Source organism: Mobilicoccus pelagius NBRC 104925 (assembly GCF_000247995.1).
In the GTDB taxonomy this organism is placed as follows: Bacteria; Actinomycetota; Actinomycetes; order Actinomycetales; family Dermatophilaceae; genus Mobilicoccus; species Mobilicoccus pelagius.
The window spans coordinates 1-57,671 of sequence record NZ_BAFE01000020.1 but is presented as its reverse complement, the minus strand read 5'-3'; the positions used below and the strand labels follow the sequence as shown (position 1 = coordinate 57,671).

Here is a 57,671-nt window from a genome sequence, read left to right as displayed (position 1 = left end):
GCGCCGACAAGGCGCAGGTCACCGCGATGATCACCCGCATCCTCCGCCTCACCGAGGCGCCGAGGCCCGCGGACGCCGCCGACGCCCTCGCCCTCGCCGTCTGTCACCACTGGCGGGGGAGCGCCCAGTCGCGCATCGCCGACGCCGCCGCCGCGGCCGGTGCCGCCCGCCCGCCCACCCGTCTGCAGGAGGCCCAGCGTCAGGCACGACGCGCCCCCGCCCGCCGCGTCCCCGGAGGAAGTCGATGATCAGCACCCTCACCGGCACCGTGCGTCACGTCGGCCTCGACCGACTCGTCGTCGAGGTCGGCGGCGTCGGCCTCACCGTCCACACGACCCCGTCGACGGCGGCCGCCGCCCACCGCGGACACGAGACGCAGCTCTCGACGTCCCTCGTCGTGCGCGAGGACTCCCTCACGCTCTTCGGCTTCGCCGGCGCCGACGAACGCGACCTCTTCGAAATCGTCCAGACCGTCTCCGGCGTCGGCCCGCGCCTCGCGCTCGCGATGCTCGCCGTGCTCGACCCGGCGACGCTGCGACTCGCCGTCGCCTCCGGGGACGTGCGCACGCTCACGAAGGTGCCGGGCATCGGCAAGAAGGGCGCCGAGCGGCTCGTCCTCGAACTGCGCGACAAGATCGCCGAACCCGAAGCCGTCGGCGCCTCCGGCGCCGCCGCGCCCGCCCCGGAGCCGGAGTCCGTGCGCCGCGAGCCGGTGCGCGAGGCGCTCGTCGGGCTCGGCTGGAGCGCCAAGCAGGCCGAGTCCGCCATCGAGGCCGTCGTCGCCCGCGAGGGCGAGGACCAGAGCGTGCCCGCGCTCCTCAAGGCCGCGCTGCGGGAGCTCGGCCGATGACCGATGCGTACCCCGGCAACGCGTACCCCGGCGACCCCTACGGCGACGCGGCGATCGATCGGGAGTCCGACGGGTCGTTCGACGCGAATGCCCGCATCGTCGACCCGGCGGCCGTCGAGGGTGACGAGGGCCGCGTCGAGGCCGCGCTGCGCCCCCGTCGGCTCGAGGACTTCCCCGGCCAGCCCCGCGTCCGGGAGCAGCTCGCCCTCGTCCTCGAGGCGGCGCGTCGCCGCGGCGCCCCGCCGGACCACATCCTCCTCTCCGGCCCGCCCGGGCTCGGCAAGACGACCCTCGCGATGATCACCGCCGCCGAGCTCGAGGCGCCGATCCGCGTGACGAGCGGCCCCGCGATCCAGCACGCCGGCGACCTCGCCTCGATCCTGTCCTCCCTCACCGAGGGGGAGGTGCTGTTCCTCGACGAGATCCACCGCATGAGCCGGGCCGCCGAGGAGATGCTCTACCTCGCGATGGAGGATTTCCGCGTCGACATCGTCGTCGGCAAGGGGCCGGGGGCCACGGCGATCCCGCTCGAGCTCCCACCGTTCACCGTCGTCGGCGCGACGACCCGCGCAGGTCTGCTGCCCGCGCCGCTGCGTGACCGGTTCGGGTTCACCGGCCACCTCGACTTCTACGACACCGGCGACCTCGAGGCGATCATCCGCCGCTCGGCGACCCTCCTCGAGATCGAAGCCGACGACCACGGCGTCCACGAGATCGCCCGACGCTCCCGCGGCACGCCGCGCATCGCGAACCGGTTGCTGCGTCGGGTGCGCGACTGGGCACAGGTCCACGGCTCCCACGTCGTCGACCTCGCCGCCGCAGAGGCCGCACTCGCGCTCTTCGACGTCGACGCCTCGGGCCTGGACCGCCTCGACCGGGGAGTCCTCGAGGCGCTGTGTCGCCGGTTCGCGGGCGGGCCGGTCGGACTCTCGACGCTCGCGGTCGCCGTGGGGGAGGAGCCCGACACCGTCGAGACCGTCGCCGAGCCGTACCTCGTCCGCGAGGGCTACATGATCCGCACCCCGCGTGGTCGGGTCGCGACCACCCGCACGTGGGAGCACCTCGGGCTGGAGCCACCTGCCGGCACGGGCGAGGCGCCGGGTGGCCCCATGGCGCCCACGCTGCCACTCGACGACCCGTCCTGACCCGCCGCGCGTGACACGGACGGGCGTCGGACGTCGCTCACGCGCCTCGGGCCGGTGCCGCGCCATAGGTGTGGCCTGCGACGCCCCCCGCACCCACCGGCGGCCGCCCTCCAGGGAGGCCCCCGGGGCGGCCCTCGGCCGGGCGATCGAGGCGACGGAGAGGATGGTCGGCGGCGGTGTGCCGGGGGTCCCGTCACGGACGTCCGACCAGGGCAGATCTGCGGAATCGCTCGCGCGGCACGTTGGCGTACCACGCTGAGCGTCACCTAGACTCGTCGAGGTGCCGCCACGACGGGGGCGCCGTGGGGGACGCCGGGGGGAGGTGTCACCCGTCACTCGCCGGCGCTCCGGCCGCACCACCCGGCACCCCGGGCGCGGCCCCACCGGCGGCCCTGCACGACCGACGACGAGGACCTCGATGGATCACCTGACCGGCGCTCCACCCGGCGACCTCGTCCACCGCGACCGCGGCACCCCCTCCCTCGACCCCGACGAGCAGGACTGAGCATGGCGAACGCGAAATCCCGAACCTCCTGGCGCACGTTGGGAGTGATGGGCGCGGTGCTCCTCGCGCTCCTCCTCGGCGTCTTCTCCACCGTGCAGTGGGGCGGCGGGCAGTGGACCCCCAAGCTCGGCCTCGACCTCGAGGGCGGCACACAGATGGTTCTCGCGCCTCAGGTGGGCGAGGGCGTCCAGATCAACGAGCAGCAGCTCTCGCAGGCCGTCGACATCATGCGTGCGCGCGTCGACTCCCAGGGTGTCTCCGAGGCGGAGGTCGCCACGCTCGGCAACAACGTCGTCGTCGCCGTGCCGGGGGAGATGAGCAAGCAGCAGGAGGAATCGCTGCGGCAGTCCTCACAGATGCGGTTCCGCCCCGTGCTCGCGATGCTCCCGGCCGAGCCGGAGCCCGCGCCGACCGCGACGGGCACCCCGCCGGGCAAGGCCTCCCCGACCGGCAAGGCCACGCCCAACGGCAAGGCCACCGCCAAGGCGAGTACGGCCCCCAAGGCGTCGGCCACGCCGTCGCCGACGAGGACGGCCAACGCGGTCGCCGCGGACGCGCTGCAGGCCCACCCGGCCGCGCCGTCGCCGGCGCCGACCCCCAAGCCCGACCTCCTGCGTCAGCCCAAGCTCGAGGAGGTCGCCCCCGGCCTCACGCGCATCACCCCCGGCGAGCGCAACGACCCGCAGAAGCTCATCGCCTACGCGACGAACGAGGCGTGGCTCCAGGCTCCGTCCTCCCTCGAGGCGATCCAGGCGCTCGACTGCGCCAAGCAGGCCAAGCCGGACCCCACCAAGGAGGATCCGGACATGCCCGTCGCCGCGTGCGACCTCGAGGGCAAGGTCAAGTACCTCCTCGGCCCGTCGGTCATCACCGGTGACCAGCTCGCCGACGCGTCCTCCGGCAACATGACCAACCAGCAGGGGCAGCCGATGCCCGGCTACCAGGTCAACCTCAAGATGAAGCCGGAGGCGCGCGACCTCTACCGCGTCGTCAGTCAGCACATGCTCGGGCTGCAGGAGCCGCGCAACCAGCTCGCCACCGTCCTCGACGGTCAGGTCGTCTCCGCGCCGTACTTCTCCGGCGTCATCCCCGACGGGCAGGCGGCGATCAGCGGTAACTTCACGGCGGAGTCCGCGCAGATGCTCGCCGACCAGCTCAAGTTCGGTGCGCTGCCGATGTCGTTCAGCGTGCAGAGCAGTGAGCAGATCAGCCCGACCGTCGGTGGCGACCAGCTGCGTCTCGGTCTCCTCGCCGGCCTCATCGGTCTCGGGCTCGTCGTCGTGTACTTCCTCATCCAGTACCGGGTGCTCGGTCTCGTGACGACGGCGTCGCTCGCGATCGTCGCGCTCGTCACCTACCTCGCGCTCGTGCTCCTCGGGTGGCACTACAACCTGCGCCTCACCCTCGCCGGTGTCACGGGCGCGATCGTCGCGATCGGCACGACGGCCGACTCGTTCATCGTCTACTTCGAGCGCGTGCGCGACGAGGTGCGTGAGGGGCGTGCGGTGCCGTCGGCGGTCGAGACCGGGTGGGCGCGTGCCCGTCGGACGATCGTCATCTCCGGCGCGGTGAACTTCCTCGCCGCCCTCGTGCTCTACCTCCTCGCCGCGAGCAACGTGCGCGGGTTCGCGTTCATGCTCATGCTCACGACGATCATCGACCTCCTCGTGACGTTCTGCTTCACGCACCCGATGCTCCACGTCCTCACGGACACGAAGTTCTTCGGCGAGGGGCACCGCTGGTCGGGGTTGTCGGCCGAGAGCCTCGGCGTCGACCGCACCCGCTACCTCGGTCGCGGCCGCGTCGGTCGTCCCGGCCAGGCCCGCGGGTCCGGCGGCGCCACCGCCGCCGGCACCGTCCAGGACGCCCCGCACATCCACACCGCCACGCCGAAGGGGGAGCAGGCATGAGCCGGTTCAGCCGTTGGGGCAACGACCTCTACACCGGGCACCGCTCGATCGACTTCATCGGTCGACGCAAGTTCTTCTACCTCGCCTCCGCCGTCCTCCTGCTCCTCACCCTCCTCGGGTTGTGGGCGCGGGGTGGCATCAACCTCGGCATCGAGTTCACCGGCGGCTCGGACTTCCGCGTCCCCGGCGTGACGAGCTTCGAGAACTTCGAGCAGCGGGCGACGAAGGTCGTCTCCGACGTCGGCCACGTCGAGTCGTCGAAGGTGACGAAGGTCGGCTCCGACACCGTGCGCGTCGAGACGCAGCGCTTCGACGACCGTCGCGCCATCGACGTGCGCGACGCACTCGGCAAGGAGTTCGGCGTCTCCGGTGACGCGGTGACGAGTTCGGTCATCGGTCCGTCGTGGGGTGAATCGGTGACGAAGGACGCCCTGCGCGCGCTCGCCCTGTTCCTCCTCCTCGTCTCGGTCGTCCTCGCCGTCTACTTCCGCACGTGGAAGATGGCCGTGGCGGCGCTCGCGGCCCTCCTGCACGACATCCTCTTCACCGTCGGCATCTACGCCCTCGCCGGGTTCGAGGTCACCCCCGCCTCGGCGATCGGGTTCCTCACGATCCTCGGCTACTCGATATACGACACGGTCGTCGTGTTCGACAAGGTGCGCGAGAACACGAACGAGGCGTTCCGTCGCGGCACGATGACGTTCTCGGAGGCCGTCGGGCTCGCCGTCAACCAGACCCTCGTCCGATCGATCAACACCTCGATGGTCGCGTTGTTGCCCGTCGGCATCATCCTCGCGATGTCGTGGGCGGCGATCGGGCCGGGCACCCTGCGCGACCTGTCACTCGCCCTGTTCATCGGTATCGCCGTCGGCACGTACAGCTCGATCTTCCTCGCGCCACCGATCCTCGTCGACCTGCGGTCCCGCGAGAAGAACGTCGTCACCCTGCGGGACCGTGTACTCAAGGCACGCGCCCGCACGGGGGAGTCCTACGAGGAGGCCGTCGCGGAGACCCAGCCGACGGCCGGCTCGGACCACGACGCGGTGCACACCCACGGGGCCCCTGGCACGAGTGGGGCCGTCGCGGTGGCCACGACGCGCGTCGGCGTCACGACCGACGACCTCGACGGGGGCGTCACGACCACCGGTCGTCCTCTCCACCCGTACGCGCAGCGCGCCGCCCGGGAGGAGAGCCGTCGCGACGCGCGACGTCGACGGAAGACGCAGGGCGAGAAGTAGGACACGCAGGACCCGGTGAGGCGGGCGGGTCGGGCACGGCGGACGGTATGGTGACCGCTTGTGACCGACTCGCTCGCCTCGCTCGTCTCCTCCCGTCTGCGTGACATCCCGGACTTTCCCGCCCCGGGTGTCCTCTTCAAGGACTTCACGCCGCTGCTCGCCGACCCCCGCGCGTTCGCGGCCGTCGTCGACGACACCGCCGCGCGGTACCGCGGCCGTGTCGACGCCGTCGTCGGCATCGAGGCCCGCGGCTTCATGATCGGCGCCGCCACGGCGTACGCGCTCGGCGTCGGGTTCGTGCCCGTCCGAAAGCAGGGCAAGCTGCCCGCCGAGACCGAGTCGGCCGAGTACTCCCTCGAGTACGGCACGGCGACGATCGAGATCCACCGCGACGCGTTCGCGCCCGGCGCACGTGTCCTCGTCATGGACGACGTCATCGCGACGGGCGGCACCCTCGTGGCGACGTGCGACCTCGTCGAGCGGCTCGGCGGGAAGATCGCCGGGGTCGAGGTCGTCGTCGAGATCGCCTCTCTCGGAGGACGTGCCACGCTCGGCGGTCGACCGCTGACGTCGATGCTGCTGGTCTGACCCCCTACACTTCCGACATGAGTACGACGGGACAGCCGAATGCCTCCACCCCCTGGCAATCCGGCACGTCCACGTCGTCGGGCACGTCGGTGGGGGCGAGCATGCGGGCGCGCCTCGCGCGACTAGGGTCGCGCCACCTCGCCCACCCGGAGCTCGAACCTCTCCTGCGGGCCGTGCGGGCGACACACCCCAAGGCCGACGTGTCGATCATCGAGCGGGCCTACGAGACCGCCGAGAAGTGGCACGCGGGACAGGTGCGCAAGAACGGTGACCCCTACATCACCCACCCCCTCGCGGTGACCACGATCCTCGCCGAGATCGGCATGCCGCCCACGACGCTCGCGGCGGCGATGCTGCACGACACCGTCGAGGACACGGGGTACAGCCTCGAGGCGTTGCGTGCCGACTACGGCGACGAGATCGCGATGCTCGTCGACGGCGTCACCAAGCTCGACAAGGTCACGTACGGCGAGGCCGCGCAGGCCGAGACGGTCCGCAAGATGGTCATCGCGATGTCGCGCGACATCCGGGTGCTCGTCATCAAACTCGCCGACCGCCTCCACAACGCCCGCACGTGGCGGTACGTCTCGCCGGCGTCGGCCGCGAAGAAGGCGCGGGAGACCCTCGAGATCTACGCGCCGCTCGCGCACCGCCTCGGCATGAACACGATCAAGTGGGAGCTCGAGGACCTTTCGTTCGCGACGCTGTACCCCAAGGTCTACGACGAGATCGTGCGCATGGTCGCCGAGCGCGCGCCCGCCCGCGAGGAGTACCTCGGGCAGGTCAAGCGGCAGGTCGAGGAGGACCTGAAGGGTGCCCGCATCACCGCGACGGTGACGGGCCGACCCAAGCACTACTACTCCGTGTACCAGAAGATGATCGTGCGCGGCCGCGACTTCGAAGAGATCTACGACCTCGTCGCGGTGCGGGTCCTCGTCGACACGGTGCGCGACTGCTACGCGGCGCTCGGCACGATGCACGCGCGGTGGAAGCCCATGCCGGGGCGGTTCAAGGACTACATCGCGATGCCCAAGTTCAACATGTACCAGTCGTTGCACACGACGGTCGTGGGCCCGGGCGGCAAGCCGGTCGAGATCCAGATCCGCACCCACGCGATGCACCGTCGCGCCGAGTACGGCGTCGCGGCCCACTGGAAGTACAAGGAGGACACGGCCACCGTCACGCCCGGCGGGGAGGTCACCGACGGCGACCCGAACGACATGGCGTGGCTGCGCCAGCTCGTCGACTGGCAGCGGGAGACGGCCGACCCGGGGGAGTTCCTCGACTCGCTGCGCTTCGAGATCAACGCCCAGGAGGTCTTCGCGTTCACGCCCAAGGGCGCCGTCATCGCGCTCCCGCTGGGTTCGACCCCGGTCGACTTCGCGTACGCCGTGCACACCGAGGTCGGGCACCATTGCATCGGAGGCCGCGTCAACGGCCGTCTCGTGCCGCTGGAGTCCCAGCTCGAGAACGGCGACATCGTCGAGATCCTCACGAGCAAGGTCGACGGCGACGGGCCGTCACGCGACTGGCTGACGTTCGTCAAGAGCCCCCGCGCGCGCAACAAGATCCGGCAATGGTTCACCAAGGAACGCCGCGAGGAGGCCATCGAGAACGGCCGTGAGGAGATCGCACGCACGATCCGCAAGCAGAACCTCCCGCTGCAACGGCTCATGACCGCCGAGACGCTGAGCGCCATCGCGAACGAGCTGCGGTACGCCGACATCGAGGCGCTCTACGCGGCCGTCGGAGAGAAGAACGTGTCGGCGCAGTCGGTCGTCGAGCGGATCATCGCCGCCTCCGGCGGTGAGGCGGGCGCCGAGGAGGACCTCGCCGAGGTGACGATGCCCGGCCGGCCCCGACGCCGGCGGCCTGCCGTCACGGGTGTCGTCGTCGCGGGTGAGAGCGGGGTGGAGACCAAGCTCGCCAAGTGCTGCACGCCGGTGCCGGGTGACGAGATCATGGGCTTCACCACACGCGGCGGGTACGTCTCGGTGCACCGCACGAACTGCACGAACGCCGACGGCCTGCGGGCCCACCCGGAGCGTCTCGTGGAGGTGTCATGGGATCCGTCGGCCTCGAGCATGTTCCTCGTGCAGTTCCAGGTCGAGGCCCTCGACCGCAGCCGCCTGCTGTCCGACATCACGCGCGTGCTGTCCGACCACCACGTCAACATCCTGTCGGCGGCGGTCAAGACCTCTCGCGACCGCCTCGCCGTCTCCAACTTCACCTTCGAGATGGGCGACCCCAGCCACCTCGAGCACGTCATCAAGGCCGTCCGCCGCATCGACGGCGTCTTCGACGTCTACCGCGTCTCCGGCGTCAAGCACCCGAACACGCAGTAGGCGGGCCGCCCGCGCGAGCCCGACGCCCGCACGGCCTCCTCCCACCCGACGCGCACCCGCCCGGGCGACGTGAGCGGGAGGGCGTGACGACGGCCGAGGACGGGTCGTCCGGCCGCGTACGCCCTCGCCGTCGAGTTCCCGGTCGAGGGATCTGAGACACCGGGACGCGGCGACGGGGCGGCCACCCGTGGGTGACCGCCCCGTGAGAGCGAGAGGTGCTCAGTTGCCGAACTCGCCGAGACCCCTCTGCGCGAGCTCGAGCCACGCCTGCCGGGCCTCGAGGGCCTCACGAGCCTTGGCGATCTTCGCCTCATCGCCGGAGGCCTCTGCCTTCTCGAGGTCCTTGCGGTGCTTGGCAAGGGACTTCTCGGCCTGCTCGGCGAGGCTCGCGGCGCGGGCGGCGACCTCGGGGTCGGTGCGCTTCCACTTCTGCTGGTCGGCGTCGCGGATGGCCTGCTCGACCTTGCGCATGCCGTCCTCGATGCGCTTCATCGCCGAGCGCGGCACCTTGCCCGCCGCGTCCCACTTCTCCTGGATCGGGCGCAGCCTGGCCTTCGCGACCTCGACGTCCTTGACCGGGAGAATCTTCTGCGCCTCTTCGAGGAGGGCCTCCTTGACCTTGAGGTTGGCCTCGAACTCGACGTTCTCCGCCGCGGCGACCTGGTCCTTGGCGTCGAAGAAGTGGTCCTGCGCGGCCTTGAAGCGCTTCCACAGGGCGTCGTCGTCGGCGCGGGACGCACGACCGGCCTGACGCCAGGAGTCCATGAGTCGCTTGAACGCACCGGCGGTCTGACCCCACTCGGTGCTGTCCTTGAGCTTCTCCGCCTCGGCGACGAGCTCCTCCTTGCGGGCCTTCGCCTCGGCCTGCACCGAACCGAGCTGCGCGAAGTGGACGCGGCGCATCTTGTCGAAGGAGTTGCGGGCCCCGGAGAGGCGGTGCCAGAGGGCCTGCTCGGTCTCACGATCGAGCTTGGGGCCGTTCTTCTGGGCCGACTTCCACTCGTCGAGCAGCGCGCGCATGCGGGAGCTGCTCTGCTTCCACTGGACCTTCGCCTCCTCCTGGCCGGCGATGGTCTCGGCCTCGGAGACGATCGCCTCACGGACCTTGAGCGCCTCCTCGCGGGCGGCGGCACGCTCCTGGTTCTCCGTCGTGCGACGCACCTCGACGGCCGTCGCGATGTCCTCGATGCGCGCGTACAGGGCGGGGAAGTCGCCCACGGCGCGAAGACCGGAGACGGCGTCACGCAGCCGCTTGAGGCCGTCGGCGCCCTCCTTGGCGGGGAGATCGGTCTGCGTGACCCGCTGGTGGAGGATCTCCGCGAGGGCGGCGACCTCGTCGAACTTGCGCGCGAAGTAGGCGAGCGCCTCCTCGGCCGACGCGCCCGGGTAAGAGCCGACCTCGCGCTCCTCCTCGCCGATACGGACGAACACGGTGCCGTCCTCGGCGACCCGGCCGTGGGCCGAGGGGTCGGTGGTGACCGGGGCGTGGACCGGCGCGGCCGGGGTCGTGCTCTCGGCCCGCGGGGTGGCGACCGCGGCGCCGAGGACGGCCGTGGGGCTTTGTGCGGGTGTCGGCGTGGGAGCGGGAGCCGCGGGAGCGGACGCAGTCGTCGCCGGCTCGGAGCCCTCGGACGCCGTCTCGGGGGAGGACTCGGCCTCCATGGAGGCCTCGGCCGCCTCGGTGGGGGCCTCGGCGTCGCTCGGCTGCGCGTCCGTGGCCGGCTCGGTCTGCGGCGCGGAGGCCGTCTCGACGTCGGCCTCGGAGGTGTTCTCGCCGGCCGGTTCCTCCTGCCCGAGCGGGGTCTGCGGGGCCGACGCCGGGGTCGTCTCGGCGCCGGTGGAGGCCTGCTCGACGTCCACCTCCGTGACGGGGGCGGGGTTTCCCTCGCCCGCCGTGGCCGAGGTGTGGTCGGCGGTGGTCGGGTCGGTGGGGGACATGTGATCGGACACAGCGTGGACCTTCGCGTCTGGACACCGGCGGCGCCCGTGGGCGTCACGCGGTTCGTTGATGGAGCCGTCCGGATCCACGATACTGGCCCACCAGCGAATTCGGGCCTCGCCCACCCACCGCGCCTCCCGCGCGCCTCGGCATGCCGCACGCGTGGACGGGTCTGTGCGCACCGGCGGCCGACGGATGTCGCCGGTGGCCCCGCGAGAACTCGCGCACCCATGCGTCCTTCCTCCGGTCCGACCGCCGCGACGAGACGCCCGTCGACGAGCCGGGTGGGCCGCCGCGGCTCCCGTCTAGGCTGGGGGGCGTGTTCCTCATCGGATTCCCCGCCGCCATGCTCGGCACGAACTGCTTCCTCCTCGCGCGCGCACCGGGCGAGGAATGCATCGTCGTCGACCCCGGTGGTGGCATCGACGACCGCCTCGACGACGCGCTGCGCACGCACCGGTTGACGCCGGCGGCGCTGCTCCTCACGCACGGGCACCTCGACCACACCGCGTCGGTGCCGCGCCTCGAGTCGCAGTACGACGTGCCGACGTACATCCACGTCGACGACGAGTACCGCCTGACGAACCCGATGGACCAGCTCGGCCCCGAGCTGCGGGCGATGGTCCAGATGCAGTTCGGCGACCTCGACTGGCGCCGCCCCGAGCGCGTCGTCACCTACGGCGGCGGCGACATGCTCACCCTCGCCGGTCTCGACCTGCGCGTCGCCCACGCGCCCGGCCATACCGAGGGGTCCGCGCTCCTCACGGTCGAGGACCTGCCCGACTCGATGCCGGAGGACTCCGGGCTCGCCCGCACGATCCTCGCCGGTGACGTCCTCTTCTCCGGCGGCATCGGGCGCACCGACCTCGTCGGCGGCGACGACGCAGCGATGCAGGCGAGCCTGCGGGACGTCGTCCTCGCGATGGCCGACGACAGCCTCGTCCTCCCCGGCCACGGCCCGGCCACGACGATCGGCCGCGAACGCGCGACGAACCCCTTCCTCGCCCACCTCGCCTGACCCTCCGACCCGACCATCCGAAGCGGCGACGCCCGGCGCGTCCCACTCCCGGCGGGCGCCGCGTGCGTCCCCGCGCCGACAGGAAGAACGAAGAACGTTGAGCCAGAACAAGATCATGCCCATGTCTGGATTCCCCGAGTGGCTGCCGCAGCAGCGCGCCGTGGAGGCCCACTTCCTCGACGTCATCCGCCGGACGTTCGAGAGCCACGGGTTCGTCGGCATCGAGACCCGCGCGGTCGAGCCCGTCGAACGGCTCCTCGGCAAGGGTGGTGACGCCGACAAGGAGATCTACGGTGTCTCCCGCCTCGCCGCCGACGCGGAGGAGAAGGACTCCGAGACCGCGCTCGGTCTCCACTTCGACCTCACCGTGCCGTTCGCGCGATACGTGGTGGAGAACTCCGGCAAGCTCGTCTTCCCCTTCCGCCGCTACCAGATCCAGAAGGTGTGGCGTGGAGAGCGGCCGCAGGACGGCCGGTTCCGCGAGTTCGTCCAGGCCGACATCGACATCGTCGACGCCGGTGAGCTGCCGTTCCACTACGAGGTGGAGCTGCCGCTCGTCATCGCCGACGCGTTCGCCGAGCTGCCCATCGGGCCGTTCCGCATCCAGGTGAACAACCGCAAGATCCCCGAGGGCTTCTACCTCGGTCTCGGCCTCGCGCCCGAGCAGGTCGTGCCCGTCCTGCGCGTCGTCGACAAGCTCGACAAGGTCGGCCCCGAGGCCGTCACGGAGATGCTCACCGAGGCGGGCCTCACCGCCGAGCAGGCCGCGCAGTGCCTCGCCCTCGCCGAGATCAACGCCCCCGACTCCTCCTTCGCCGACCGCGTGCGCGCCCTCGGCGTCGAGCACCCCGTCCTCGAGGAGGGTCTCCAGGCGCTCTCGACGGTCATGGACGCCGCGGCCGAGCACGCGCCCGGCCTCCTCCTCGCCGACCTCAAGGTCGCCCGCGGCCTCGACTACTACACGGGCACCGTGTACGAGACCCAGCTCGTCGGCCAGGAGTCCTACGGCTCCATCTGCTCCGGCGGCCGGTACGACGCGCTCGCGAGCGACGGCAAGCACACCTACCCCGGCGTCGGCATCTCCATCGGTGTCTCCCGCCTGCTCGCCAAGCTCATGCCGACCCTCGAGGCCTCGCGCATGTCGCCCTCGGTCGTCCTCGTCGCGCTCGCCAACGAGGAGGAGCGTCCCCGGTCGATGCGGATCGCCGCCGCCCTGCGCGAGCGGGGCATCGCGTGCGAGGTCGCCCCCTCCGCCGCCAAGTTCGGCAAGCAGATCAAGTTCGCCGACCGCCGCGGCATCCCCTTCGTCTGGTTCCCCGGCAGCCCCGCCGACGACGGCACCCCCGCCGTCGACCAGGTCAAGGACCTCCGCAGCGGCGAGCAGGTCGACGCCGACCCCGCGACGTGGACCCCGCCCGAGGCCGACCTGCACATCTCGGTCACGACCCGCTGAACCGCACTCCCGCGTCGGGGGTGGGCGCGCTCGGCGCGGGCCGTCGAGCGGGCCGCCGGTGTCAGGATGGGGACGTGACGTACTCCCAGACCTCGACGCGTCGTGCCCGTCAGATCACCGGCGACCTCGTCGTCCTCGCCTGGTGCGTGGCGTGGGTGTGGGTGGCGCGGGTCGTCCACGGCCTCGTCCTCCAGCTCGCCGAACCCGCCCGCACGCTGCGGCGCACCGCCACCGACTTCGGCGCGGCGATGATGGACGCGGGAACGACCGTCGGCGGGGTGCCGTTCGCGGGGGAGCAGCTGCAGGAGTCGTTCTCCCGCGTCGCCGGCGTCGGCGCCGAGGCGAGCGCCGCCGGTGCCCAGTTCGAGACGACCGTCGGGCGACTCGCGCTCGTCCTCGCCCTCGTCACCGCGCTCGGACCCACGCTCGGTCTCGGCGTGCCGTGGGTCGTCTCCCGCGTGCGGTTCGCCCGCCGCGCGGCCGCGGCCCGACTCCTCGTCGACTCCGAGGCCGACCTCGAACTCTTCGCCCTCCGTGCCATGGCGAACCAGCCCCTCCCGCGGCTCGCGGAGATCGCCCCCGACCCCGTCGCCGCCTGGCGGGCGGGCGACGCCCGCGTCGTCCACGCGCTCGCCGCCCTCGAACTCCGCAGCGTCGGACTTCGCCCCGCGCGGGGCCGCGACGGGCAGGTACGCGCCGAGTGACCGGCCCCGACCCGTCCTCCTCGCCCTCGGCCACGTCGTCGCTCGTGCCCGGCACGACCGGTGGACCCGCTCCGGCCGAACCCACGGGGGCCGGGACGACGCCAACCGGGACGACGCGCACCCTGCCCGCGCGGCGGGCGGCGTGGCTCGCCCACCTCCGCATCGAGCGGGGACTCGCGGCGAACACGCTCCGCAGCTACGAACGGGATCTCGACCGGTACGACGCGTTCCTCGCGTCCCGGGGGATCGACGACGTCACGGGCGTCCGCCGTGCCGACGTCACCGAGTTCGTCACCGCCGTGCGGGAGGGCACCGACGGGCGCCGCGCCCTCTCGGCCTCCTCGACCGCCCGACTCCTCGCCGCGGTGCGCGGGTTCCACCGCTTCTGTCTCCTCGAGGGCGTCGTGGGTGAGGACGTCGCCGCCGAGGTCTCCCCACCGTCGACACCGCGTCGACTCCCCAAGGCGATGAGCCGCGACGACGTCGAGCGCCTCATCGCGGCCGCCGCGGAGACCCCCGGACCGGTCGGGCTGCGCGACCGGGCCCTCGTCGAGACGCTCTACGCCACGGGCGCCCGCATCAGCGAGGTCGTCGGTCTCGTCGTCGACGACCTCCCCGACCTCACTGAGGGGCCCACGCCCCCCGCCGTGCCCGGCGCGCCGGGGGCGGTCCCCGTCGTCCGCCTCACCGGCAAGGGGAACAAGCAACGCCTCGTCCCCGTCGGCGGCTACGCCACCCGTGCGCTCGCCGACTACCTCACGGGCGGCCGACCCGCCCTCGTCACGCGACGGCCCGCCGGGCGGGGGAGCCGTGGTGGTTCGGGCCACGAACTCTTCCTCAACACCCGAGGCGGCCCGCTCTCCCGGCAGAGCGCGTGGGGCGTCGTCTCCGCCGCCGCGGATCGCGCCGGACTCTCCGGCCACGTCGGTCCCCACACCCTCCGCCACTCCTTCGCGACGCACCTCCTCGAGGGTGGCGCCGACGTCCGCGTCGTCCAGGACCTGCTCGGGCACGCCGACGTGACGACGACGCAGATCTACACGCTCGTCACCGCCGCCCATCTCCGCGAGACCTACGCGACCGCCCACCCCCGCGCCCACTGACGCCCCCGTCGATCCGGTCGTCCGTCTCGTGGCCGCTCGACGCCGACGACGGGACCCTCTGGCCCCCCAGGGCATCCGGGGCGAGAGCACCCGGATGAGCGCCTCGACGGCCGGGGAGGCGCTGGTAGGGTCGGGGCGGAATCCGTGCACGCTGCGCCCGTGTGCCCGGCCCCCAGACCCCGACCCGAAGTGAGGACGAATGAGCGCGTTCGAGACGCAGCCGACGCACCCCGCCGACGAGGTCCGCGTCGGCGGCGGTGGCCCCCTCCCGCAGGAGGACCGGCTCGAGACGCGCACCCTCGGGACCGACGAGGTCGAGACCGTCGACACACCGGGGTACGACGACGCGGACGAGACGGACGACGTCGAGACGGACGACGACGAGACGTACGACGACGAGACGTACGACGACGAGACGTACGAGGGCGAGGCGCCGCAGCCGACGACCGTCGAGAGCCTCGGCACGGGCGCGCAGGACCGACTCCCCGGCACCGAGACCTCCGGCCACATCGGCGTCACCGGGCGTCCCATGCCCGAGTTCCCCACCCCGCCGCCGCTCACCGGCCACGGGCCCGCCCGCGTCATCGCGATGTGCAACCAGAAGGGCGGCGTCGGCAAGACGACGACGACGATCAACCTCGGCGCGGCGCTCGCGGAGCTCGGCCGCAAGGTCCTCCTCGTCGACTTCGACCCCCAGGGCGCCCTCTCGGTCGGTCTCGGCATCCGCGCGAACGACCTCGACCTCACCGTCTACAACCTGCTCGTCGAACGCGGCCACGACGTGCGCGAGGTCATCCAGCACACGCGCACCCCGGACCTCGACCTGCTCCCCGCCAACATCGACCTCTCGGCCGCCGAGGTCCAGCTCGTCGGCGAGGTCGCCCGCGAGATGGTCCTCTCCCGAGTGCTGCGGCCCGTCATGGACGAGTACGACGTCGTCCTCATCGACTGCCAGCCCTCGCTCGGCCTGCTCACCGTCAACGCCCTCACCGCGGCGCACGGCGTCATCATCCCGCTCGAGTGCGAGTACTTCGCGATGCGCGGCGTCGCCCTCCTCGTCGAGACCATCGAGAAGGTCTGCGACCGCCTCAACCCGCGCCTCGAGATCGACGGCATCCTCGCGACGATGTACGACGGACGCACTCTCCACAGCCGCGAGGTCGTGGCCAGCGTCGTCGACCACTTCCAGGACCGCGTCTTCCACACGGTCATCAGCCGCACGGTGAAGTTCCCCGACGCGACCCTCGCCGCCGAACCCATCACGAGCTACGCCCCCGGCCACAACGCCGCCGAGGCCTACCGTCAGCTCGCCCGGGAGCTCATCGCCCGTGGCGGCGCCGCCTGAGACGGCGGCGGGGGAGAGCGACCTCGACCCCGCCGCGCCCACGGAGGAGGCCGCCGCACCCGTCGAGGCGCCCGGTGGTGTCCTCACCCGCCGTGCCGCGCCGCAGCCGTTCGAGGTGCACCTCGACGTCTTCTCCGGGCCGTTCGAGCTGCTCCTCGGACTCATCGCCAAGCATCGCCTCGACCTCACCGAGATCGCCCTCGCGACCGTCACCGACGAGTTCATCGCGCACATCCGCGCCCAGCAGGCGGCCGACGTCGACTGGGATCTCTCGCAGGCGAGCGAGTTCCTCCTCGTCGCGGCGACGCTGCTCGACCTCAAGGCGGCCCGGCTCCTGCCGTCCCTCGACCCCGAGGAAGAGGACCTCGAACTCATCGAGGCCCGCGACCTCCTCTTCGCGCGCCTCCTCCAGTACCGGGCGTTCAAGGACGTCGCCGCCTGGGCCGAGGAGCGCATGGCAGGCCCCGGCCGCATCATCGCTCGCCAGGCCGAGATGGAGCCCCGGTTCGCCGCCCTGCTGCCCGAACTCGTCATCGCCGTCACGCCCGAGCAGCTCGCGATGATCGCCGCCGACACGCTCACCCGCACACCGCCACACGTGGGTGTCGAGCACCTCCACCAGCCGCTCGTGAGCGTCCGGGAGCAGGCCGCCATCGTCGTCGAGCTCCTCCGCCGGGAGCGGCAGACGACGTTCCGCGAGCTCGTCGCGGACGCCGACTCCACGCTCGTCGTCGTCGCCCGGTTCCTCGCCCTGCTCGACCTCTTCCGCGAGGCCGCGGTCGCGTTCGACCAGCCCGAACCCCTCGGAGAGCTCCTCGTCGCGTGGACGGGCAGCGAGGAGGGCGTCCTCCAGGCCGGGGCCGGCTTCGACGAGGAGCACGTGACGACACCCGTCGCCGGTACCGCGGCGTCCCCGGCGGGGGCCGCCGTCATCGCGCAGGACGACGCCCCGCCGGGCGAGCCCACGCACCCCGAGCCGCAGGAGGACGCATGAGCAGCGAACCGACCGGGGGAGCCGAGCCGGCCCACCCCGACGCGATGCCTGCGGGACCGGAGGCCGCAGCGGAGTCCGTGCCGCGCACGACCGAGCCCACCGACTCGTCGTCGGTGCCCGCCGAAGCCGTCGATCCCGCCGAGCCGTCGGAGCCCGAGGAGCCCGAGGATGCAGGGGAGGCGGACGACCCCGACGAGATCGACCTCGCGACGATGCCCGGCGGGGCGCGCTCCGCGATCGAGGCCGTGCTCATGGTCGTCGAGGAACCCGTCACCCCCGAGGCCCTCGCCGCCGCCCTCGACATCGAGCCCCGCGAGGCGTGGGAGCACCTCCACGACCTCGCCGCCGAGTACGACCGTGACGCACGCGGGTTCAGCCTCCGCCGGACGGGGACGGGCTGGCGCGTCTACTCCCGCGCCGAGTACGCCCCCCTCGTCGAACGGTTCGTCATCGCCGGGCAACGCGCCAAGCTCTCGAAGGCCGCGTTGGAGACCCTCGCCGTCATCGCGTACCGTCAACCGGTCTCGCGTGCCCGCATCGCGGCGGTACGAGGCGTCAACGTCGACGGCGTCGTCCGCACCCTGATGACGCGAGGGCTCATCGACGAGGTCGGCACCGACACCGAGCACGGTGCCGTGCTGTACGGCACGACCGATTACTTCCTCACCCGCCTCGGGTTGTCGTCGCTCGCGGAGCTCCCTCCGCTCGCGCCGTACCTGCCCGAGGGACACGAGGTGGACGAGATCGCCGAAAGGGGCGGCATATGACCGGGCAAGGTCGAGGACGCGCAGGAGGCGCCGCAGGCGCAGGCCGAGGTGGCCGCGGCGACGCCCGTCGCGGAGGCAAGGGCGGATCGCCGTCGTCACGGGGTGGCGGCCGCTGGTCGTCCTCCTCGGGGCAGGTGCCGGGCGGGCCGGACCGCGGGTTCGGTATGCGTCCGCCCAAGGGGCGTCGGGGTGGGAACGCGGCGGGGAACACCCGCGGCAACGCCCCCGAGGTCGACGTCCACGACCCCAACGGCGTACGGCTGCAGAAGCTCCTCGCCGCGGCCGGCGTCGGCTCGCGCCGTGCGTGTGAGGTCATCATCGGCCAGGGCCGTGTCGAGGTCGACGGGCAGGTCGTCACCGAGCTCGGCGTGCGTATCGACCCGGCGACCCAGACCGTCCACGTCGACGGCGAACGCATCCAGCTCGACGCCGACCGGCGTTACTTCGCCCTGAACAAGCCCCTCGGGGTCGTCTCGACGATGCACGACGACCTCGGCCGTCCCTGCCTCGGGGATCTTCTCGAGCAGCGCAACGACCGCCTGTTCCACGTCGGACGTCTCGACGTCGACACCGACGGGCTCCTCCTCCTCACGAACGACGGCGAGCTCGCCAACCGCCTCCAGCACCCCTCGTACGGCATCCCGAAGACGTACGTCGCCACGGTGCCCGGGCCGGTGAACCGCGACGTCGGCCGCACGCTCCGGGAGGGCGTCGAGCTCGAGGACGGGCCGGTCGCCGTCGACTCGTTCCGTCTCGTCGACTCCGCCCCGGGCCGCGCCATCGTCGAGGTCGTCGTCCACGAGGGGCGCAAGCACGTCGTGCGTCGCCTCCTCGAGGAGGTCGGCCACCCCGTCGAGACCCTCACCCGCGTGCAGGTCGGACCCGTCCTCCTCGGTGACCTCAAGCCGGGCAAGCTGCGGCCGCTCAACTCACGGGAGGTCGCCGCACTGTACAAGGCCGCCGGGCTGTGAGCGTGCCGCGGGAGGCGGGGCGCGGCCTCGGGCCCGTGCTCGTCGTCGGCACGGGCCTCATCGGCACGAGCCTCGGCCTCGCCCTCCGCGCCGAGGGCGTCACCGTGACGCTCTCCGACCCGTCGCCGACGGCCTGCGCCCTGGCCCGGGACCTCGGGGCGGGCGCCCTCGAGACCGCCGACGACCCCGAACCCGCCGTCGTCGTCGTCGCCGCGCCGCCGGACGTCGTCGGTGCCGTCGTCGCCGCGCGTCTCGCGGCACACCCCCACGCGGTCGTCACCGACGTCGCGTCGGTGAAGTCGGCCGTCCTCGGGGATCTGCTCGCCGCCGGTGTCGACGTCACGCGCTACGTCGGCTCCCACCCGATGGCGGGGCGCGAGCGCAGCGGCGCGATCGCCGGACGTGCGGACCTCTTCCAGGGGCGGCCGTGGGTCGTCGTCCCGCACGAGCACAGCGACCCGGCCGCCGTCGAGGCCGTCACCGTCCTCGCGACGGCGGCGGGCGGTGCCCCGGTGCGCATGCCCGCCCACGAGCACGACGAGGCCGTCGCCGCCGTCTCCCACGTGCCGCAGGTCGCCGCGAGCCTCGTCGCCGCTCGCCTCCGCGACCTCTCCACCGACGCCGTCGGCCTCGCCGGGCAGGGCGTCCGCGACGTCACCCGCATCGCCGCGAGCGACCCGGCGCTCTGGACGCAGATCCTCGTCGGCAACGCCGCCGCCGTGTCGACGGTCCTCGGCGAGCTGCACACGGCGATCGGCGAGGTGCTCGACGCACTCGACGGGCTCCGCGAGGACGCCGACGCCGAGGCGCCCGGCGCACGCGCGACCCTCGCCGCGATGCTCGCCGACGGCAATGCCGGCCACGCCCGCATCCCCGGCAAGCACGGCTCCTCGCCGACGATGTACACGACCGTCACCGTCCTCATCCCCGACGAACCGGGCATGCTCGCCCGTCTCTTCGCCGACGTCGGCGACGAGGGCGTCAACATCGAGGACATCCGCATGGAGCACGCCGTCGGACGTCTCGTCGGCGTCGTCGACCTCCTCGTCCGCCCCGACGCCGCCGACCCGCTGTGCGCCGGACTCCTCGCGCGGGGCTGGAACCTCACCGAGTGACCCCGAGTGACCCCGAGTGACCCCGAGTGACCCCGAGTGACCCCGAGTGACCCCGAGTGACCCCGGACGGGTCCGGGGAAGCCCGACGCACGCCGCGGCGCCCCCGGGCCCGCGCGCTAGGCTGCGCGGCGTGAGCGCCACCGATGCCGCCGGAGAAGCAGCCGGCCAGCCGTCCGAGGAGACCCGCGAGACCGTCGCCGCCTCCACCACGTCAGCCACCCCGCCGGCGCCGGGATCCGCGCACACGCTCGGAGCGCCGGCGCCCGCCGCCGCGACCCCCGGTGGGCAGACCCCGCGGTCCGTCGTCGTCGCGATCGACGGTCCGAGCGGCTCGGGCAAGTCGAGCGTGAGCCGTGCCGTCGCGCGCCGCCTCGGACTCGCCTACCTCGACACCGGTGCGATGTACCGGGCCCTCACGTGGTGGTGCCTCGAGCAGGGCATCGACCTCGACGACGAGCCCGCGGTCACCGCCGCCGCCTCGGACTTCCCCCTCGTCATGGGCACCGACCCCACCGACCCCCACGTGCGGGTCGGTGACGCCGACGTCACCGCCGAGATCCGCACGACGCGGATCTCGTCCGCGGTGTCCGCCGTGGCCCGTCACCTGCCCACCCGCGCGATCCTCATCGCGCTCCAACGCGACTGGGTCGACCGGTGCTCCGTCCAGGGCATCGTCGCCGAGGGCCGCGACATCACGAGCGTCGTCGCCCCCGACGCCGACGTGCGTCTCCTCCTCACCGCGAGCGAGCAGGCCCGTCTCGCCCGCCGTGCCCGCGAACTCCACGGTGACTCGGGGGAGTCCGCCCTCGCCGCCACCCGCGACGAGGTCCTGCGCCGCGACCGCGACGACTCCGCCGTCACCTCCTTCCTCGAGCCGACCGACGGGGTCCGTCTCCTCGACACCTCAGACCTCGACTTCGACTCGACCGTCGACGCCGTCGTCCGGGCGGTCGAGGCCGCCCGCGCCGAGCGCGCGGGCCGGTGACACGAAGAACCGCCCGATACGGGAGAATGAGCGAATGTCCGACGACGTGAACCGCCGCGAATACCCCACGACCCCCTCGATGCCCGAGAGCGGGCGCGACGCCGCCGCGCCCGAGGGAGCCCCGGCCGACCCCATGACGGCCGCCGGTGCCGCCGGCCCGCACCCGGGCGACGAGGTCCCCGGTGAGCCCCTCGACGTCGAGGACCCCGCGCACGAGCCCACCACCGGCGACGACGAGGTCCACGACGAGCCGATCGTCGTCACTCACGCCGACGGCACCGAGGGTGGCTCCGTCGAGCGGGTGCTCCGCGCCGGTCTCGACGAGTTCGAGCTCGACGAGGACGACCTCGCGATCCTCCAGGGTCTGCCCGAGGACGCCGACGACGAGGACCCCGCCGATCGGCCGGTCGTCGCCGTCATCGGCCGCCCCAACGTCGGCAAGTCCACCCTCGTCAACCGCATCCTCGGTCGCCGTGAGGCCGTCGTCGAGGACGTGCCGGGCGTGACCCGCGACCGGGTCGCCTACGACGCCGAGTGGTCCGGCCGCCGGTTCACCCTCGTCGACACCGGCGGGTGGGAGATCGACGCCTCCGGCATCCACCTGCGTGTCGCCGAGCAGGCCGAGGTCGCGATCGAACTGGCCGACGCCGTCATGTTCGTCGTCGACGCGACGGTCGGCGCCACCGACGACGACGAGGCCGTCGTCCGGCTCCTGCGCCGGGCGGGCAAGCCCGTCGTCCTCGTCGCGAACAAGGTCGACGACACCCGCGCGGAGTCCGACGCGGCCATGCTGTGGTCGCTCGGTCTGGGTGAGCCCCACCCCGTGTCGGCCCTCCACGGCCGGGGGAGCGGGGACATGCTCGACGACCTCCTCGCCGTCCTGCCCGAGAAGTCGGGCGTCTCCGGGGCGTACGCCCGGGGCGGCCCCCGTCGCGTCGCCCTCGTCGGTCGCCCGAACGTCGGCAAGTCGAGCCTGCTCAACCAGCTCGCGGGTGAGGACCGCGTCGTCGTCGACGACACGGCCGGCACGACCCGCGACCCCGTCGACGAGCTCATCGAGCTCGGCGGGAAGCAGTGGCGGTTCGTCGACACCGCCGGCATCCGTCGTCGCGTCCACCAGACTCGCGGGGCCGACTTCTACGCGTCCCTGCGCACGCGCACCGCCCTCGAGAAGGCCGAGGTCGGCGTCGTGCTCATCGACGCGGGCGAGACCATCAGCGAGCAGGACGTGCGCGTCGTCCAGCAGGTCGTCGACGCCGGTCGTGCCCTCGTCATCGCCTACAACAAGTGGGACACCATCGACGAGGAACGTCGCTACTACCTCGACCGCGAGATCGAACGGGAGTTCGTCCAGGTGCCGTGGGCGCCGCGCGTCAACGTGTCCGCCCTCACGGGTCGGCACATGGACAAGCTCGTCCCCGCCCTCGAGACGGCGCTCGAGTCGTGGGACACCCGCATCCCCACCTCGCGTCTCAACGCGTTCCTCGGCGAGCTCGTCGCGGCCCACCCGCACCCCGTCCGAGGCGGCAAGCAGCCGCGCATCCTCTTCGGTACGCAGGCGAGCACGCGGCCCCCGCGGTTCGTCCTCTTCGCCTCCGGGTTCCTCGAGGCGGGCTACCGACGGTTCGTCGAGCGCCGACTCCGTGAGGACTTCGGCTTCGTCGGGTCGCCGATCGAGATCTCCGTGCGCGTGCGCGAGAAGCGTCGCCGCAGCTGACGAGGGGTCATCCCGCCCGTCACGTCCCTCGTCGGACACGGCGGCGGCCCTGATTGGGCAAGGAGGACACCCGTGCGTTAGGGTGACGTGTCGTTCACGCGAGTGGCGGCAAGCCCTCGCGGGCTCCGGGACGTGGCGCAGCTTGGTAGCGCACTTGACTGGGGGTCAAGGGGTCGCAGGTTCAAATCCTGTCGTCCCGACCGAAAGGTCGATGAGGAAGGCCGTCTCCGATTCGTCGGAGGCGGCCTTCGTCGTCCCCGCTCCCGGCGATCCCGCAGCCGGTGCGGCGGATCCGGGCCCGGCGACGGGACCCCTAAGGTGAAGGGCATGGTCGAGCGCGTGGGTGGAGCGAGTGCGGTGACGACACCGGGGCGCCCCGACGCGTCGATGTCGCTCCTCATCGAGATCATGGATCGCCCGCTCGACCCCTCCTACGAGGCCGCGGCGAAGGCACGCGCGCTCCGGGGGGAGGCACCCCGCCGACGCCCCTGGAACACCGCCGTCGTCGGCCTCACGGCCCTCGCGAGCGGTCTGTTGTTCGCCACCTCCGGGCTCACCTATGCCCGTGCCGACGCCGGTCGCGACGGGCGCGTGGAACTCGTCGAACGGATCGAGCAGCGGCAGCAGGAGGCCGACGAGGCCGCCGCCCGCAACGTCGCCCTCGAGAGCCGCCTCCACACCCTCGAGGCCGGGGCCGTCGGGGACGACCCCGTCGCCGTCCGCCTCGAGCGGGTGCGCGACGCCGCAGGCGCGTCCCCGGTCGAGGGACCGGGGCTGCGGATCACCCTCGACGACGCCCCCGGGCTCGGCCCGGTCGGCGGGGGAGGGCCCCGCGACGACACCGACGACGACACCGGTCGCATCGTCTACCGCGACCTCCAGAACGTCACGAACGACCTGTGGGCCGCGGGCGCCGAGGCCGTCGCAGTCAACGGCCACCGCCTCACCTCGACGACGGCCATCCGCTTCGCCGGGCGGGCGATCCTGGTCGGGTTCCGGCCTCTTGCGCGCCCCTACGTCGTCGAGGCCGTGATGGGGCCCGAGTCCCAGGCCGCCTACACCCGCGGCGCGGGAGGCGCGTACCTCGCCGACCTCCGCACCGCCTTCTCCGCCCGCGCCGAGGCGCACGCGGAGGCCAGGCTCCGGCTGCCCGCCGCCGATCCGACCCGCCTGCGGTACGCGCGGGTGTCCTCCCGTCGGCACGGGGACGACACCCCCGCCGACGGCACGCCCTCCACCGCACCCACCGACGCCCACCCCTCTTCCCGACCCCCTGCCAAGGAGAACGGATGATCCCCCTCATCGGGCTCGTCGTCGGCATCGTCCTCGGTCTGGTCCTCCAGCCGAGCGTGCCCGCGATCCTCCAGTCCTACCTGCCGATCGCCGTCGTCGCCGCGCTCGACGCCGTGTTCGGCGGTCTGCGCGCCAGCCTCGACGGCATCTTCGACGACAAGGTCTTCGTCGTGTCGTTCCTCTCGAACGTCGTCGTCGCCGCCCTCATCGTCTTCCTCGGCGACCAGCTCGGCGTGGGCGCGCAGCTCTCCACCGGCGTCATCGTCGTCCTCGGCATCCGCATCTTCTCCAACGTCGCCGCCATCCGGCGCCACCTCTTCAAGGCGTGACGATGGCGCGCTCACCGTTCTCCCGAACCCCGAGGCCCGTCCGCGACGGCGGGTCCGAGGCGACGCAGGATCATGTCCCCGAGGCCGCCGACGCCACCTCGGGCGCGACCCCCGCCGCAGCGCGTGAGGGGGCCGCGACGACCCTCCCCACCGGGGGCGACCGATCGGGGCGTGGGCTGCTCCGTCTGCACCCGTCCCGCGCGTCCGTGCTCGCCGGCGCCCTCACCCTCGCCCTCGGCATCGGCCTCTCCGCGCAGATCCGACAGACCCACGACGCGGGTCTGGAGTCGCTCCGCGAGACCGAGCTCGTCGGCATCCTCGACGGCGTGACGGCGCGGGCCACGCGCCTCCAGGAGGAGACGCATGCGCTCGAGGCCGAGCTGGCCCGTCTCGCCGGCGGCGCCGACGGTGCCGAGGCCGAGCGACGCGCCCGCGAACGGCTCGGGGACCTCGGTGTCCTCGCCGGCTCCGTACCCGCCGAGGGGCCCGGGGTGACGGTCGTCCTCGAGGGCGGCCCCGAGGTTCTCCCTGCGGCGTCCTTTCTCGACCTCGTCCAGGAGCTCCGGGACGCGGGCGCGGAGGCCGTCCAGATCGGCGACGTGCGCGTCGTCGCGTCGACGAGCTTCGTCGACCGGGACGGCCGGGTCCTCGTCGACGGCCATGAGCTCGCCTGGCCGGTCCGCGTCGTCGCGATCGGGGACGGGCGCACGCTCGCCTCCGCCCTCGCCATCCCCGGCGGCGTGGAGGAGTCCACGCGGCAGGCGGGCGGCCGGATCCGCGTCGATCCGTCGGAACGGGTTCCCGTGAATGCGTTGCACCCCGCGAGCAGCCACCGATACGCTCGACCGGTGACCACACCCGAGGAGCAGGCCACCCCCTGACCTGCGTCTCGTCCCTCGCACCACAACCTGAAGGAGAGTCATGAGCGACCTGGAGTACCCGCAGGAACTGCGCTACACGGCGGAGCACGAGTGGGTGCGTACCGGCAACGACGACGTCGTGCGGGTCGGCATCACCTCCTACGCGCAGGACGCCCTGGGTGACGTCGTCTATGTCGATCTCCCGTCCGTGGGCGACGAGGTCACCGCGGGTGACACCTGTGGCGAGATCGAGTCGACGAAGTCCGTGAGCGACCTGTTCAGCCCGCTCACCGGTGAGGTCGTCGCCGTCAACGAGGGCCTCGAGTCGGCCTCCGAGATGGTCAACAGCGACCCCTACGGTGAGGGTTGGATGTTCGAGCTCCGCGTCTCCGACCGTGCGCAGCTCGACTCCCTCATGGACGCCGACACGTATACCGAGAGCCTGGACTGACCGATCCACGTCCTCCCGCGGCGCCCCACCGGCCCTGCGCAGGAACCGTCCGACGACGTCCTCCCCCGATCCCCGGGGTGGGCGTCGTCGGCGTTCGGGGAGGTGGTCATGCGGCGTCCGACGTGGCGTGTCGGACGGGCCTGGAGGCTCGTGCAACGGCGCCCGTGGGCCCGTGCCGAGGGCCGGTTCGCGACATCCGCTGCGGACGTACGCATTCGGAAGGGATCGACCCGTACTCTAGGGTGGGACGTCACCGAATCGAGAGGACAGGTGAGCCGACGTGACCGACGAGCAGGCAACGCACCCCGGCCAGGGGCAGGAGCCGCCGCGTAGCGGGCCCGCCACGATGCGCTTCACGGGAGTTCCCGAGGCGGATCTGCCGGCGGACGCCGACCTCCGACTCTCCTCGGACGACACCTCCACCATCGACGCGCTGCGACCTGGCACGGCGCTGCTGCTCGTGCTCCGCGGCCCGAACACCGGGGCGAGGTTCCTCCTCGACTCCGCGATGACGACGACGGGGCGTCACCCCGACAGCGACATCTTCCTCGACGACGTCACCGTCTCGCGCAAGCACGCGGTGTTCGAGCAGGACGGTGACACGTTCGTCGTCCGTGACGTGGGCTCGCTGAACGGCACCTACGTCAATCGCGAGCGCATCGACTCCGCAGTGCTGCGGGCCGGTGACGAGGTCCAGATCGGCAAGTTCCGTCTCGTCTTCCACACCCCGCGCCCGTCGGTCTGATGGCCGGCGGTTCCGGGCCCCGGGGAGGTCGGCGCAGCATCGGGGCGGTCCTCGAGGCCCTGCGCCCGGATTTCCCCGAGGTGACGATCTCCAAGATCCGGTTCCTCGAGTCCGAGGGTCTCGTGTCGCCCCGGCGCACGCCCTCGGGCTACCGCTCGTTCTCCGACGAGGACGTCGAGCGTCTGCGTTTCGTCCTCACCGCGCAGCGCGACCGTTTCTGGCCGCTGCGTGTCATCCGGGAGGCCCTCGACGCCCGCGATCGTGGTCTCGAGGTCTCCCTCGACGTCGCCGGGCCTCAGCCGGCCGGGCCGCGCATGCCGGCGGTCGCGGTCGATCCTGATGTCCCCACTGCCGAGGAGCTCGCTCGACCGGAGAAGGCGTACCGCCTCACGCGTGCCGAGATCGCCCGCGCGGCGGAGCTCGACGCGGCGACGGTGGACGCCCTCGTCACGTACGGGCTCATCGCGCCCGACGCCGAGGGGCACTTCGACAGCAGGGCGCTGCAAGTGGCCCGCGCCGCCGCCGGTCTCGCCGCGTACGGCCTCGAGCCGCGCCACCTCCGTCCGTTCCGCACCGCCGCGGAGCGTGAGGTCGGTCTGCTCAACCAGATCTCCGCGCCCGCCCGTCGACGTTCGGAGGAGAACGGTCGCCGCGTGGCCGCCGACGTCCTCCAGCACTGCATCGCACTCCACACCGCCTTGGTCAAAGCAGGACTCTGACGCGCCGATCCCCTAGCGTAGAGGGGTGATCGATGTCGACGTCCTCGGTGTCCGCGTGGAGATGCCCACGAACAACCCCATCGTGCTCCTTCGTGAGCGTGGCGGTGGGCGGTACCTGCCCGTGTGGATCGGTGCCGCGGAGGCCGCGGCGATCGCGTACGCACAGCAGGGTGTCGTGCCGCCCCGGCCGTTGACCCACGACCTCCTGGTCGACGTGGTCGCCGCCCTCGGGCGCACCCTCGAGGAGGTGCACGTCGTCGAGATGCGCGAGCAGGTGTTCTACGCCGTGCTCCGGTTCGACGGCGGCGTGGAGGTGAGTTCGCGGACCTCCGACGCCGTGGCGCTGGCGCTGCGGTGCGACGCCCCGATCCGGGTCGCCGAGGCCGTCATGGACGAGGCCGGCGTGCTCGTCGACTCCGACGACGAGGACGAGGAGGTCGAGAAGTTCCGCGAGTTCCTCGACCAGGTGTCGGCGGAGGACTTCCTCGGCGACGACCCCTCCGTCCCGGAGGAGCGGGACGAGGACGGGCCCGAGGGACCGGGGGAGCCGGGACGCGAAAAGGGGTGACGCGCCGGAGGGGATCGTTGGTCGCCCCGAGTCCCGCCCCGTACCATCGGAGGGGCCGGCCGATCCACGCGAACGCGTGGGCGATCCGGTTCGCCGCTGGAGAGGGAGGGACCGCGTGAACTCGTCGGATCACCGCGCGTCGGGCATGTCCGCCGTCCCGGCGCTGCCGGGGACGCAGGGCGTGCTGTTCACCCCCGAAGACGCCATCGGCGACGACCAGGGCTTCCGTGGCCCGATCGCCTGCCGTGGCGCCGGGATCACCTACCGTCAGCTCGACTACTGGGCACGTACCGGGCTCGTGGAGCCGTCGCTCCGGTCGGCCACCGGCTCGGGCACGCAGCGCCTGTACAGCTTCCGCGACGTGCTCGTCCTCAAGGTCGTCAAGCGTCTCCTCGAGACGGGCGTGACGCTCCAGCAGATCCGCGTCGCCGTCGCGACGCTGCGGGAGCGCGGCGTCGAGGATCTCGCGCAGATCACGCTCATGAGCGACGGCGCCACCGTGTACGAGTGCACCTCTGACGACGAGGTCATCGACCTGCTCCAGGGCGGGCAGGGCGTGTTCGGCATCGCCGTCGGCCGGGTGTGGCGGGAGGTCGAGGGGGACCTCGCACACCTGCCCACCGAACGCCTGGGGGAGGACGGCGACCCGGCCGAGGCCCCCGAGGCCCCCGAGGCGCCCGCGGGCGTCACCGACGAGCTCAGCGCCCGTCGTCGCGCCCGTCGCAAGACCGGGTGAGCGACGCGCCCCGGTGGGTGACCGTCTCACCGTCGAGGCACCCGGAACTGCCGGAACGCCCCCGAGCGCCGCGGCCCGCGATGTTAGTCTGCGAGGGCTGCATGCTTGCGCGTGAGAGTTCGCTCGAGGTCCTCGCCGACCGACGGCGGCGCCGAAGGGGCAACACTCCCCGGAACCTCTCAGGCACCCGGAGCGCGTGAGATCGGCACCGTGGAAGCCACCGTCGGCACCGATGGGGGTGACACGTGGGGAGGTCGCCGCAGGCGGCGTAGCGCCCGAACCCGCCCCACAGGAGGTCGTCGATGACCCAGCCCGTTCCCCCGGCATTCGCCGAGCGTCACATCGGTCCCGGAGACGCAGAGACCGCGCGGATGCTCGAGGTGGTGGGTCAACCGAGCCTCGAGGCCCTCGTGGACGCGGCGATCCCCGCCGGCATCCACGACCCCGAAGCCCTCGCCATCGAGGCCGCACCCAGCGAGCAGGCGGTCATCGCCGAGCTCCGCGAGATCGCCTCCCACAACACGGTCGTCACGTCGATGATCGGTCTCGGCTACTACGGCACCCACACCCCCCCGGTCGTCAAGCGCAACATCCTCGAGAACCCGGCCTGGTACACGGCCTACACGCCGTACCAGCCGGAGATCTCCCAGGGTCGCCTCGAGGCGCTTCTCAACTTCCAGACGGTCGTCTCCGACCTCACGGGCCTCGAGGTCGCCAACGCCTCGATGCTCGACGAGGGCACCGCCGCGGCCGAGGCGATGACGCTCATGCGTCGCGCGGCCAAGGCCAAGGACGGCGCCGTCCTCGTCCTCGACGAGATGCTCCTGCCGCAGACGGTCGGGGTCATCCACACCCGCGCCCGCGCCCTCGGCATCGAGTGCGTCACGATCTCCCTCGACGACGTCGACTCGGCCGACGCGCTGAGCTTCGCCGTCGACGGCAAGCCCGTCTTCGGCGTCATCGTGCAGTACCCGGGCAAGGACGGGCAGGTGCGCGACTTCCGCAAGGTCGCCGACGCCGCCCACGGCCTGGGCGCGCTCGTCACCGCCGCGGCCGACCTCCTCGGCCTCACGGTCCTCGCCGAGCCCGCCTCCTGGGGTGCCGACGTCGCCGTCGGGTCCTCGCAGCGCTTCGGCGTGCCGATGGGCTTCGGTGGCCCCCACGCCGGGTACATGGCCGTGGGTCAGAAGCTCTCCCGCACGATGCCCGGTCGTCTCGTCGGCGTGAGCATCGACGCCGAGGGAAAGCCGGCCTACCGCCTCGCGCTGCAGACGCGTGAGCAGCACATCCGTCGTGAGAAGGCGACGAGCAACATCTGCACGGCGCAGGTCCTCCTCGCCGTCATGGCGTCGATGTACGCGGTGTGGCACGGGCCCGTCGGGCTGCGCGAGATCGCGGTCCACGCCCACTCGCACGCCAAGGCCCTCGCCGACGCGCTGCGCGCCGGGGGAGTGGACGTCACGACGACCCGCTTCTTCGACACGATCACCGTCTCCGTCCCCGGCAAGGCCCGCGAGATCGCCGCCAAGGCCCTCGAGGCCGGCGTCAACCTCTGCATCGTCGACGACGACACCCTGTCGATCAGCACCGACGAGACCACGGTCGCCGAGCACGTCGCCGCCGTCTGCGGTGCCTTCGGCGTCGACGCCCCGAGCGAGATCCCCACGGTCGAGCCCGACTTCGGCGACCTCGCGCGCACCTCCGAGTACCTCACGCACCCGGTGTTCCACGCGTACCGCAGCGAGACGTCGATGCTGCGCTACCTGCGTCGGCTCGCCGACCGCGACTACGCGCTCGATCGCGGCATGATCCCGCTGGGCTCCTGCACGATGAAGCTCAACGCGACCACCGAGATGGAGGCCATCACCTGGCCCGAGTTCTCCGCGCTGCACCCGTTCGCGCCGTCGGAGCAGACGCAGGGCATCCGCGACCTCGCGGCCCAGCTCTCGGCGTGGCTCGTCGAGATCACCGGTTACGACGAGGTCTCCCTCCAGCCGAACGCCGGCTCCCAGGGCGAGCTCGCCGGACTCATGGCGATCCGGGGCTATCACGAGGCCAACGGTGACCACGAGCGCGACGTCTGCCTCATCCCGAGCAGCGCTCACGGCACGAACGCGGCGAGCGCCGCGATGGCCGGCCTCAAGGTCGTCGTCGTCAAGTCGGCCGATGACGGGTCGATCGACATGGACGACCTGCGTGCCAAGATCGACAAGCACGGTGAGCGCCTCGCGGCGATCATGGTGACCTACCCGTCGACGCACGGTGTCTACGAGGACACGATCACCGAGCTGTGCGACCTCGTCCACGAGGCGGGCGGTCAGGTGTACGTCGACGGCGCGAACATGAACGCCCTCGTCGGCGTCGCCCGTCCGGGTCACTTCGGTGGGGACGCGAGCCACCTCAACCTCCACAAGACGTTCTGCATCCCCCACGGTGGCGGTGGCCCCGGTGTCGGTCCGGTCGGCGTGCGCAGGCACCTCGCACCGCATCTGCCCAACCACCCGCTCGCGGCGGAGGCCGGCCCCGAGTCCGGCGTCGGCCCGATCTCGGCGGCGCCGTTCGGGTCGGCGAGCATCCTCCCGATCAGTTGGGCGTACATCCGCCTCATGGGCGGGACGGGCCTCACGGCCGCGACCCGCATGGCCGTGCTCAACGCGAACTACGTCGCGGCGCGTCTACGGGACTCCTACCCGGTGCTCTACGCCGGTGAGGGCGGCCTCGTCGCGCACGAGTGCATCCTCGACCTGCGTGAGCTCACGAAGATCAGCGGCGTCACCGTCGACGACGTGGCCAAGCGCCTCGTCGACTACGGCTTCCACGCCCCGACGATGAGCTTCCCCGTCGCGGGCACGCTCATGGTGGAGCCCACGGAGAGCGAGGACGCGGGCGAGCTCGACCGGTTCTGCGACGCGATGATCGCCATCCGCGCCGAGATCCAGGACGTCATCGACGGCAAGGTCGAGGTCGAGAAGAGCGTCCTGCGCGGCGCTCCGCACACGGCCCACTGCCTCGCCGGCGACTGGGATGCCGAGTACGACCGCATGACGGCGGCCTACCCGGCGGGCGTCGACCCGCGGGCGAAGTACTGGCCGCCGGTCCGCCGCATCGACGGCGCCCACGGCGACCGTCACCTCATCTGCTCCTGCCCGCCCCCGGAGGCGTTCGAGGAGGAGTGATCCGCTGATCAGAGGGCGGTGGTGAACGCCACCCCCCCCTGACGTCACGGCCCCGGCGCACTACGGTGCGGCCGGGGCCGTACAGTGTGCGCCACCGGTTTTCGAGAACGAACGGACGGGACCATGGGGCAGGACGTCAGCGGTGGCGAGTGGAGCAACACGCAGCGTCGGCAGTACCGCGAGAAGGTGCGTCAGAACCTCGACGTCTTCGAGCGCATGCTCGCGGTGACGAGCTTCGACCCGGGGCGCTTCATGACGGGGATGGAGATGGAGTTCTCCCTCGTGGGGGAGGACCTCGAGCCGGCGTTCCGCAACGACGAGGTGCTCGCCGCCATCGACGACGACTCGTTCGTCCACGAACTCGGCAGGTTCAACATCGAGGTGAACGTCGATCCGCGTTCTCTTGAGGGCAAGGGGCTCCTCACCCTCGAGAAGGATGTGTGCGAGGCCCTCGCGGGCGCACGCGCGGCCGCGGCGTCGGTGGGGACGCGCCTCGCGATGATCGGCATGCTGCCGACGATCATGACCCACCACGTGAGCGACGACGGGTGGATGAGCACGCCCAACCGCTACTCGGCCCTCAACGATGCGATCATGCGGGCGCGTGGCGAGGACATGTTCATCGACATCAGCGGCCCCTCGGGGGAGCGGGTGACGATGTACTCCGATTCGATCGGGCCGGAGGCGGCGTGCACGTCGATGCAGCTCCACCTGCAGGTGGCACCGGCCGACTTCGCGGCCTACTGGAACGCCGCGCAGGCCCTCGCAGGCCCGCAGCTGGCACTGGCGGCGAACTCCCCGTTCTTCGGCGGCAAGATGCTCTGGCACGAGACGCGCATCCCGCTGTTCACGCAGGCCGCCGACACGCGGTCGATCGAGTTCGTCAACCAGGGCGTCCGCCCGCGCGTCGAGTTCGGCGACCGCTGGATCACGTCGATCTTCGACCTGTTCGAGGACAACGTGCGCTACTTCGCGTCGTTGCTGCCCGAGGTGGGCGACGAGGACCCGGTGGCGGTGCTCGAGAGCGGGGAGCCGCCGGAGCTCGCCGAGCTGCGTCTCCACAACGGCACGATCTACCGATGGAACCGCCCGATCTATGACACCGCGGGTGGACGCCCGCACCTGCGGGTGGAGAACCGGACGCTGCCGGCGGGGCCGACGGTGACCGACGTCCTCGCCAACGCCGCGTTCTACTACGGCGTGCTCGTCCACCTCGCGCGTGAGGACCGGCCGGTGTGGACGCAGATGAGCTTCTCCGCCGCGAGCACGAACTTCCGCCACGGCGCCCGCGACGGCATGAACGCCCGCCTCTACTGGCCGGGGTACTCCTCGATCTCGCCGGACGAGCTCACGCTGCGCCACCTCCTGCCGCTCGCGGAGGAGGGCCTGTCGACCCTCGGTGTCGACCGGGCCGCCCGCGACACCTACCTCGGCGTCATCGAGGGACGCGCGATCTCGCGTCAGAACGGTGCGTCGTGGCAGATCGACACGGTGTACGCCCTCGAGGAGTCGGGGTTGGACCGCTCGGTGGCGCTCCACCGGATGCTCGAGATGTACCTCGACCTCAGCGAGGCAGGGGAGCCCGTCCACACGTGGGAGGTGCCGCGGCGCTGACCGTGGCGCGGCGTCGCCCGACTCGCCGGCTCGGGGGGGGCATGTCGGCCCGCGTCGAGGCCGCGGCCGGGCCGCGGGGTGCGCCTGGGAGACGGGGACCTGTGACACCCAGGGACGAGTGCGCGGGCCCGTCCACGTCGCGCCCGATAGGCTTGGCCCGACCTCGATCCACGAGCTGGGAGATTTGCTATGGCTGTTCGTCGCGTAGCCCTGTTGACCGCGGGCGGCTTCGCCCCGTGCCTGTCGTCGGCCGTCGGTGGCCTCATCGAGCGGTACTCGGAGATCGCGCCCGACGTCGAGATCATCGCCTACAAGCACGGGTACCAGGGTCTGCTCGCGGGTGACTACATCACCGTCGACGCCAAGGTCCGTGAGAAGGCACACCTGCTGCACAAGTACGGCGGTTCGCCGATCGGCAACTCGCGCGTCAAGCTCACGAACGCGAAGGACCTCGTCAAGCGTGGCCTCGTGCCCGAGGGCGTCGACCCGCTGCAGTTCGCGGCCGAGCGTCTCACCGAGGACGGCGTCGACGTCCTCCACACGATCGGTGGCGACGACACGAACACGACGGCCGCCGACCTCGCCGCCCACCTCGAGAAGACGGGCCACCACCTCGTCGTCGTCGGCCTGCCCAAGACCATCGACAACGACATCGTCCCGATCCGCCAGTCCCTCGGCGCGATGACCGCGGCCGAGCAGGCCGCGAAGTTCGCGGAGAACGTCGTCGCCGAGCACAACTCGGGGTCGCGGATGCTCATCGTTCACGAAGTCATGGGCCGTAACTGCGGCTGGCTCACCGCCGCGGCCGCCCGCGACTACCGTGCATGGCTCGACGAGCAGGAGTGGCTGCCCGAGATCGGTCTCTCCCGCGAGGCGTGGGACGTGCACGGCGTCTACGTGCCGGAGATCGAGATCCACATCGCCGACGAGGCCGAACGCCTCAAGAAGGTCATGGACACCGTCGGCAACGTCACGATCTTCCTCTCCGAGGGTGCGGGTGTCTCCGACATCGTCGACCTCATGGAGAGGAACGGTGAGGAGGTCCCGCGGGACGCCTTCGGCCATGTCCGCCTCAACGAGATCAACCCGGGCGCCTGGTTCGGCAAGCAGTTCGCCGAGAAGCTCGGCGCCGAGAAGGTCCTCGTACAGAAGTCGGGCTACTTCTCCCGGTCCGCCCCGGCCAACGAGGCCGACCTCGAGCTCATCGCCAAGATGACGACGATGGCCGTCGACAGTGCCCTCGAGGGCACCCCCGGCGTCGTCGGCAACGACGAGGACCGCGGCGACGAGCTGCGTGTCATCGAGTTCGACCGCATCGCCGGGCACAAGCCGTTCGACTACCACCAGCAGTGGTTCGTCGATATGCTCGCCGAGATCGGTCAGGGCTGGCCCGAGGGCCAGCACCCGGGCGGCCAGTGAGGCCGTCCCGGTGAGGCCTCCTCGGAGGTCGTGACCGTTCGGCACGAAGGGCCGGGGTTCGCGTGTGACACACATGAGCTCCGGCCCTTCGTCATGCCCGGCGCGAAAGAGCGTCGGCACGAAAGATCTCAGTTCGTTATCGCCGGAGTCGATTGGGGCGGCGGGTCCTCGGCCGCCCCTGTGCTCGGTCGCAGGACTCGGGGGGGCCCGGATGCACCGCGGAGACCGCGGTCACGTGCATCGATGCCGACAACGGAAAGAGTTCTGCCCGTGCGTTTGCGACGCCTGTCCACCTTGACCACTGCCGCCCTGCTGGCGCCTGCCTTCATCGCCCTCCCGGCTCAGGGAGAACCGGCTCCCAAGCCGGTCGAGACGACGAAGGAGACGGCGCCGCTGGTCGACCCCGACAGTCCGAGGGTCGGCGACGGCGATCACGCCTCGACGCAGGACGTCGCACTCGCGAAGCAGACGTCTCCGGAGATCGCGCGGACGCCTGATCTCGAGGTGCTCGGCGCCACGGGGCGTCAGGAGGTCGACGAGACGCTCGCCGTGATCGGTGTGACGTGGGGGGGCTCGACGCCTCTCGCGGTGCAGTACCGCACGGAGGACGCCCGCGGGTGGAGCGAGTGGCAGGGCATCGACACCGGTGCCGACGGCGAGGGCGCCGATGCCGGGTCCGGTACCCGCAACGGTTCCGATCCGATCGTCCTCACCGGTGTGAAGGCCGTCCAGGCGCGCATCCTCGGGGCCGCGGGCGAGTCGCCGCGGAATCCGACGCTCTCGGTCATCGATCCCGGCCACGGGGACGCCGACGCGAACACTGACCGGACCGCGGGTGCCGCGCAGGCGGCCGCCTCGCGTCCGCAGATCCGCAGCCGCGCCGAGTGGGGTGCCGACGAGTCGCTGCGTCGTGGGTCGCCGTCGTACGGCGTCGTGCGTGGCGCGATCGTCCACCACACGGCCGGCACGAACAACTACAGCCCGAGCCAGGTGCCGGCGATTCTCCGCGGTATCTACGCGTTCCACGTGAAGGACCGCGGCTGGAGCGACATCGGTTACAACTTCCTCGTCGACAAGTGGGGGCGCGTCTGGGAGGGCCGCTACGGCGGCACCAGTCGTGCACTCGTCGGTGCGCAGGCGAGCGGGTTCAACAGCGTCACCATGGGCATCTCGGTCATGGGCGACTACCGCCAGGTGCAGCCGAGCCCTGCGGCGATCGACGCCGTCACCCGGACGATCGCCTGGAAGGCGTCGGTGCACGGGTTCGACCCGCAAGGGCGCTTCTCGTCCAACGGCGGCACCTACCGCAACGTGAGCGGTCACCGCGACGTCGGACAGACGACATGCCCGGGTCTCATCTACGGGTACCTGCCGGCGATGGCCTCTCGCGCCGCGGCCCTCAAGGGGTCGGCGTCCGTCGGCCACACGGGTGGGTCGGCGCAGACGGGCGGCACGGCACGTCCCCCGGTCGTCGCGGCGCCTCCCGCCGGCATCCTCAACAGCTCCGACGCGATGCTGCGCGGCTCGAGCGGGGCACTGTTCGCCGTGAGCCCCAAGGGGGCGGCCGGCATCACGTACGCCCGTTCCATCGACAAGCGCAACTGGCGCGGGTACGACCCGGTCCTCGTCACGCAGGACATCTCGGGCGACACCTTCCCCGATCTCCTCACCCTCGGCAGCCGTGACGGGCGCCTGTACGTCCACCCCGGCACGGCCTCCGGCGTCGCCGGTCGTCGTTCCCTCGGCGGTGGGTGGAGTTCGATGAGCCACATCCTCGCCCCCGGCGACTGGAACGGTGACGGTCGCGCCGACCTCCTCGCGGTGCAGCGTTCCAACGGTGCGCTCTACCTCTACCCGGGCAAGGGTGCGAACACGTTCGGCTCCCGCGTGAAGATCGGCTCGGCCTGGGGCGTCTACCGCCACGTCGTGGCCGTGGGCGACTGGGACGGCGACCGTCGGCCCGACCTCGTCGGCGTCACGCCCGGCGGGCAGGCCTACCTCTACCGCGGCGACGGCCGGGGCGGGTTCCTCCGCAGCGCGAGGAAGCCGCTCGGCTCCGTGGCCGGGTACGACCGCTTCGTCGGCATGACCGGTTCGGGCCGCCTCCTCGCGATCAGGCCGAACGGGTCCGCGGCCGTCCTCCGCCCCGCGGGCAAGGGTATGGCCGCGACGAACGTCGCCCCGAACTTCCGCGGTCTGACGGTCTTCTCGGGCTGACCAGCCCACCGCATCACCTGACGTCGTGCCCGGCCCTCCACCTGTGGGGCCGGGCACGACGTCGTCCGGGGGGCACCGGAGGGAGGGACGGAGCACTCCTTCGGCGCCCCGATAATGGAGTGGTGACACCTGAGACGACCTCCCCGGCGCCGCGTGACCTCACCCGGTTCGCGTGGCTGTCCATCGCGACCGCGATCCTCACCATCGCCCTCAAGGCGGGTGCCTGGTACATCACCGGTTCGGTCGGACTCCTCTCCGACGCGGCCGAGTCCCTCGTCAACCTCGTCGCCGCCGTGTTCGCGCTCATCGCCCTGCGGGTCGCGGCGCGACCGGCCGACAAGAGCCACCATTTCGGGCACAGCAAGGCAGAGTACTTCTCGGCCGCGGGCGAGGGCGTGATGATCTTCGTCGCCGCCGTCTTCATCATCGTCACGGCCGTGGAGCGGCTCCTCTCCCCGACGCCCATCGACAACGTCGGCGCGGGCCTCGCGGTCTCCGTCGTCGCGTCGATCCTCAACGGCGCCACGGCGATGGTGCTGCTCCGCGCGGGACGGGCGCATCGGTCCAAGACGCTCCAGGCCGACGGCAAGCACCTTCTCGCCGACGTGTGGACGACGGTCGGCGTGCTCGTCGGCGTCGGTCTCGTCGCCCTCACGGGGTGGCACCGCCTCGACCCGATCGTCGCGCTCCTCGTCGGCGTCAACATCATCGTCACAGGCTGGAAGCTCGTCACCGAATCGGCCGAGGGCCTCATGGACGTGTCCTGGCCCAAGCAGGACAACGCCGACCTCGCCCGGCTCATGCGGCGGTTCACGGGCGACGAGGTCGACATCCACGCGCTGCGCACCCGCGAGTCCGGTCACCAGCGATACTGCGACTTCCACCTGCTCGTGCCGGGGGCGTGGACGGTCGATCGGGCGCACGACCTCTGCGAGGAGATCGAGGCCGCCGTCAAGCAGGCGTTCGACGGGGTCGTCGTCACGGGCCACATCGAGCCGCGGGAGGATCCGCGGTCCTACTCCGACTACGAGGCCGAGGTGGCGCTCCCCGAGTACTGACCCGGTCGCGTCGCGCGCTCAGGTCGGCCGTCCAGGAGTCGATGGGGGGGCATACGCCGCGAGCAGGGGCGGCGCCGAGGGGATCGGGGTGAGGACATGAAGGTCCTGAACCGGCTGGACCGGTTGGACGAAATGCTGACGTCGGAGCTCCTCGCGCGACGGTGGCGGCGGCAGGGGACCCGCCGGTTCGTGGGTCCGACGCACGTCGTGGAGATGCTCCCGCCGGGCGTGGAGAACCGGGTCACGGTCTTCTTCTGCCGATGCGTGCAGCCGGGCGACCCGTCGCGGCTCGCCGACTGCAACCGCATCACGTTGGCCGACGCGCGACAGCTCGAGAGGTTCATCGCCCGCCTCTGATCCCGAGGTGGCACCTCTGACTCCGCCGCCTCCGTAGGCTGGGTGATGCGGGCGGCCGTCGCCGCCGCGCACCGACACCGACGACGAGGAGAACGGGATGACGGACGTGGACCGGCAGGAGACGACGCACCCGGAGGGCTACCGCAACGTACGGATGACGCGGGTGTCCGACGGGGCGTTCGAGGTGGTCAATGCACGCGGGGGGCGCCTGACGCTCGGCACGGGCGGGTCTGCGGACTTCACGCCGGTCGAGCTGCTGCTCGCGGCGATCGCGGGGTGCAGCGCCGTGGACGTCGACATGCTCACGGCACGGCGCGCCCAACCGACGACGTTCGACGTCGAGGCGTCCGGCGTCAAGGTCGACGACGAGCAGGGCCACCACATGATCGACATCGACGTGGGCTTCACGGTGCGGTTCCCCCAGGGGGCCGAGGGGGACAAGGCCCGGGAGATGCTCCCGCGCGCCGTCGAGGCCTCCCGCGACCGTCTCTGCACGGTCTCCCGCACGGTCGCCCTCGGCACGCCGGTGTCCATGCGGCACGAGTGATCCCCCGGCCCGACGGGGGGTGACCTCCTCGCCTGCCGGCTTCGTGAGGCGCGACGGCCCCGATGCTGCAAGAGGCAGCGTCGGGGCCGTCGTGTGCCCGGAAGAGGGTCAGAGCTCCTCGGCGTGGAGCGCGGACTCCTCGGGGGCGACGAGATCGTCGGGCGAGCCAGACATCTCGAGCTCCTCGTCGACGTGGTCCGCGTCTCCCTCGGCGACGTCGGCCTCGAGGCTGTCGCCGCCCCGGGCGATGTCCATGTCGCCCTCGACGATGTCCTCGGCGACGCCTTCCCCACCGAGGACGTCCGTCCAAGCCGGGATCGCGTCGGGGTCGTCACCACCGACACGCGTAGGCGCGTTGAGAGCGTCGAGACCGCCCTCGTCGTCGGGGGCGCCGTAGGCCGAGTTCGGGTCGGGCACCTCCTGCATGATGCGTTCGTCGATCGTCTCCTCGACACCCGCGGCGTCGCCCCCCAGATAGTCACCGCCGCGCGGCTTCATGTCCGGCGGGGAGACGGGCAGGTCGTCGGTCTCCTCGCTGCTGATGCGCGTGTCCTCGAGGGCCGGATCGCGCGGGAGGTCGTCGTACTCGGTGGGCTGATCAGTCATGTGCCTACCCTGCGACGTGGCCGGGCGCGGCGCAACACCGCCCGCCGCCGAGCCGAAAGGTGCATCGGTCCGGCGCCTCGCCGTAGGGGTCGAGGAGCGGGTCAGACGCGGCGCTCGCTCGGGACGAGGACCCACAGCGCGAGGTAGGCGACGAGCTGGGGGCCGGGGAGCATGAGGGAGGCGACCGTGGCGGCCCGGACGATCGTCGGGTTCCACCCGAAGCGGTGGGCGATGCCTCCGCAGACGCCACCGATGACCTTGTCGGTACGGTCGGTGCGGACGAGACCGGTGTTCATGGGACCTCCTGGTTGTCGACGTCGGATGCCGTTGTCCAGGCGTACGGCCGAGGGACTCCGGACCTCCAGTCAACACCGACGGCTCCGGCGGGGGAAGCCGACGGGCGACATCCGGCCGTCCGGGCGGGCCTTCCCGGCGCCGCCGTCGCGTCCTGGGGGAGAGAGACCCGACCACCGGGAGGGCGGCCACGCCCCACCGCCACTCACGTCCCGGCGGACGCGGACGAACACCGGCCCGAGGCCGGCCCCACCGTCACCAGGGGTACGGCTCGTAGTCCTTGAGGAAGACGCCGTAGAGGTCCTCGCCACGCTCGCCGCGCTCGCCGCGCACGATCGGGTCGTAGACGCGGGCGGCACCGTCGACGAGGTCGAGCGGGGCGTGCCAGCCCTCCTCGGCGATGCGGAGCTTCTCCTCGTGGGGGCGCTCGTCGGTGATCCAGCCGGTGTCGACGGAAGTCATGAGGATGCGGTCGGTCTCGAACATCTCCGCCGCGCTCGTGCGGGTGAGCATGTTGAGCGCGGCCTTCGCCATGTTCGTGTGCGGGTGGCCGGGCCCCTTGTAGCGGCGGCCGAACTGGCCCTCCATCGCCGAGACGTTGACGACGTAGGCGCGTCGTGCGCCCGCCTCGACGGCCGCGCGCATCGCGGGTCGCAGGCGGCTCACGAGGATGAACGGCGCGGTCGAATTGCAGAGCTGCACCTCGAGGAGTTCGAGCGGGTCGACCTCCTCGACGGTGTGCTTCCACGAGTTCGACCGCTGCAGGTCCGGCAGGAGACCGCCCGCGTCGACGGCGGTGCCCGCCCGGTGGGCCTCGAGCGAGGCCGATCCCGCGGAGAGCGCGATCGACGTGAGTTCGGCCGCGGACCGGGCCGCGACCTCGAGAGCCTCACGATCCTCCGCGCTCGCGGCCTCGGGCGTCCCCGGCGCAAGATGCGGCGACGGCGACGGCGCCGTGCGGAGCGTCCCGGCGAGCGCGACGGGGTGGGCCTCGGAGATCCGTTTGTACGTCATCATCCTCGGCCGGGTCGCATCCCCCGTGAGCGGTTGCGACTCGCCCTCGACGAGGTGGGAGTAGGCGCCGGGGGAGCGGCGCACAGTCTGGGCCGCGTTGTTGACGAGGATGTCGAGCGGGCCGCGCGCGGCGACCTCGTCGGCGAGTGCGACGACCTGCGTCGGGTCGCGCAGGTCGATGCCGACGATGGTGAGCCGGTCGAGCCAGTCCGCGGAATCCGTCAGTTCGGCGAACCGGCGGGCCGCGTCGCGGGGGAACCGGGTCGTGATCGTGAGGTCGGCGCCGTCGCGCAGGAGCCGCAACGCGATGTACATGCCGATCTTCGCCCGACCACCCGTGAGGAGCGCCCGCTTGCCGCGCAGATCGGCGTGCTGATCGCGGCGTTCGTGACTCGCGGCGGCGCACCGCGGGCACAGCCAGTGGTAGAACGCGTCGACGGTCGTGTACCTCTCGTGGCAGATGTAGCAACCGCGGGGCTCGTGCAGCTCGCCGGCGACCGCGCCGGGCACGCTGGACGTGAGGGGGATCCCACGGGTCTCGTCGTCGATGCGCAGCGGTGAGCCGGTGGCCGTCGACTCCAGCACGCGGCGGTCGTGCTCGATCAGGGGCGCACGTTCCTGGCGGCGGGCCTGCGCGCGCCGGGCCTTGCGGACGCGGTTGCGCATCGTCGCGGTGGCGCGCTTGACCGTCTCGATGTCGGGGTGGCCCGCAGGCAACGAGGGCAGGGCCTCGAGCACCCGCAGCGTCGTCGCGAGGTCCGCCGGGTCGATGCCGGGGGCGTCGGGCGTCTCGTTCCCCGTGCCCTTCGTGCGGGGAACGGCGGCCGCCACACGCTCGTCGGGCCGGGAGCCCTCGGGCCGGGGATCCTCGTGCGGCGCGTCCTGCTCACTCACCCCGCCACGATACCGAGCATGCGTGGCCTCCCGACCCTTCTCACCGACGGGTGAACACGGAGCGCAGGCGCTCGCGGGGCACGGCCGCGACGGCGCGGAGCGGGATGCCGGCCGGGCACACCTCGGCGCACTCGCCGTACAGGGAGCACGGGCCGAAGTCCTCGTCGAGCCGCCTGCTCACGGCCCGCGACCGCGCGGTGCGTTCGATCCGCGGCTGCGGCAGGAGCGAGAGGTGGGCGAGCTTGGCGCCCGCGTAGAGGTGGGCCGCACCGTTGGGGCAGGCCGCGACGCACGCCCCGCACCCGATGCAGGCCGCCATGTCGAGGGCGTCCTCCGCCGTCTGCGACGGCACGGGGAGGGAGTCGGCGTCGGGTGCCGTGCCCGCGTCGACGGAGACGTGTCCCCCGGCGGTGAGGATCCGATCGAGGGCGGCGCGGTCGACGACGAGGTCCCGCACGACGGGGAACGCGGCCGACCTCAGCGGTTCGAGCGTGATCGTGTCGCCGTCGGCAAAGGACGAGAGGCGTTGGTGACACGTCGGGGTGTTCGCGGTCGGCCCGTGGGGTCGCCCGTCGACTGTGACGCCGCACGCGCCGCAGATACCCTCCCGGCAGTCCGACTCGAAGCTCACGGGGGAGCCACCGGACTCGATGAGCCGCGTGTTGAGGAGGTCGAGCATGTCGAGGAGGCTCATCGACGGGGCGAGGTCCTCCAGGGTGTGCTCCTCCACGCGGGGGGCGTCGCCCGGTCGCTCCTGGCGGTGGATGCGCAGCGTGAGTTTCATGCGTAGCTCCTCGTCGTGGGCGGCACGGCCTCGAACGTGAGCGGCTCGGCGTGCCGGGTGAAGCGGAGGTCTCCGTGCCCCTCCCCGTGCGTCGCCCACGCGGAGGTGAAGGACCAGTGGTCGTCGTCGCGTCGAGCCTCGCCGTCGTCCTGGTGCTCGACGCGGAAGTGGGCGCCGCAGGACTCCTCCCGGTCGTAGGCGTCGACGCACATGAGCTCCCCGAGTTCGAGGAAGTCGGCGACGCGGCCCGCCTGTTCGAGGGTCTGGTTGAGGCGGTCGCCGGTGCCGTCGACGCGGACGTCCTTCCAGAACTCCTCACGGAGGGAACGGATCTCCTCGGCGGCGAGGGCGAGCCCGTCGCGGGTGCGGGCGACGCCGCAGCCGCGGTAGAGGATGTCGCCGAGACGCCGGTGGAACGTCGCGGGCGCCTGGGTGCCGCCGACGCCGAGGAGGCGATCGACGCGGGCCTCGACGCGGGCGAGGGCCTCCTGCACGGCGGGGGAGTCCGGCCCCGGCAGGGGCGTGCCGAGCATCCCCGCGAGGTGGTTCGGCACGGTGTTCGGGATCGTGAACCACCCGTCGACGCAGGCGGACAGGAGCGAGTTCGCGCCGAGACGGTTCGCGCCGTGGTACCCCCACCCGGACTCGCCGGCGACGAAGAGCCCCGGGATGCTCGTCATGAGGTCGTAGTCGCTCCACAACCCGCCCATCGTGAAGTGGGCGGCCGGGGCGATGCGCATCGGCACCTCGTACGGGTCCTCGCCGGTGGCGTGGTGGTACATCGTGAAGAGGTTGCCGTAGCGGGACGCGATGGCGTCCCGGCCGTCGCGGGCGAGCGCGTCGCGGAAGTCGAGGTAGACGCTGTTCGCGAGCGGCCCGACGCCGTGACCGTCGCCGATGCGGGCGGTGGCGGCCCGGGAGGAGATGTCGCGCGGGGAGAGGTTGCCGAACGCGGGGTACATCCGCTCCAGGTAGTAGTCGCGCTCCTCCTCGGGGATCTCGGCCGGCAGCCGGTCGTCGCCGGGGCGGGCGGGCACCCAGATACGGCCGTCGTTGCGGAGCGACTCGCTCATGAGGATCGTCTTGGCCTGCCACGGAGTGCTCACGGGCAGCGCCGTCGGGTGGAACTGGACGAAGCTCGGGTAGGCGAGCAGGGCGCCGTGACGGTGGGCACGCCACGCCGCGCTCGCGTTGCTGTTCACGGCGAGGGTGGAGTGGAAGTACACCGAGCCGTAGCCGCCGGTGGCGAGGACGACGGCGTGCGCCGGATACGCCTCGACGGCACCGGTGGCGAGGTCGCGCGTGACGATGCCCCGGGCGTGACCGTCCTCGCAGATGAGATCGAGCATCTCGTGGCGCGTGTGGAGGCGGACCCGGCCCGCGTCGACCTGCCGTTGGAGGGCGGCGGCGCCGGCGATCTGGAGCTGCTGGCCCGTCTGTCCGCGCGTGTAGTAGGTGCGCGACACCTGCACACCGCCGAACGAGCGGGTGGCGAGGCTGCCGCCGTACTCGCGGGCGAAGGGCGCGCCGATGGCGTTCATGTGGTCGATGACGCGCACGGACTCCTCGGCGAGGCGGAACGCGTCGGCCTCACGGCCGCGGAAGTCGCCGCCCTTGACGGTGTCGACGACGAACCGCCGGATCGAGTCGCCGTCGACCTTGCGGGCGCGGGCGGCGTTGATGCCGCCCTGCGCGGCGACGCTGTGGGCGCGGCGGGCGGCGTCGTGGATCGTGAACGCCTCGACATCGTAACCGAGTTCGGCGAGGGAGGCGGCCGCGCCGGATCCGGCGAGGCCGGTTCCGACGACGACGACGGTGAAGCGGCGCCGGTTGAGGGGGCTGACGAGGCGGTACTCGGCGCGGCGACGGGCCCACGCGGTCGCCAGGTCGCCGGTCGGGACGCGGCCGTCGAGCGGGTCGGGGGCGTGCTCGATGCGGGGCGGGGTGGGAACGGTCATGAGAGGACTCCCATCTGGACGGCCAACGGGATGCCGGCGTTGCCGAGCACGACCGCGACGGCGAGCAGGCCCGCGATCCACACCATCACCCGACGCGCGCGGGCGCCGGTGACGCCGAGGTCGTTGGCGGCGAGCACGGTTCCGTGCCAGAGGTGCGCGGCGAGGGCGAGCATCGCGAGGACGTAGAACGTCGCGGTGACCGGCCGCGTGAAGCTCGCGACGAGGTTCGCGTAGGGCGACCCGGCCGACCCCGCACCCGTGAACTGCGGTGACGCGGCCGGCGCGACCCCGAGGGTGAGGTCGAGGACGTGGAGGCCGAGGAAGACGAGCAGGAGCAGACCGGTGGGGAGCATCGCCCCGGCGGCCCGGGAGCGTCCGGTCGTGTGTCTCGCCCGTACCCCGCCCCGTGCACGCCGTGCCCGCACGGCGAGGGCGAGGGCGGCGGCGACGTGGGCGACGAGCGCGACGACGAGGAGGACGCGCAGCGACCACAGCACCCCCTCGTGGGGGACGGGCGGATAGCCGACGACGCGCAGCCAGTGGGCGTAGGAGTCGAATCCCTGCGCACCGCCATAGACCTTGAGGTTGCCGATCAGATGGACGAGGGCGAACCCCGCCCACACGATCCCCGTCACGGACATGGTGAGCTTGAGGACCCACAGCGGCACCCCGGTACGCGGTCGTCCGGTCATGGCCATCCCTCCCGACGCTGCAGCGAACGATGAGATCACCGTCGACGCTAGCGTGGTCCGACCATTCCCGTCGGCACATGGGCGGTTCCTCCCCGGATGCGTCGGCCCGCGAGACGAACGGTCTTGGGAGGCGAACGGATACGGGTCGGCAAGGGCGCCGTCCGCCTCGGGCATGATGGGCGTCCCCGACACGCGGTGCGCACGACGGAAGGTGGGCCCATGGCCGACGACATCGCGGGGTACGTGCCCCTCACCGACGACCTCGCGCGACTGCCCCTCGGTGCGTCCGTGGCGGTGGGCGACCTCCCCGAACCGCGGCCCGATCTGCGGACGGTCGCACCCGACCTCGTGACCACCGGGGTCGCCGTCGTCGCGAACGCCCCTGTTGCCGAGCAGATTTCCAGTGCTGATCTCGTCGTCGCAGGTGAGCGTCGGATGCTCCACCACCTCGCCAGCGCCGCGGACGTCGAGATCCCCGTCCGTCTGCTCGCGCCCGCGTCGACGCCGCGAGAGGACGTCGACGCGATCCTCGCCACGACGACGCTCCAGGTGCTCCTCGCCGTCTCCTGAGCGGAGCGTGTCCGACGGCGGGAACGGATCCCGGGCGCCGAGGGGGCCGGTACGCGATCGCGCGGTCCGACGCCCGAGGCGTCCTCCGGTGGCGCAGGGACGATCGACGACCCTTCTGGAGCACCCCGGAGGACGGCCGCGTGGTCCCGCGACGCCGTCGCGGTCGAGGGGCGCCCGACCATCGGTGGGGAGGGGGCCGCGATGATGGGGCCATGACGATCTATCACCTCGCCTTCGACGAGCAGTGGGACGACGCCCGCGCGTCGGGGGAGTACGGCATGTCGACGCGCGATGCGACCGTCGCCGAGATCGGCTTCCTCCACGCGTGCCTCGACGCGGAGCAGTTGGCCGGGGTGATCTCGCGGTTCTACGCCGACGTCGCCGAGGATCTCTGCGTCCTCGCCCTCGACGAGGACCGTCTCGCGCGCAGCGGCCACGTCGTGCGGCTCGAACCCGGCGACCCGAACGACCCGGCCTCCGAGCGCTTCCCCCACGTGTACGGCGGACCGATCCCCGTCGATGCGGTGGCCGAGGTCCTCACCGGGCAGCGCCCGCGCGACCTCGTCGCCGCCGTCCGCACGCACGGCGTGCAGTCGACGAGCGGCGAGGAATGGTGGGACGTGCGCGACGCCGACGGACGGGTCACCGGCGACCGGTTCCTCCGCGGCGGCACCGCCTGGCCCGAGGGGGCCTTCCACCTCGTCGTGGGCATCTGCCCTATCGGCTCCGACGGTCGGGTGCTCGTCTCGCAACGATCCGCGACGAAGGACTGGCCCCTCGAGTGGGAGTTCGCCGCCGGCAGCGCGCTGCTTGGCGAGACGAGCCGACAGGCCGCGGCGCGGGAACTCGTCGAGGAGGTCGGTCTCGCCGTGGCCGAGGACGACCTCGTGCCGGTGGGGCGCCTGACCGAGGCGCACGCCCTGTTCGACTTCTACGCCGTCGGGGTGCCCACCGACGCGGCCGTCTCCATCGACCCGGTCGAGGTTGCGACGACCCGCTGGGTCGACCTGGACGAGGTCGAACGCATGTGGACCGCAGGGGAGTTCGCCGCCCCGTGGCAGCCGCGGCTCGAGGTGTGGATCTCCGAGCTGCGTCGACTCGTCGCCGACCGGGCGTGATCCGGCGTACGCGACCGGCCACCGTGAGGTGACGGAGGCGAGGTGGTTCCGAGCGGGGTGGCGAGACGACGCGGCGGGGGAGTGGCCCCGGTCTTCCGGCGCCGCGCCGACGTCGTCGGTCTCGGTGACCCGCTCGGGGCGTCACCCGCGGCTAGGCTGATGACGTGACCGAGGAGGAGCAGGGGAGTGGTGGCGTCGCCGCCGACGCTGCGCATGCCGCGACGCTGCTCGAGGAGGTCGTCCGCGCCGTCGATGCGGGGGAGATCACCGCCACCTCCTCGGAACGCGCGTACCTCGCCGGGTCGGCAGCCGCGTTGCGTGCCATGGCTCGTCGTAGTCCCTGAGGTTGGCGTACGCCTCGGACCGTTGTTGTACAAGAGACGACCGTTTGTTGTACGGTGCGGGGGAGAGGTTCGTCATCCACTCCTGAACGGGAGATCCCATGCGTTGCATCGGCTACATCCGCGTGTCCACGACCGACCAGGCGGTCAACGGCATCAGTCTCGACGCCCAGCGCGCCGCCCTCGAGGCCGAGGCGCGCCGTCGCGGCTGGGACATCGACATCGTCGCCGACGAGGGAATCTCCGGATCCTCGCACGACCGGCCGGGGCTTCGTAGGGCTCTGGCCGGCCTCGATGCCGGTGAGGCGCGCTGCCTCATGGTCGCCAGGCTCGACCGGATGACCCGGTCCGTCTCCGGGCTGGCCCGCATCCTCGCCCGGGCGCAGGAGAGCGGCTGGGAGGTCGTCATGCTGTCCCCGGGCATCGACACGACCGATCCCGCGGGCCGGTTCACGACGAACATCCTCGCCTGTGCCGCCCAGTACGAGCGTGACCTCATCGGTCAGCGCACGCGAGAAGCCCTTGCGCACAAGAAGTCTCAGGGCGGCACGCTCGGCCGGCGTCGCAACGTCGACCAGGCCGTCGTCGCACGCATCCATCGCCAGCGTGCCGAGAAGAAGTCGCTGCGGGCGATCGCCGAACAGCTCAACGCCGAGGGTGTCCCGACGGCCCAGGGTGGCGCCAAGTGGCACGCGTCGACGGTGAGCGCCGTCATCAAGATGTACGCCCCGGCGTGACCGGGGGATCGGACCTTCTGCTGTACAGGACGGTCTCCGAAGGTTGCATTGACATAATGTCGATTATCGGCGCGCATGGGAGGTGGGTGGATCACCCCTCTCGGACGTGCGACACCCCTCGACGTGCGACACCCCTCTCGGGGCCGTCGACCCCTTCTCGGTGGACCGGCCACCGTCGCGACGGGTCCGGTGCCGTTCCCCGAGCCGGATACCCTCGGGACGTGAACGCATCGAGGGAACGCTCCGCAGGGACGACGCTCGCCGAGACGGTCGTCGGCGACTCCGGCCCGACCGTCGTCTTCTGTCACGGGTTGTTCGGTCGCGGCCGCAACTTCGGTTCGATCGCGTCGGCGCTCACGCCGCACTACCGCAGCGTCCTGCTCGACATGCCGAATCACGGCGCCTCCCCCTGGACCGACCGGTTCGACTACGAAACGGCCGCCGGGATGGTCGTCGACCATCTGCGATCCGGTCCGGCGTCCGAGGGGCCGGTGCACCTCGTCGGGCACTCGATGGGCGGCAAGATCGTCATGACCGCAGCGCTCATGGCGCCCGAGCTCGTCGACCACCTCGTCGTCGTCGACATCGCCCCGACGAGTTCGGCGGCGACGTCGGAGTTCGAGCACCTCATGGACGCGATGCTGTCGCTCGACGTCGAGCACGCGACGACGCGCCAGGAACTCGACCGACAGATGGCCGAGGAGGTGCCGGAGGCGGGCCTGCGCGGGTTCCTCCTCCAGAACCTCCGCCGCGAGGGCGACCACTTCGCGTGGGAGCCCAACCTCACGATGCTCCACCGCGACATCGACGCGGTCGTCGGTGACATCCCGCACGACGAGGGCGAGTTCGACGGTCCGGTCCTGTGGGTGGCGGGTTCGGAGTCCGGATACGTCACGGAGGACTCGGAGCCGGTCATGCGGCGGCTGTTCCCCCGCACGCGCAAGGTCGTCGTCAAGGGCAGCGGACACTGGGTGCATTCGCAGAAACCGGAGGAGTTCACCGCGGTCCTGCGGGGATTCCTGGCCTCCTGATCGCACTCCCCCGGCCCCACGCCATGGCCCTCACGCTCCTGCCACCGCTGGTGGTCGTCCTCGCGCTCCTCGCCGGGCTGTCGGGGGCGAACGGCCGGTCGCCGACGCGGGTCGTGCGGCAGTGGTGGATGCGTCACGACGCGATCGCCCGGTGGTCCGTGGCGAGTGCGTCGGCGACGTTCGTCTCCGGTACCTGCTCGCGCCGGTGTCGCTCATGCGTGTCGCGGACACCGGGGCGAGCTACGGATTCGCGTGTCTCGCGGCACTGTCGATCTACCGCCTCCGGGGCGTGAGTCGCGCCCTCCTCGGCGTGTGCCTCGACGCGGTCGTCGTCTACGGGGTGATCGAGGGGACGGGTCCACCGCCCGCGGCCACGCGGTCGCCGTGCTGCCGGGCCCGGTCCGCACGGCGGTGGCCCACTCCCCCGCCGTGCGTGCCCGGGAGAGCGACGCCGGTGAGCTGTGGGACCTGTGGCGGCCGACCCCGCACCGACCCCCGATCGCCCCGACGATCCGTGCCGAGAGTGGTGAGGAGCATCGGCGGCGGGGCCGCTGTCGGTGGTCGGGTCTGGGGTCGCGTCGACCCGCCAGCCACGACGAGCGGGGGGCGGCGTGACCGTCAGGGACAGGACCCAGGCCATCCACGCGAACACCGCACCGCGCGTCTCGATCTTCCTCACGGTGACCGTGCCGGAGGGGCACGAGGGGGGTCCGCGAGACGCTCGCGGAGGTCGCGGGCATCGTCCACAGCACCGGATTCCGCGCCCCCGAGGCCGATCTCAGCGGCATCGTCGGCATCGGTGCCGAGCTGCGGGACCACATGTACGACGCCCCGCGCCCGGCGCAGCTGCACCCGTTCCGCCCCGTCGAGGACGACACGCACACCGCGCCCGCCACGCCCGGTGACCTGCTCTTCCACGTCCGCAGCCAGCACATGGACTCGGCGTTCGAACTCACCCGGCTGCTGCGGGAGGCGTTCGTCGGCGACGTCGTGCCCGAGGACGAGGTTCTCGGCTTCCGGTACTGGGACCAGCGCGACCTGCTCGGGTTCGTCGACGGCTCGGAGGACCCCACGCATGATTCCCGAGCGGCGCCCGTCTGCGGGAGTCTGCGCCACGCCCACGGCCCCCGACCTCGTCCGGTCGGGGGCCGTGGGCGTCGTGGTCAGGGGCGTCGGGCCATGAGGACGACGGCCGGTCCGTGGTCCTCGCCCGGGGCGAGGCGGAGGTCGGCCTCGACGAGGAGTCCCGCGTCGGTCATGACGGCGCCGAGGGCGTCGGCGGTCCAGCGGTGCGTCGTCCAGTCGACGGGGATGCCGCCGTAGGCCTCGGTGCGGTGTACGTCGTCCTCACCGGCGTGGGTGGCGACGAGGACCCGCCCGCCCGGGGCGAGTGCGTCGCGGAACGAGGCGACGACGGCCGGCAGCACGGCGCGGGGCAGGTTGAAGAGCGACCACCAGCCGAGGATGCCGCCGAGCGACGCAGACTCGACCCGTAGGTCGGTGGCCGACCCGACGTCGTAGCGACACCGGGGATGCAGCCGCCGGGCGTGGGTCACCATGCGCGGCGAGAGGTCGATCCCCGAGGCGTCGAGGCCGCGCTCGTGCAGGTAGGCCGTCACCTGGCCCGGGCCGCACCCGACGTCGAGCACCGGGCCGAGTCCCGCCACCGAGGTGGCGAACGCGTCGAGCGCCGCCCGCAGCCACGGCTGGGTGCGGACGTCGGCCATGCCCTGTTCGAGGAACAGCTCGACGTACCGGTCCGCCACGGCGTCGTAGGAGGCGGCGGTGCGGGCGAGGAGGCCGTCGTCGGCGCTCACGGGCGCCTCCCTTCTCACGGGGTCGGTGTCCACGTCAGGCCGCCCGCCACGCGTGGTAGAGGTCCGCGAACCGCCCCCCGGCGGCGACGAGTTCGGCCGGTGAGCCGTCCTCGACGATGCGTCCGTCGTCGACGACGAGGACGCGGTCGGCGATCATCACCGTCGAGAGGCGGTGGGCGATGATGAGCGCCGTCCGCGAGCCGAGCAGCGTCGTGAGCCCTTGTTGTACGGCGCGCTCGGACGGGATGTCGAGGGAGCTCGTCGCCTCGTCGAGGATGAGGACGGCCGGGTCGGCGAGGAACGCGCGCGCGAACGAGATGAGCTGCCGTTGGCCGGCCGAGACCCGCCCGCCGCGGGTGTTGACGTCGGTGTCGAACCCCTCGGGAAGGGCCCGGATGAACTCCCCCGCGCCGATCGCGTCGGCGGCGGCCTCGATGTCGGCCCGGGACGCGCCGGGGCGGCCGAGCTCGATGTTCTCGGCCACCGTGCCCGAGAACAGGTACGCCTCCTGCGTCACCATGACGACGTTGCGGGTGAGGTCCTCGGCCGTGAGGTCGCGGACGTCGACCCCGTCGAGGCGGACGCTGCCGGCGCTCACGTCGTAGAAGCGGGCGACGAGCTTGGCGATCGTCGACTTGCCCGCGCCCGTGCGGCCGACGAGCGCGACCGTCTGACCGGCGGGGACGTGGAGGTCGACGGGCTTGAGGACGAGCGGGCCGCCGGGTGAGTACCGGAACGAGGCGTCGAGGAGCTCCACCTCTCCCTCGGCCCGCGGCAGCGGTGTCGGGTGCTCGGGGTCGCGCACGGCGGGCACCTCGGCGAGCAGCGCGGCGATCTTCTCGAGCGCTGCGACGGCCGACTGGAACGAGTTGTAGAAGTTCGCGATCTCGTCGATCGGCTGGAAGAACCGTCGCGCATAGATGACGAGGGCCACGAGGACACCGACCTGCAGATCGCCCGACAGTACGCGGAAGCCGCCGACGACGAGGACGACCGCGATCGTCGCGTTCGCGAGGATGCGCAGTGCGGGCTGGTAGATGCCGAAGATCATGATCGACGCGAGCGAGGCGTCGCGGTAGCTCTGGGCGAGCTTGTCGTACCGTTCGAGGTCGGAGTCCTCCTTGCGGAACGCCTTGACCGCCCGGATGCCCGTCATCGCCTCGACGAAGTGGACGATGAGCCGCGCCGAGTGCGTGCGGATCTCGCGGTACGCCTCGCGCGACCGGCGCTGGAACCACACGGTGAGCGCGACGCCGGGCGCGAGCATGAGCAGCATGACGGCGCCCGTGACCGGGTCCATCGCGAGGATGAACGCGACGGTGAACAGCATCGACAGCGACGACCCGACCATGACGTCGATGCCGGAGTCGAGCAGCTCGCGCAGCGCCTCCATGTCGGAGGTCTGGCGCGAGACGATGCGTCCCGAGGTGTACCGCTCGTGGAACTCGAGGTCCTGACGCTGCGTGGCCCGGAACACGCGCCGCCGCAGGGTGAGCAGCACGTCCTGCCCGATGACCGTGGACTGTCGCACGTACCCGAACGTCAGCGCGCCGCCGACGACCGCGGCGGTGACGTGGGCGCCGGCCGCGAGCCACGTGAGGGTCGCGTCGCCGCGCACGAGGGCGGGCAGGGCGTGGTCGATGCCCCACGCGATGATCGCCGGGCCGGCGACCACGGCGAGCTGGGCGAGGACGACCATGACGCCGAGCCGGACGATGCGGCTGCGCGCCGGCCGCAGCAGCTCCCGGAGCAGACGCAGCGAGCGGCGGCGGGACTCGCGGTTCTCGGCGTCGGTGAGCGGCGCTTCGCCGGTGCCGGGGACGGGGTGCGTCGGTGGCGTCGGCGTCGCGGGGGTGTCCGCATCGGCGGAGGGCGCGTCCGGGGCGGTGCTCCCCTCCATCCGCTCCCCCGGCGCCTCTCCCCCGACCTCGAGGTCGGGCGCGGTTTCAGCGGGTTCGGACACGGCCGCGCGGTCGTCGTGGGCGTCGGCGGGGTGCGCGGGTGCGACAGAGGCGGTCTCGACGCCACTTGCCGCCGAGTTCGCCTGCGCGACAACCGCGTTCGGGGTCTGCTCGACGAGGTCGGTGATGTCGCGCTGTTGGGCGGCCTCGCGCTCGGCGTCGGTGAGGACGTACCGGTACCGCTCGGAGGTCGCCATGAGCTCGGTGTGGGTGCCGACCGCGACGACGCGGCCGCCGTCGAGGAGGGCGACGCGGTCGGCGAGGGCGACGGTCGAGGTGCGGTGGGCGACGATGAGCGTCGTCGTGCCCGTGAGGACCTCGCGCAGCCGCTGCGTGACGGTCTCCTCGGTGCGGGTGTCGAGTGCGGAGAGGGGGTCGTCGAGGAGGAGGACGGCGGGTCGGGCGGCGATCGCGCGGGCGAGGGCGAGGCGCTGGCGCTGGCCGCCGGAGAGGCTGAGGCCCTGCTCGCCGATGCGGGTGTCGACGCCGTCGGGCAGGTCGTCGACGAACCCGGCGTCGGCGGTCCGCAGCGCGAGGCGCAGGAGGGCGTCGGCCTCGGCGGCGTCGAGCGTGGGGTCGGCGCCGAGGAGGACGTTCGTGCGCACCGAGTCCGAGAACAGGGTGGCGTCCTCGAACGCGATGGCGGTGCTGCGGCGCAGGTCGTCGAGGTGCAGGTCGCGGACGTCGACGCCGTCGACGGTGATGCGTCCGCCCGTGACGTCGTAGAGGCGCGGCACGAGCTGGAGCAGGGTGGACTTGCCGCAGCCGGTGAGGCCGACGAGCGCCATCGTCTCCCCCGGCCGGACGTGCAGGTCGACGCCCTGCAGCAGGTCGGGCACCTGGGCGGGCGCGTCGGGGTAGCGGAACCGGACGTCCTCGAATCGCACGTCGCCGCGGGGGGATCCGGCGGGCAGGGGTGCCGGGGCGTCGGGTGAGGTGATGGTGTCGGGCTCGTCCATCACCTCGTAGTGGCGCTGGAGGGCCGTCGTCGTGTTGACGGCCTGCCCGAGCAGCTGCCCGAGCATGCGCGTGGGGCCGACGACGAGCGTGGCGGTCGCGAAGTACGCGGCGAGGCGGCCGACGTCCATGGTTCCGTCGGCGACGGCGTGCAGGCCCAGGTAGAGCGCGACGCCGAGCGCGAACTCGGGCAGCGCGAAGATCGCGGCGGTGAAGTGGGCCATCGCGGTGGCCTTGCGCACCTCCGTCTGCCGCAGCTCGTCGGCCCGGCCGGTGAAGACGTCGAGCGCGGTGGGTCCGCGGCCGAACGCCTTGAGGACGCGGATGCCCTGCACGGACTGCTCGATGGTGGTCGCGAGGTCGCCGTTCTGATCCTGGGAGAGCCGCGAGAGCGCGTGGTAGCGGCGGCTGAACAGGTAGGAGATGACGGTGACGGGTGCCGCGCCGAGCAGGAACACCCCGGCGAGCAGCGGGCTGGCGTGGACGAGGAGTCCGAGGCCGACAAGGATCGTCACCGAGCTCGTGACGACCATGATCATGCCGAACGCGACCCAGCGGCGGATCTGGTTGATGTCGCTCATCGACCGCGACAGGAGCTGGCCGGAGCCCCACGCGTCGTGGAACGCGACGGGCATGCGCTGCACCTTGTCGTAGAAGCGGACGCGCATCTGCTTCTCGGCCATGGTGGCGGGCGCGACGGCGAACGTGCGGCGCAGCCAGATGAGGGACGCCTCGACGACGCCGAGCCCGAGCACGACGGCGCCCGCGGTGAGGACGGCGGCGCTCGTCGGGTCGGTGCCGAGCCGATTGACCAGCCGTTGCAGCACCTGCGGGATGAGCAGCGCGACCACCGACGCCGCGAGCGCCGACAGCAGCCCGAGGAACAGGCGGGTGCGGATCGGGCGGACGGTCGTCCACAGACGGCCCATGGGGGTGTTCACCGGCGGCCTCGACTTCGTGGGTGTGCCACCGGATCTCGGGGGCCGGTCCAGCGTAGACATCACGACCGACAACGGGCCCGTCCCTCGCCGACATCCGGCATGTGCCACGACCGGGGGTCGCGTTCGGCCCCAGGGCGGGTGGTCGTATCGTGCGCTCCGCGTGCGGGAGCCCGCGCGTCCCCCATCACGAGGACTGCGACATGACCACCATGACTCCGGGGCTGCGGCGCCGCGTCACCTTTCCCGAGCTCATCGCCTACGGGCTCGTCTTCATCGGGCCTGCGGCGGCCGTCGGGGTGTTCGGCTCCCTCGACGCGAAGAGTCACGGCGTCGTCCCCGTCGTGTATCTCGTCGCGACGATCGCGATGGCGTTCACCGCGTCCTCCTACGTCCTCATGTCGCGGGAGGTGCCGAGCGCGGGGTCCGTCTTCGCCTACGCCCGCGCCGGGCTGGGACGTCGGCCGGGGTTCTTCGCCGGGTGGATGATCATGCTCGACTACCTCCTCATCCCCTCCGTCGCCTATCTGTTCACGGGGATCGCCCTCAACTCGTTGCTTCCGTCGGTCCCCGTGTGGGTGTGGACGGCCGGAGCGGTGCTGCTGACGACGGTGCTCAACCTCGCCGGCTCGAAGATCGCCGCACGAGCGGCCGCGGTGGTGGTCGTCGTCGAGGTCGTCATCCTTCTCGTCGTCCTGGTGCTCGGCACCTACGTCCTGCTCACGCAGGGCCCGCAGCGCCCCTGGACGAGCCCGATCACCGGGATGGGTGAGTTCTCGTGGCACGCCGTGTGGGCGGCGGTCTCCGTCGCCGTGCTGTCGTACCTGGGCTTCGACGCGATCGCGACGTTCGCCGAGGAGACCGTCGGCGACGCGCGGGTCGTGGGGAGGGCGACGCTGACGTGCCTCGTCGTCGCCGGTGTCCTCTTCATGGCGCAGACGTACGTCGGAGCACTGCTCACGCGGGTCACGCCCCAGGAGCTCGCCGCCACCCCCGAGCTGCAGGGGGCGGCCTACTACACGGCCGTCGGCGACCAACTGGGCGGGTGGCTGCACACGGCCCTGGCGCTCGCCAAGGGCGCCGGTGCGGCGTTCTCCGCGATGGTCGGGCAGGCGGCCGCGTCGCGCATCCTCATGGACATGGGCCGCTCGGACGTGCTTCCGGCCGGTCTGACGCGTGTGTCCGCCCGCACCGGTGTCCCGATGGTCGGGGTGCTGGTCGCCGCCGCGGGCAACGTGGCGATGGCGACGTGGGCCGCGACGCAGCCCGACGGCCTGGATCATCTCGTCTCGATCGTCGACGTCGGGGCGCTCGTGGCCTTCGTCATGCTGCACGCCTCGGTGGTGGGGTACTTCTGGGTCCGCCGGCGGGCGGGCGAGCGCTCGCTCCGGGTGCACGTGATCGTCCCCGTCGTCGGGGCGGTGGTGCTTCTCGTCGTGCTCGCCAACGCCTCCCCGACGGCCCTGATCGTCGGTGCCGTGTGGGCGCTGCTCGGCCTGACGGTGATGCTGCTGCGTCCCGGCGCGGATCTCGCGGTCGGGGAGTGACCCGCCGAGGAGGACGCCGCTGAATGGACGGCGGTCGCGGGCCTCTGGACGGTGGCGACGCAGATCGCCGAGGCGTCGGCCGACTGCCCCGGAACGACGCGAGGCAGAACGGCCTGTCGGGTGTAGTGGACCTGTCAGCTGTAGTGGAAACGGGCCTGGAGGACGACGAGGTCGTCGCCGTCGACGAGGTAGACGAGGCGGTGCTTCTCGGTGATCCGACGGGACCATGCCCCGGCCAGCATGTGGCGCAGGGGCTCGGGCTTGCCGATGCCGGAGGTCGGGTCGCGCAGCGCGTCGTCGATGAGCCGGTTGATCCGCGTGAGACTCTGCCGGTCCGCCGACAGTCAGCAGGGGTAGTCGTCCGAGCTGTTGGGGGTGAAGACGAGCTTCATGGGTCCAGATCGTGTTCGACGCGCATGCCGGAGCGCGCCTGGCGCAGGCTCTCGAGCAGGTGTGCCGTCGTGGCGCTGCGCGCCGCCCGGGGCGCTGCGCGCCCCAGACAGGACGGCCCGGCAAGCCGGGCCGGAAGACAGCTGGTGGGACGGCGCTTCGCGCCTTGATCGGTTGCGAAGGTCCTCTCGGCATGCCCCTCCATCCCCCCACTTCGCGGGGGACGAGACCCGGCGCTGCGCGCTCTCGTGATCACACCGTGATTTCTCACCAGGCGCGGAACGGGCGAGGCGCGCCTGATGGATGGGCCGACGCTCGATCCGTACTGCGGCGCCCACTGACGGAGGACATGGCCTTGACGGTGCCGCGCACCGGCCGCAAGCACCTGCTGCCCTCAGCGATGTGGGGACGGATCTTCTTCGATGACGTGGCGATCCCGTGGAGCAGCGCAGACGCCCACCGCCTGCGCGTGGTGGAGCGCTTGCGCGCGGCGGGGGCCAGCGAGGCCGACCTGCGACGCCCGAGCCCGCTATGGCCGCTGCTGCGCAGCGCCGGCGGCGCGCACACGCAGGTGCTGTCCGCCTGGCCGCTGCTGGACCCGTGGCGTGATCGTCTGCCCTGGCTCGAGGAGTGCTCGTGGTCACTCGTCGACCTCGAGGTTGAGCAGCAACCCCCGATGCTGCGCAAGGGGGCTCTGAAGCTGTGATGCCCAGGGACAACTAGAGGGGCGCGCCGCGCCGCTGGGGCGCCCCCTCACCTTCACCCCTCCCTGCTGGATGCGCAGCCTGCCCTCTCGGACCTGGCTTTGGGCCGGCGACTGGAAGGTCGGTGCCTCGTTGAGGACGCTCAGCTCGTAGGTCTCACCGAGCTGGCCGCCGGTGTAGCGCGCCAAGCCCAGCACGTGACCGTCACGATCGACGGTGAGCAGGTCCTAGGTCTGCGAATCGCGGCTCGCACCCAGCGGCCGCCACTTGCAGCACGACCACGGGGCCGCCTTCGCGGCGGCGCCCCGGCCCACGACGTACCGTCGTACCCCTCGGTGGGGATCTCCTCGGAGGGGCCGCTGACGTACTCGAGCGTGGGCTCAATGAGTTGAATCTGCACCGACAGCTCCACGACCGCCGCTGGGACCCTCCTCGCTGCAACGCCACGATACCTGTCCCGGCTCGTCTCCCAGCCCCGCAGACCACGGACAACGCACGGGTGCCCCTATCCGTGGCTCGCGTAAGGTCATCCATAAT

The 57,671-nt window shown here is 72.1% G+C and carries 50 protein-coding genes, 1 tRNA gene, 2 pseudogenes and 1 riboswitch (1 of these 54 running past the window's edge); of the genes and pseudogenes, 42 read left to right on the top strand and 11 right to left on the bottom strand.

The window, feature by feature from the left end; translation table 11 throughout:
* The 7 genes from ruvC to MOPEL_RS03670 all read left to right on the top strand — a co-directional run.
* Positions 1-248, top strand: the 3' end of a protein-coding gene (gene ruvC, locus MOPEL_RS03700; protein WP_009481515.1) for a crossover junction endodeoxyribonuclease RuvC. 349 nt of this gene lie to the left of the window's left edge; 248 of the gene's 597 nt are visible here — the last part of the coding sequence; its start codon lies off the left edge, out of view; the stop codon is at positions 246-248.
* Entirely contained in the window at positions 245-850 is a 606-nt protein-coding gene (gene ruvA, locus MOPEL_RS03695) for a Holliday junction branch migration protein RuvA (protein ID WP_009481514.1), read from the top strand. The genes ruvC and ruvA overlap by 4 nt, the downstream gene beginning before the upstream one ends.
* On the top strand, positions 847-1,995 hold the full coding sequence (gene ruvB / locus MOPEL_RS03690) for a Holliday junction branch migration DNA helicase RuvB (protein WP_009481513.1): 1,149 nt from the start codon (positions 847-849) through the stop codon (positions 1,993-1,995). Before ruvA ends, ruvB begins: the two co-directional genes overlap by 4 nt.
* Before the next feature lie 507 nt (positions 1,996-2,502).
* Entirely contained in the window at positions 2,503-4,410 is a 1,908-nt protein-coding gene (gene secD / locus MOPEL_RS03685; RefSeq protein WP_009481512.1) for a protein translocase subunit SecD, read from the top strand.
* Positions 4,407-5,648 (top strand): protein translocase subunit SecF, encoded by a 1,242-nt coding sequence (secF, locus tag MOPEL_RS03680; protein WP_009481511.1) that lies wholly within the window; start codon positions 4,407-4,409, stop codon positions 5,646-5,648. The genes secD and secF overlap by 4 nt, the downstream gene beginning before the upstream one ends.
* A 60-nt stretch (positions 5,649-5,708) precedes the next feature.
* Positions 5,709-6,236, top strand: coding sequence for an adenine phosphoribosyltransferase (locus tag MOPEL_RS03675; RefSeq protein WP_009481510.1), 528 nt, complete (start codon positions 5,709-5,711; stop codon positions 6,234-6,236).
* 101 nt (positions 6,237-6,337) lie between these two features.
* Positions 6,338-8,581, top strand: a complete 2,244-nt coding sequence (locus tag MOPEL_RS03670; RefSeq protein WP_009481509.1) for a RelA/SpoT family protein — start codon at positions 6,338-6,340, stop codon at positions 8,579-8,581.
* Positions 8,582-8,800: 219 nt separating this feature from the next.
* On the opposite strand, the gene MOPEL_RS03665 is transcribed toward MOPEL_RS03670, so the two are convergent.
* On the bottom strand, positions 8,801-10,531 hold the full coding sequence (locus MOPEL_RS03665; protein WP_245544704.1) for a DUF349 domain-containing protein: 1,731 nt from the start codon (positions 10,529-10,531) through the stop codon (positions 8,801-8,803).
* Between the two features lie 308 nt (positions 10,532-10,839).
* Here MOPEL_RS03665 and MOPEL_RS03660 point away from each other — a divergent pair, with 308 nt between their 5' ends.
* The 27 genes from MOPEL_RS03660 to MOPEL_RS03530 all read left to right on the top strand — a co-directional run bounded on the left by MOPEL_RS03660 (position 10,840) and on the right by MOPEL_RS03530 (position 38,781).
* Complete coding sequence (locus MOPEL_RS03660) at positions 10,840-11,538, top strand: MBL fold metallo-hydrolase (RefSeq protein WP_009481507.1); 699 nt, start codon at positions 10,840-10,842, stop codon at positions 11,536-11,538.
* A 121-nt stretch (positions 11,539-11,659) separates the two neighbouring features.
* The gene (gene hisS / locus MOPEL_RS03655) at positions 11,660-12,991 is read left to right on the top strand and encodes a histidine--tRNA ligase (RefSeq protein ID WP_245544703.1); all 1,332 of its coding nucleotides are present in this window, start codon (positions 11,660-11,662) and stop codon (positions 12,989-12,991) included.
* 74 nt (positions 12,992-13,065) lie between these two features.
* Positions 13,066-13,695 carry a hypothetical protein gene (locus MOPEL_RS03650; protein ID WP_009481505.1) on the top strand — a complete coding sequence of 210 codons (630 nt, stop codon included), beginning with the start codon at positions 13,066-13,068 and terminating at the stop codon, positions 13,693-13,695.
* A complete protein-coding gene (locus MOPEL_RS03645) occupies positions 13,692-14,798 on the top strand; it encodes a site-specific tyrosine recombinase XerD (RefSeq protein WP_009481504.1) in 1,107 nt (368 codons plus the stop codon). The genes MOPEL_RS03650 and MOPEL_RS03645 overlap by 4 nt, the downstream gene beginning before the upstream one ends.
* Before the next feature lie 529 nt (positions 14,799-15,327).
* Positions 15,328-16,143, top strand: a complete 816-nt coding sequence (locus MOPEL_RS03640) for a ParA family protein (protein ID WP_083841723.1) — start codon at positions 15,328-15,330, stop codon at positions 16,141-16,143.
* Positions 16,127-17,137, top strand: coding sequence for a segregation and condensation protein A (locus MOPEL_RS03635; protein WP_009481502.1), 1,011 nt, complete (start codon positions 16,127-16,129; stop codon positions 17,135-17,137). Before MOPEL_RS03640 ends, MOPEL_RS03635 begins: the two co-directional genes overlap by 17 nt.
* Positions 17,134-17,904: an SMC-Scp complex subunit ScpB gene (scpB, locus tag MOPEL_RS03630; protein ID WP_009481501.1), complete on the top strand. Its 771-nt coding sequence runs from the start codon at positions 17,134-17,136 to the stop codon at positions 17,902-17,904. Before MOPEL_RS03635 ends, scpB begins: the two co-directional genes overlap by 4 nt.
* Positions 17,901-18,875 carry a pseudouridine synthase gene (locus MOPEL_RS03625; protein ID WP_083841719.1) on the top strand — a complete coding sequence of 325 codons (975 nt, stop codon included), beginning with the start codon at positions 17,901-17,903 and terminating at the stop codon, positions 18,873-18,875. Before scpB ends, MOPEL_RS03625 begins: the two co-directional genes overlap by 4 nt.
* Positions 18,872-19,990, top strand: coding sequence for a prephenate dehydrogenase (locus MOPEL_RS03620; RefSeq protein WP_009481499.1), 1,119 nt, complete (start codon positions 18,872-18,874; stop codon positions 19,988-19,990). The genes MOPEL_RS03625 and MOPEL_RS03620 overlap by 4 nt, the downstream gene beginning before the upstream one ends.
* 130 nt (positions 19,991-20,120) lie before the next feature.
* Entirely contained in the window at positions 20,121-20,975 is an 855-nt protein-coding gene (gene cmk / locus MOPEL_RS03615; RefSeq protein ID WP_009481498.1) for a (d)CMP kinase, read from the top strand.
* A 34-nt stretch (positions 20,976-21,009) separates the two neighbouring features.
* On the top strand, positions 21,010-22,692 hold the full coding sequence (gene der, locus MOPEL_RS03610; protein WP_009481497.1) for a ribosome biogenesis GTPase Der: 1,683 nt from the start codon (positions 21,010-21,012) through the stop codon (positions 22,690-22,692).
* 126 nt (positions 22,693-22,818) lie between these two features.
* Positions 22,819-22,892, top strand: a tRNA-Pro gene (locus tag MOPEL_RS03605).
* A 127-nt stretch (positions 22,893-23,019) separates the two neighbouring features.
* On the top strand, positions 23,020-23,985 hold the full coding sequence (locus MOPEL_RS03600; protein WP_009481496.1) for a DUF881 domain-containing protein: 966 nt from the start codon (positions 23,020-23,022) through the stop codon (positions 23,983-23,985).
* Entirely contained in the window at positions 23,982-24,314 is a 333-nt protein-coding gene (locus tag MOPEL_RS03595; protein ID WP_009481495.1) for a small basic family protein, read from the top strand. The genes MOPEL_RS03600 and MOPEL_RS03595 overlap by 4 nt, the downstream gene beginning before the upstream one ends.
* Positions 24,315-24,316: 2 nt before the next feature.
* Positions 24,317-25,195, top strand: a complete 879-nt coding sequence (locus MOPEL_RS03590) for a DUF881 domain-containing protein (RefSeq protein ID WP_009481494.1) — start codon at positions 24,317-24,319, stop codon at positions 25,193-25,195.
* Between the two features lie 40 nt (positions 25,196-25,235).
* The gene (gene gcvH, locus MOPEL_RS03585) at positions 25,236-25,625 is read left to right on the top strand and encodes a glycine cleavage system protein GcvH (protein ID WP_009481493.1); all 390 of its coding nucleotides are present in this window, start codon (positions 25,236-25,238) and stop codon (positions 25,623-25,625) included.
* A 280-nt stretch (positions 25,626-25,905) separates the two neighbouring features.
* Positions 25,906-26,370, top strand: a complete 465-nt coding sequence (locus MOPEL_RS03580) for an FHA domain-containing protein (protein WP_009481492.1) — start codon at positions 25,906-25,908, stop codon at positions 26,368-26,370.
* On the top strand, positions 26,370-27,089 hold the full coding sequence (gene ftsR, locus MOPEL_RS03575) for a transcriptional regulator FtsR (RefSeq protein WP_009481491.1): 720 nt from the start codon (positions 26,370-26,372) through the stop codon (positions 27,087-27,089). The genes MOPEL_RS03580 and ftsR overlap by 1 nt, the downstream gene beginning before the upstream one ends.
* A 25-nt stretch (positions 27,090-27,114) precedes the next feature.
* Complete coding sequence (locus MOPEL_RS03570; protein ID WP_009481490.1) at positions 27,115-27,657, top strand: bifunctional nuclease family protein; 543 nt, start codon at positions 27,115-27,117, stop codon at positions 27,655-27,657.
* Between the two features lie 145 nt (positions 27,658-27,802).
* Complete coding sequence (locus tag MOPEL_RS03565) at positions 27,803-28,393, top strand: MerR family transcriptional regulator (protein WP_040632769.1); 591 nt, start codon at positions 27,803-27,805, stop codon at positions 28,391-28,393.
* A gap of 100 nt (positions 28,394-28,493) precedes the next feature.
* Positions 28,494-28,598, top strand: a riboswitch (glycine riboswitch).
* A 97-nt stretch (positions 28,599-28,695) separates the two neighbouring features.
* Positions 28,696-31,569, top strand: coding sequence for an aminomethyl-transferring glycine dehydrogenase (gene gcvP, locus MOPEL_RS03560; protein WP_009481488.1), 2,874 nt, complete (start codon positions 28,696-28,698; stop codon positions 31,567-31,569).
* A 123-nt stretch (positions 31,570-31,692) separates the two neighbouring features.
* Positions 31,693-33,183, top strand: a complete 1,491-nt coding sequence (locus MOPEL_RS03555; RefSeq protein WP_009481487.1) for a glutamate-cysteine ligase family protein — start codon at positions 31,693-31,695, stop codon at positions 33,181-33,183.
* Between the two features lie 189 nt (positions 33,184-33,372).
* Complete coding sequence (locus tag MOPEL_RS03550) at positions 33,373-34,602, top strand: pyrophosphate--fructose-6-phosphate 1-phosphotransferase (RefSeq protein ID WP_009481486.1); 1,230 nt, start codon at positions 33,373-33,375, stop codon at positions 34,600-34,602.
* Positions 34,603-34,896: 294 nt separating this feature from the next.
* The gene (locus MOPEL_RS03545) at positions 34,897-36,819 is read left to right on the top strand and encodes an FG-GAP-like repeat-containing protein (protein ID WP_040632756.1); all 1,923 of its coding nucleotides are present in this window, start codon (positions 34,897-34,899) and stop codon (positions 36,817-36,819) included.
* Positions 36,820-36,941: 122 nt separating this feature from the next.
* Positions 36,942-37,877, top strand: coding sequence for a cation diffusion facilitator family transporter (locus tag MOPEL_RS03540; protein ID WP_009481484.1), 936 nt, complete (start codon positions 36,942-36,944; stop codon positions 37,875-37,877).
* A gap of 96 nt (positions 37,878-37,973) precedes the next feature.
* Positions 37,974-38,234 carry a hypothetical protein gene (locus MOPEL_RS03535; RefSeq protein ID WP_009481483.1) on the top strand — a complete coding sequence of 87 codons (261 nt, stop codon included), beginning with the start codon at positions 37,974-37,976 and terminating at the stop codon, positions 38,232-38,234.
* Positions 38,235-38,331: 97 nt separating this feature from the next.
* Positions 38,332-38,781: an OsmC family protein gene (locus tag MOPEL_RS03530; protein WP_009481482.1), complete on the top strand. Its 450-nt coding sequence runs from the start codon at positions 38,332-38,334 to the stop codon at positions 38,779-38,781.
* Positions 38,782-38,889: 108 nt separating this feature from the next.
* Here the strand turns inward: MOPEL_RS03530 and MOPEL_RS15695 are convergent, their stop codons facing one another.
* From MOPEL_RS15695 to MOPEL_RS03500, 6 genes are all read right to left on the bottom strand, one after another.
* Complete coding sequence (locus tag MOPEL_RS15695; protein WP_009481481.1) at positions 38,890-39,387, bottom strand: hypothetical protein; 498 nt, start codon at positions 39,385-39,387, stop codon at positions 38,890-38,892.
* Between the two features lie 101 nt (positions 39,388-39,488).
* Positions 39,489-39,683 (bottom strand): PspC domain-containing protein, encoded by a 195-nt coding sequence (locus MOPEL_RS03520; RefSeq protein WP_009481480.1) that lies wholly within the window; start codon positions 39,681-39,683, stop codon positions 39,489-39,491.
* A 253-nt stretch (positions 39,684-39,936) separates the two neighbouring features.
* On the bottom strand, positions 39,937-41,589 hold the full coding sequence (locus MOPEL_RS03515) for an SDR family NAD(P)-dependent oxidoreductase (RefSeq protein ID WP_009481479.1): 1,653 nt from the start codon (positions 41,587-41,589) through the stop codon (positions 39,937-39,939).
* A gap of 40 nt (positions 41,590-41,629) precedes the next feature.
* Positions 41,630-42,373, bottom strand: a complete 744-nt coding sequence (locus MOPEL_RS03510; protein ID WP_009481478.1) for a succinate dehydrogenase/fumarate reductase iron-sulfur subunit — start codon at positions 42,371-42,373, stop codon at positions 41,630-41,632.
* Entirely contained in the window at positions 42,370-44,331 is a 1,962-nt protein-coding gene (locus tag MOPEL_RS03505; protein ID WP_009481477.1) for a fumarate reductase/succinate dehydrogenase flavoprotein subunit, read from the bottom strand. The genes MOPEL_RS03510 and MOPEL_RS03505 overlap by 4 nt, the downstream gene beginning before the upstream one ends.
* Positions 44,328-45,023, bottom strand: a complete 696-nt coding sequence (locus MOPEL_RS03500) for a succinate dehydrogenase/fumarate reductase transmembrane subunit (protein WP_009481476.1) — start codon at positions 45,021-45,023, stop codon at positions 44,328-44,330. The genes MOPEL_RS03505 and MOPEL_RS03500 overlap by 4 nt, the downstream gene beginning before the upstream one ends.
* Positions 45,024-45,242: 219 nt before the next feature.
* Between MOPEL_RS03500 and MOPEL_RS03495 the strand changes: the two genes are divergently transcribed.
* From MOPEL_RS03495 to MOPEL_RS18900, 6 genes and pseudogenes are all read left to right on the top strand, one after another.
* The gene (locus tag MOPEL_RS03495) at positions 45,243-45,593 is read left to right on the top strand and encodes a hypothetical protein (protein WP_009481475.1); all 351 of its coding nucleotides are present in this window, start codon (positions 45,243-45,245) and stop codon (positions 45,591-45,593) included.
* A gap of 212 nt (positions 45,594-45,805) precedes the next feature.
* Positions 45,806-46,711: a DUF952 domain-containing protein gene (locus tag MOPEL_RS16450; protein WP_009481474.1), complete on the top strand. Its 906-nt coding sequence runs from the start codon at positions 45,806-45,808 to the stop codon at positions 46,709-46,711.
* A gap of 164 nt (positions 46,712-46,875) precedes the next feature.
* Positions 46,876-47,055 carry a hypothetical protein gene (locus MOPEL_RS03480; protein ID WP_040632754.1) on the top strand — a complete coding sequence of 60 codons (180 nt, stop codon included), beginning with the start codon at positions 46,876-46,878 and terminating at the stop codon, positions 47,053-47,055.
* A 98-nt stretch (positions 47,056-47,153) separates the two neighbouring features.
* Positions 47,154-47,789 carry a recombinase family protein gene (locus tag MOPEL_RS03475; protein ID WP_009481472.1) on the top strand — a complete coding sequence of 212 codons (636 nt, stop codon included), beginning with the start codon at positions 47,154-47,156 and terminating at the stop codon, positions 47,787-47,789.
* Between the two features lie 221 nt (positions 47,790-48,010).
* Entirely contained in the window at positions 48,011-48,820 is an 810-nt protein-coding gene (locus tag MOPEL_RS03470; RefSeq protein WP_009481471.1) for an alpha/beta fold hydrolase, read from the top strand.
* A 738-nt stretch (positions 48,821-49,558) separates the two neighbouring features.
* A pseudogene (locus MOPEL_RS18900) lies at positions 49,559-49,780 on the top strand (Dyp-type peroxidase domain-containing protein); the annotation flags it as partial.
* A 203-nt stretch (positions 49,781-49,983) separates the two neighbouring features.
* Here the strand turns inward: MOPEL_RS18900 and MOPEL_RS03460 are convergent.
* The 3 genes and pseudogenes from MOPEL_RS03460 to MOPEL_RS03450 all read right to left on the bottom strand — a co-directional run.
* Complete coding sequence (locus MOPEL_RS03460; RefSeq protein ID WP_009481469.1) at positions 49,984-50,637, bottom strand: class I SAM-dependent methyltransferase; 654 nt, start codon at positions 50,635-50,637, stop codon at positions 49,984-49,986.
* Positions 50,638-50,671: 34 nt separating this feature from the next.
* Entirely contained in the window at positions 50,672-52,537 is a 1,866-nt protein-coding gene (locus tag MOPEL_RS03455) for an ABC transporter ATP-binding protein (RefSeq protein WP_051992201.1), read from the bottom strand.
* A gap of 177 nt (positions 52,538-52,714) precedes the next feature.
* Positions 52,715-54,484: pseudogene (locus tag MOPEL_RS03450) on the bottom strand (ABC transporter ATP-binding protein); the annotation flags it as partial.
* A gap of 212 nt (positions 54,485-54,696) precedes the next feature.
* Here MOPEL_RS03450 and MOPEL_RS03445 point away from each other — a divergent pair.
* A complete protein-coding gene (locus MOPEL_RS03445; RefSeq protein WP_009481467.1) occupies positions 54,697-56,040 on the top strand; it encodes an APC family permease in 1,344 nt (447 codons plus the stop codon).
* A gap of 134 nt (positions 56,041-56,174) precedes the next feature.
* On the opposite strand, the gene MOPEL_RS03440 is transcribed toward MOPEL_RS03445, so the two are convergent.
* Positions 56,175-56,384 carry a Txe/YoeB family addiction module toxin gene (locus MOPEL_RS03440; RefSeq protein WP_245544706.1) on the bottom strand — a complete coding sequence of 70 codons (210 nt, stop codon included), beginning with the start codon at positions 56,382-56,384 and terminating at the stop codon, positions 56,175-56,177.
* Positions 56,385-56,779: 395 nt separating this feature from the next.
* On the opposite strand from MOPEL_RS03440, the gene MOPEL_RS15690 reads away from it, so the two are divergent.
* On the top strand, positions 56,780-57,136 hold the full coding sequence (locus MOPEL_RS15690) for a hypothetical protein (protein WP_051992197.1): 357 nt from the start codon (positions 56,780-56,782) through the stop codon (positions 57,134-57,136).
* Positions 57,137-57,671: the final 535 nt, after the last annotated feature.

What these genes read in the sequence shown, in the direction of transcription:
- ruvA (WP_009481514.1), top strand. Translation starts at nt 245, where the DNA reads ATGATCAGCACCCTCACCGGCACCGTGCGTCACGTCGGCCTCGACCGA.
- ruvB (WP_009481513.1), top strand. Translation starts at nt 847, where the DNA reads ATGACCGATGCGTACCCCGGCAACGCGTACCCCGGCGACCCCTACGGC.
- secD (WP_009481512.1), top strand. Translation starts at nt 2,503, where the DNA reads ATGGCGAACGCGAAATCCCGAACCTCCTGGCGCACGTTGGGAGTGATG.
- secF (WP_009481511.1), top strand. Translation starts at nt 4,407, where the DNA reads ATGAGCCGGTTCAGCCGTTGGGGCAACGACCTCTACACCGGGCACCGC.
- MOPEL_RS03670 (WP_009481509.1), top strand. Translation starts at nt 6,338, where the DNA reads ATGCGGGCGCGCCTCGCGCGACTAGGGTCGCGCCACCTCGCCCACCCG.
- hisS (WP_245544703.1), top strand. Translation starts at nt 11,660, where the DNA reads ATGTCTGGATTCCCCGAGTGGCTGCCGCAGCAGCGCGCCGTGGAGGCC.
- MOPEL_RS03640 (WP_083841723.1), top strand. Translation starts at nt 15,328, where the DNA reads ATGCCCGAGTTCCCCACCCCGCCGCCGCTCACCGGCCACGGGCCCGCC.
- scpB (WP_009481501.1), top strand. Translation starts at nt 17,134, where the DNA reads ATGAGCAGCGAACCGACCGGGGGAGCCGAGCCGGCCCACCCCGACGCG.
- MOPEL_RS03625 (WP_083841719.1), top strand. Translation starts at nt 17,901, where the DNA reads ATGACCGGGCAAGGTCGAGGACGCGCAGGAGGCGCCGCAGGCGCAGGC.
- der (WP_009481497.1), top strand. Translation starts at nt 21,010, where the DNA reads ATGTCCGACGACGTGAACCGCCGCGAATACCCCACGACCCCCTCGATG.
- MOPEL_RS03600 (WP_009481496.1), top strand. Translation starts at nt 23,020, where the DNA reads ATGGTCGAGCGCGTGGGTGGAGCGAGTGCGGTGACGACACCGGGGCGC.
- MOPEL_RS03595 (WP_009481495.1), top strand. Translation starts at nt 23,982, where the DNA reads ATGATCCCCCTCATCGGGCTCGTCGTCGGCATCGTCCTCGGTCTGGTC.
- MOPEL_RS03590 (WP_009481494.1), top strand. Translation starts at nt 24,317, where the DNA reads ATGGCGCGCTCACCGTTCTCCCGAACCCCGAGGCCCGTCCGCGACGGC.
- gcvH (WP_009481493.1), top strand. Translation starts at nt 25,236, where the DNA reads ATGAGCGACCTGGAGTACCCGCAGGAACTGCGCTACACGGCGGAGCAC.
- ftsR (WP_009481491.1), top strand. Translation starts at nt 26,370, where the DNA reads ATGGCCGGCGGTTCCGGGCCCCGGGGAGGTCGGCGCAGCATCGGGGCG.
- MOPEL_RS03565 (WP_040632769.1), top strand. Translation starts at nt 27,803, where the DNA reads ATGTCCGCCGTCCCGGCGCTGCCGGGGACGCAGGGCGTGCTGTTCACC.
- gcvP (WP_009481488.1), top strand. Translation starts at nt 28,696, where the DNA reads ATGACCCAGCCCGTTCCCCCGGCATTCGCCGAGCGTCACATCGGTCCC.
- MOPEL_RS03555 (WP_009481487.1), top strand. Translation starts at nt 31,693, where the DNA reads ATGGGGCAGGACGTCAGCGGTGGCGAGTGGAGCAACACGCAGCGTCGG.
- MOPEL_RS03550 (WP_009481486.1), top strand. Translation starts at nt 33,373, where the DNA reads ATGGCTGTTCGTCGCGTAGCCCTGTTGACCGCGGGCGGCTTCGCCCCG.
- MOPEL_RS03535 (WP_009481483.1), top strand. Translation starts at nt 37,974, where the DNA reads ATGAAGGTCCTGAACCGGCTGGACCGGTTGGACGAAATGCTGACGTCG.
- MOPEL_RS03530 (WP_009481482.1), top strand. Translation starts at nt 38,332, where the DNA reads ATGACGGACGTGGACCGGCAGGAGACGACGCACCCGGAGGGCTACCGC.
- MOPEL_RS15695 (WP_009481481.1), bottom strand. Translation starts at nt 39,387, where the DNA reads ATGACTGATCAGCCCACCGAGTACGACGACCTCCCGCGCGATCCGGCC.
- MOPEL_RS03520 (WP_009481480.1), bottom strand. Translation starts at nt 39,683, where the DNA reads ATGAACACCGGTCTCGTCCGCACCGACCGTACCGACAAGGTCATCGGT.
- MOPEL_RS03510 (WP_009481478.1), bottom strand. Translation starts at nt 42,373, where the DNA reads ATGAAACTCACGCTGCGCATCCACCGCCAGGAGCGACCGGGCGACGCC.
- MOPEL_RS03505 (WP_009481477.1), bottom strand. Translation starts at nt 44,331, where the DNA reads ATGACCGTTCCCACCCCGCCCCGCATCGAGCACGCCCCCGACCCGCTC.
- MOPEL_RS03500 (WP_009481476.1), bottom strand. Translation starts at nt 45,023, where the DNA reads ATGACCGGACGACCGCGTACCGGGGTGCCGCTGTGGGTCCTCAAGCTC.
- MOPEL_RS03495 (WP_009481475.1), top strand. Translation starts at nt 45,243, where the DNA reads ATGGCCGACGACATCGCGGGGTACGTGCCCCTCACCGACGACCTCGCG.
- MOPEL_RS16450 (WP_009481474.1), top strand. Translation starts at nt 45,806, where the DNA reads ATGACGATCTATCACCTCGCCTTCGACGAGCAGTGGGACGACGCCCGC.
- MOPEL_RS03475 (WP_009481472.1), top strand. Translation starts at nt 47,154, where the DNA reads ATGCGTTGCATCGGCTACATCCGCGTGTCCACGACCGACCAGGCGGTC.
- MOPEL_RS03455 (WP_051992201.1), bottom strand. Translation starts at nt 52,537, where the DNA reads ATGGAGGGGAGCACCGCCCCGGACGCGCCCTCCGCCGATGCGGACACC.
- MOPEL_RS03445 (WP_009481467.1), top strand. Translation starts at nt 54,697, where the DNA reads ATGACCACCATGACTCCGGGGCTGCGGCGCCGCGTCACCTTTCCCGAG.
- MOPEL_RS15690 (WP_051992197.1), top strand. Translation starts at nt 56,780, where the DNA reads ATGGCCTTGACGGTGCCGCGCACCGGCCGCAAGCACCTGCTGCCCTCA.